Here is a 56,985-nt window from a genome sequence, read left to right as displayed (position 1 = left end):
GTGATCGAGGCGGACGGCAGTTGGGAGCAGGTCGACTCGCTGAAGACCGCCTATCACGGCGCGGCGGGCACCGGGTTCGACGTGTTCGGCCATGCGGTGCACGAGGCGGCCCGGCACCCCGGGGTCGCCGTCCGGCAGGAGGGCGTCGACGGGCTCTGCGCGACCTGCCGCGCCTGCCGGGTGGTCGACAGGTGCGGCGGGGGCCTGTACGCCCACCGCTGGCGCACCGGCTCCGGCTTCGACAACCCGTCGGTGTACTGCGCCGACCTGCTCCGCCTCATCGACAGCGTCGACGCGTACCCGCGGCCGACGAGCGAACCGCCGGTCGACGAGCCGTCCGCAGAGCCGTCCGCCGCGCCGGTCGACGAGCTGCTGGACGACCTGGCCACCGGCCACGGGTCGACACCGACGCTGGCGCTGCTCGCCGCCACCCAGCTCTCCATCACCCGGGCGTTGCTGGTGGCCTGCCGGGACCGGGCCGGCTCCACCGCCGCCTGGGAGCTGCTCGTCCAGCTCGACCAGACGGCGCCGGAGGCGGTCCGGGCGGTCCTGGCGCACCCCTTCGTCCGGCCCTGGCTGGTGCATCGCCTCGACTCGTCGGCCCGGCCCGGTGAACGCCCCGCGGTCGACCCGCTGTCGGCGCTCGCCGTCGCGGCGGCCGTCCGGGCGGGCGTCCCGGCCGCGGTGCGCGTCCCGGTACGCGCCGACACGATCACGTTGCCCACGCTCGGCAGCCTGGTGCTGCCCGGCCTGGGGGAGAGCGCCGAGGTGACAGTGCGGCCCGGTGGGTTCCGGGTCCGAGGCGGGACCACCGAGCGCACGGTGCTCCTCGACCCGGCCGAGCTGTCGGCCGACTGGCGACCGGCGCGCGAGGTGCCGGTGTCCGGTGGCGGGTTGCTGATCGAGGACGGCGACCCGTACCGGGACTGCTACGGCCAGTCGGTGGCGCCCCGGCTGGCGGACCCGGTCGCGCGGGCGTTGGGGCGTACCCTGGCCGAGGCCTGGCGGGTCGTGCACCGGGACGTGCCGGCGCACGCGGCGGCGCTCGACGGCGGCCTGCGGGTCGTGGTGCCGCTGGCCCCCGACCCGGCGAGACCACTGCGCAGCGCGACCGCGCGGCACGCGTTCGGCGCGGTCGCGGTCACCGCCGATCCGGACCCGGAGACGATGGCGGTGCTGCTCGTGCACGAGTGGCAGCACGCGAAGCTCGGTGCCGCGCTCGACCTCTGCGACCTCGTCGAACCCGACCGGGGCACCCGGATCAGCGTGCCCTGGCGCCCCGACCCGCGGCCGCCCGAGGGCGTCCTGCACGGGGTGTACGCCCACCTGGCGGTCACCCAGGTGTGGCAGGCCCGGGCGGCCCGCGGCGGGGGTGACGCGTCCGCGCACGCCGACCGTTACCTGACCTGGACCAGGGATGGCGTGGACGCGCTGCTGGCCAGCGGGTCGCTCACCGCGGCGGGTGAGCGGTTCGTCGGCCAACTGCGGCACGCCCTGGGGGAGACCCGTGTCGGGTCCCGATGAGCGCACCCTGGGCCGCCCCCGCCTCGCCGACGACCTGCGTGCGTTGGGCGTCCAGCCGGGGGCGTGCCTCGTCGTGCACTGCGGCCTGCGTCGGGTGGGCCGGTTGGAGCACGGGCCGGCGACGCTCGCCGGCGCTCTGCGGGACGTCCTCGGCCCCGCCGGCACGCTGCTGGTGCCCACGCACACCGACGGCAACTCGACCACCTCCCGGGCACACCTGGCGGCCGTCGCCGGCATGGACCGGGCGCAGCGCGACAGGTACGAGGCGGCGCTGCCGGGTTGGGACCGCCGCAGCACTCCCTCGCAGCGGATGGGCGCGCTCGCCGAGTACGTCAGGTGTGCCCCCGGCGCCGTGCGCAGTGACCATCCCCAGACCTCGTTCGCCGCGCTCGGCCCTCGGGCCCGGCAGCTCACCGAGGACCACGACCTCACCTGTCACCTGGGCGAACGCTCACCTGTCGGTGGCCTGTACGCGGCCGACGGGCAGGTTCTGCTGCTCGGCCTCGGCTACGAGGCGTGCAGTGCCCTGCATCTGGCCGAGTACCGGCTGCCGGTGCCGGCGCCCGAGCGCGACTACCGCTGCTTCCGGCTGGTCGAGGGGCGTCGGGTCCGCCTCGACTTCCGCGCACTGGACCTGGACGACCGCGACTTCCCCACGGTGGGCGCCGCGCTCGATGACGCCCCGTTCGTGCGGCACGGCCGGGTTGGTCAGGCCAGCGCGCGGCTGCTGCCGGCACGTGCCACAGTGGACTTCGCCGTCGACTGGTTCGCGGCGAACCGGCTGGCGGCGCGCCGTTGACGCGGGGTCTACGCTGATGGTCCGGCCGCGTGGGGAGGGCGGAGGGGCAGCGGTGAGCACAGCGGACGCACCCTCCCGAACGCGCGCCCCGCTCTTTTTCCTCAGCTATTCCAGGGCGCCTGTCGGCCGGGCCACCGGCAAGCCGGCCGAGTACGTCTCCCGGTTCTTCGAGGACCTCTCCGTCCATGTCAGCGAGCTGGTCGGCCCGGTGACCGGGGTGGACGCCGGCTTCCTGGACAGCTCCATCGCGGGCGGGGAACGCTGGAGCCCGGAGCTCCTCGAGGCCGCCGGCACCTGTCAGGTCTTCGTGCCACTGGTGTCCAGCGCGCTGCTCGGCAGCGAGTGGTGTGGTCGCGAGTGGGACGCGTTCTCCCGCCGACGCATCGTTCCGCGGCACAGCACCGCCTCGGTCCACGAGACGGCGATCGTGCCGGTGACCTGGTCGCCGACCAACGGCGCCGCGCTGCCCCGGGTGCTCCGCGACATCCAACGGTTCACCCCGACCGCCATGCCGGATCCCGACATCGCGGTGCACTACCAGCGGGATGGGGTCTATGGCTTGCTGACCATGCAGTGGGAGAACGCGTACCGCGCGGTGGTCTGGCGGCTCGCGCAACGGATCGTGGCGATCCACCGCGGCTACCTGGTGGAGCCCTGGGTGCCGGCGAGTGTGGACGAGTTGTGCAACAGGTTCGCCGAGGAGCCGGGATGAGCCCGCCGGGGGACCGCCGCCGACCGGCGGCACGAGGGACGTACTTCTTCCTCAGTTACGCCCACTCGGCGCCGGCCCCGGGCGCGCGGGCCGACGCCGACGTCTGGGTCGGCCAGTTCTTCGCCGACCTGACCGACGAGGTGCGCCGCCAGGCGCGACCGGTGGCCGGGATGCGGATCGGCTTCTTCGACCAGCACATCCCGTTGGGCGCCGACTGGAAGGCGGCGCTCGCCGAGGCTCTCGGTGACGCCGAGGTCTTCGTCCCGCTCTACTCGCCCGGCTACTTCAGCCGCCCGTGGGCGCTGGGGGAGCAGGAGTCCTTCCGGGCCCGGTTGGCCGCCGCCGGGCCGGCCCGACGCACCGCCGGGCACCTCACCCCGGTGCTGTGGATCCCGTTCCCCCCGTGGGAGGCCCATCCCGAGCTGGACGGCGCACTGGACCTCGGCCGGGACATCCCGGAGTACGCCGAGGACGGCCTGCGTGCCTTCTGCATGCTGGCCTCCTACCGGACGCAGTACGAGCTGCTGCTGAGCCGCCTGGCCAGTCGGATCGTGCACACCGCCGAGCGGCGACCGTTGGGCCCGTCCCGCGCGCCCGGCCTCGACGAGGTCACCCGCCCGGGACCATCCGACCCGGACTTCGTGGTCGCCGTCCTGGCCCCGACCCGGGACCGCCTTCCGGTCGAGCGGGACCCGGCCGGCTACGCGGCCAGCGGCCGGCTCTGGCGGCCGTACGGGAGTCGCCAGGAGCTGCCCGCCGCCGAGTACGCGGTGAGCACCGCCGAGCGCCTCGGGCTGTCCGCCCGCACGGAGGACTTCGCCCAGGCCGCCGGTCTGCTCGAACGCCGGCCGGCGGTGCTGCTCGTCGACCCGTGGATCGCGGCGGCGCCCGACGCGTCCGCGCTGATCGCCCGCATGCTGCACGGCCTGCGGGAGTGGGTCGTTCCGCTCGTGGTCACCGACGACGACGACTCCCAGGACGCGACCCGGTGGGCGACCGAGGTGACGCGACTGCTGCACGACGCCGGCCTGCCCCAGGTGAAGCGGGCGTGCAGCATGCCGGAGTTCGTCGACCTGATGCCGGCGCTTGTCACCGAGGCCCGCCGCCAGTTCCTCAAGTACGGCCCGGTGGTCCCCTTCGAACCACCGCCGCAGCCGGTGCCGAGCCTGCGCGACGGCCTGCCCCCCGCCGGCTCCACCACCGACCCCGCGTCCACGCCTGATGATCCGGCTCCCTTGCGTCCCCACGGAGAAAACCGATGAACAACGATCGTGCAGGCCAGGTCGTCACGTTCTACTCGTTCAAGGGTGGGACGGGCCGGACGATGGCGCTGGCAAACGTCGCCTGGATCCTCGCGGCCAGTGGCCGCCGGGTGCTGGTCGCCGACTGGGATCTCGAGTCGCCGGGCCTGCACCGCTTCTTCCATCCGTTCCTGGACGCCGAGGCGATCCAGGGCACCAGCGGTGTGATCGACATGATCCGCGACTACGAGTGGGAGACCACCCGGGTCGACGACCGGCCGGACCGCTGGATGGAGCAGTACGCCCGGGTCGGGCGGCACGCCTTCTCGTTGCGCTGGAACTTCCCGGAGGGCGGCGGCCTCGACTTCCTCTCCGCGGGCCGGCAGAACAGCGACTACGCCGTCTCGGTGAGCGGGCTGGACTGGGACAACTTCTACAACCGGCTGGGCGGGGCGCAGTTCTTCGAGGCGCTGCGGGCCGACATGAAGCGCCAGTACGACTTCACCCTGATCGACAGCCGGACGGGGTTGAGCGACGTCGCCGACATCTGCACCCTGCACCTGCCGGACACGCTCGTCGACTGCTTCACCCTCAGCGACCAGGGCATCGACGGGGCGGCCCGGGTGGCGCACTCGGTGCGGGACCGGTACCGGCGGCGCGACATCCGGGTCCTGCCGGTGCCGATGCGTGTCGACCAGGCCGAGAAGGAGCGGGCCGAGGCGGGTCGGCTGCTGGCCATGCGCCGGTTCGCCGGGTTGCCGGCGGGCATGGCCGAGGCGGAACGGCGGCGTTACTGGGCCGCGGTCGAGGTCCCGTACCGGCCGTTCTACGCGTACGAGGAGACCCTGGCGACCTTCGGCGACCCGCCCGGTTCGCCGACGTCGCTGCTGGCCGCGTTCGAGACCCTGACCGGGATCCTCACCGACGGCGAGGTGACCGCGCTGCCGGTGATGGACGAGTCGGTACGGGAACGCGGCAAGGCCCGCTTCCGTCGGCGTACCGAGGCGATCGACGACCAGATCGTGCTCCGCTACGCGCCGGAGGACGCCATCTGGGCCGAGTGGCTGGAGCGGGTGCTCAGTTCGGCGGGGCTGCGGGTGGTGGAGCCCGCCTCCGCCGTCGGGTCCGCCGGTACGCCCGCGCCGCGCACGCTGACGGTGGTCTCACCGGCCTACGTGGCGACGCCGTCGGGCGGCCTGCCCGACCGTGACACGAGCACCGGCTCCACCGCCCTCGCCGTGTACGTCGCCGACCTGCGCCCGTTGGCCGAGTTTCCGGCCCAGAGCTCCACCAACCTGGTGAACGTGAGCGCCGTGACCGCCGTGGAACGGGTGTTGCGGTTGGTCGGCCGTCCGGTGCCGTCGTCGGCGGACGGTCCGGCCGCCGGGGCCACCCGCTATCCCGGCACCGAGCCGCTGATCTTCAACGCCCCCAACCGGAATGCCCGGTTCACCGGCCGGGAGGACGACCTGGCGCGGCTGCGCGCGCAGTTGCAGAGCGGGGGCAGCGCGGTGGTGCTGCCGGTCGCCCTGCAGGGCATGGGCGGCGTCGGTAAGACGCAGGTGGCGTTGGAATACGTGCACCGGTTCCGGGCGGCGTACGACGTGGTCTGGTGGATCGTGGCGGACCCGCCGCAGTTCGTCGACACCGCCCTCGCCGACCTCGCCGGTCGCCTCGGCATCCTGGTCGGGCCCACCCTGCCCGACACGGTCCGGTCGGTGTTGCAGGTGCTGGGTCGAGGGGAGCCGTACGAGCGGTGGCTCGTCGTGCTCGACAACGCCGAGGAGCTCGACCAGATCGAGCCCTTCCTGCCGCAGGGCCCCGGCCACGTCCTGCTGACCTCCCGCAACCGCGCCTGGGGGGACCGGGCGAACCCGATCCAGGTGGACGTCTTCGACCGCACCGAGAGCGTGGCGCACCTCGCCCAGCGGGTGCCGACGATCAGCGCCGAGGAGGCCGACCGGGTGGCCGAGGCGCTCGGTGACCTGCCGATCGCGGTGGCCGCGGCGGGCGCGTGGCTCGCCGACACCGGCACGTCGGTCGCCGAATATCTGCGGCAGATCGAACGGCACGGTCCCAGCGCGCTCTCCGTGGAGGCCACCTGGGACCTGTCGCTGAACCGGCTGCTGGAGCAGGCGCCCGCCGCGTACCGGCTGTTGCAGCTCTGCTCGGTGCTGGCCCCGGAGATCGCCCTCGAACTCGTCTACAGCGACGAGATGGCGGCGGCGCTCGTGCCGTTCGACCCGTCGGTGTCGGAGCGGCTCGTGCGCGGCGCGCTGGTCCAGCAGATCAACCGTCTGGCGCTGCTCAAGCTCGACGTGCAGGGCGGTCGGGTCCAGGTGCACCGGCTGCTGCAGGCGGTGGTCCGCGACCGGATGACCGAGGACGAGATCGTCGCCGCCCGACACCAGGTGCACCTGGTGCTGGCCGCGTCCCGGCCACGCGGCGACGTGGACGACCCGACCACCTGGGCGAGGCTGCGGATGCTCTGGCCGCATCTGGAGGTCTCCGAGGCGCTCACCTGCCCGGACGAGTCGGTGTGCCAGCTCCTGATCGACCGGGTCCGTTACCTGTGGCAGCGCGGCGGCCTGGACCAGGCCGACGGGTTCAGCCAGGAGGTGGACGACACCTGGAGCGCCCGGCTCGGTGACACGCACAACGAGGTGGAGGTGTCGGCGCTGGGCCGACAGTTGCTGCACCTGCGGTTCAACCGGGCCAACATCCTGCGCAGTCTGGGCCGCTTCGACGAGGCCCGGGACCTGGACGAGGCGGTGCTCGCCGAGCAACGCCGGTTGCTGGGCCCGCTGCACCCGCACAGTCTGATGACCGCCGGCAGCCTTGGCGGTGACCTGCGGGCGCTCGGCCGCTACGCCGAGGCGCTGGAACGGGACCGGTCCACCTACGCCTCCTGGTTGCAGGTGTTCGGCGAGGACCACCCGCGGACGTTGAGCGCGGCGAACAACCTGGCCGTCTCGTACCGGCTGGTGGGCGACTACCGGTCGGCCCGCCGGTGGGACGACGAGGTGCACCAGCGGCGGCGGCTGGTGCTCGGCCCCACCCATCCCTACACGCTCGTCTCCGCGGTGCGGCTGGGCAGTGACCTGCGGGAGGCCGGTGAGTACGAGAGGTCGGCCACCCTGCTGCGCACGGTCTACGAAACCTACTGCGAGGTGCTCGGGCCGGACGACGGGCAGAGTCTCGCCGCCCAGGTCAACCTGGCGGTGTCACTGCGCAGCGCCGGTCGCGGGAGCGAGGCCGCGCCGATGTTCGAGACGGCCTACCGGGAGCTCGACGAACGCTTCGGGGCGGACAACCCGGACACGGTGGCGTGTCGGTCGAGCCGCGCGGCGAACCTGTTGGCCGTCGGCGACGCGGCCCGGGCGGTGACCGAGATGACCGCGGTGAGTCAGGCGTACCAGGAGCAACTCCGGCTCGGCCCGGAGCACCCGTTCACCCTGGCGACGCTGAGCAACCTCTCCGCCGCGGAACGCGCGGTCGGGCGTAGGTCGGAGGCGCTCGCGTCGGCTTCCCGCGCGGCCGGCGAACTGCGCAAGGTGCTCGGCCCCGACCACCCGCACACCCTCGCCGCGGAGGTCAACCAGGCGGTGTGCCTCGCCGAGAACGACGACTGGGAGTCGGCTCGGGACCGGCTGCGGGAGACCGCCGACCGGCTGGCCACGGTGATCGGCGCGGACCATCCCGACACGTTGCGCTGCCTCGGTGATCTCGCCCTGGTGTCGCGGCGGGCCGGCGACGGCACCGCCGGAGCCGAGGACGTCGGCGCCGTGGCGGACCGGTTGGCCGAGGTGATCGGCCCGGAGCACCCGACGGTCCAGACGCTGCGGGAACGGCGGTTCATCGTCCGGGTCATCGACCCGCAGACGATCTGACCCGGATCGGCGCGGCAGGTGGGTCGGGCGTCCGCCCCGGCCCACCCGGCGTCCGGGCCCGCCGCAGGCCGGCCAGGGCTGTGACACGCGCCCTAGAGCCGGGGACTTGTCGCCAGGTCGGGGGTGGCCAGCCAGGTCAGGGTCTGCGGCAGGATCTCCACCGCCCCGAAGTGCGCGGCGCCCGCCTGCACCTGCACCTCGGCGCGCGAGATCCGCGAGGCGAGCCAGTGGGAGTGCTCCACCGGGGAGAAGCGGTCCTGCTCACCGTGCCAGAGCCGCACCTCCGCGCGGATGGCGCCGAGGTCGAACCCCCAGCCCCGTCGGATCGCCAACACGTCGTCGATCCAGCCCTCCGGGCCGTGTCGCACCGCCTCGGCGTACATGTCGGTGAGCAGTCGGCGGATCGCGACGTCGTCGACGACCCGGATGTCCTCGTCGGGCAGTTGGGGACGGAGGAAGTCCAGCAGCGTCATCGGGTCCCGGCGTGCCTCCTCGGCCCGGACCTTCAGGTTGAGGGTCAGCTCGGTCAGGTCCTCGTCGGCCTGCCCGTAGTCCGTCACGTTCGTCGCGGCCATCCCGGCGTACCAGTCCAGGTCGGGCGCGCCGGCCGGGGCGAGACCCACCAGCACGGCGGCCCGGGTGACCCGGTCCGGCAGCAGCGCCGCGCAGGCCAGGGCGTGCGGCCCGCCGCCGGATCTGCCGACCACCGCGAACCGTTCGATGCCGAGGTCGTCGGCGATCGCCGCCACGTCGGCGGCGGCGTCGGCCACCCGCCGACCCTCGTGCCGGTCGGAGTCGCCGTAACCGGGCCGGTCGTAGCAGACGAGGTGCACGCCGAGGCGGTAGACGACGATGCCCCGGGGTCGGGGGCCGCTGCGGCTGCCCGGGGTGCCGTGCAGCAGGAAGACCGCAGGCCCGTCGGGCGCACCGGAGGTCTCCACCGCGAGGCGCCGCCCGTCCGGAGTCGTGACGGTGCGCTGTGCCGCATCTTGTCGCGTCACGGTTGGCCTCCCGCGGGTCGTCATGTGCTCCCCCGTGAACGGAGCCGCGCATCGTCGGCGCCGAGTGCAAAGCCCCCGAAATCGCCCAGAACACATCCTTGATGTGCAGCGTACTGCCCCCCGTGGATGCCCGCCATGGGCCGCCGGGTCAATGCCGGGGGGTCGGGGCCACCAAACGGGCCGCTACCCTGGTAGCCCGAGGGGAAGGGGCACCAAGAGGGTGGCTAGGACCTACAACGTCGTGACGTACGGCTGCCAGATGAACGTCCACGATTCCGAGCGCATCTCCGGCCTGCTCGAACAGGCCGGCTACGTACGCGCGGTGCCCGCCGACGACACCCCGGACATCGTCGTGTTCAACACGTGCGCCGTCCGGGAGAACGCGGACAACCGGCTCTACGGCAACCTCGGTCGCCTGCGCCCGGTGAAGGACAAGCACCCCGGGATGCAGATCGCGGTCGGTGGCTGCCTGGCCCAGAAGGACCGCGGCGAGATCGTCCGCAAGGCGCCCTGGGTGGACGTGGTCTTCGGCACCCACAACATCGGCGCGCTGCCGGTGCTGCTGGAGCGGGCCCGGCACAACGCCGCCGCCGAGGTGGAGATCCTGGAGTCCCTCGACGTCTTCCCCTCCACGCTGCCCACCCGCCGCGAGTCCACCTACGCCGGCTGGGTGTCGATCTCGGTGGGCTGCAACAACACCTGCACGTTCTGCATCGTGCCCGCCCTGCGCGGCAAGGAGAAGGACCGCCGCCCCGGCGACATCCTCTCCGAGGTGCGCGCCCTCGTCGACGAGGGCGTGCTGGAGGTGACCCTGCTCGGGCAGAACGTCAACTCCTACGGGGTGGAGTTCGGCGACCGGTACGCCTTCGGCAAGCTGTTGCGGGCCTGCGGCGACATCGACGGGCTGGAGCGGGTCCGGTTCACCAGCCCGCACCCGAAGGACTTCACCGACGACGTGATCGCCGCGATGGCCGAGACGCCCAACGTCTGCCACTCGCTGCACATGCCGTTGCAGTCCGGCTCCGACGACGTGCTGAAGGCGATGCGCCGGTCCTACCGCTCCGAGCGCTACCTGGGGATCATCGAGAAGGTCCGGACGGCGATGCCGGACGCGGCGATCACCACCGACATCATCGTCGGCTTCCCCGGCGAGACCGAGGCCGACTTCGAGCGCACCCTGGACGTGGTCCGCGAGGCCCGGTTCTCCTCGGCGTTCACCTTCCAATACTCGAAGCGCCCCGGCACGCCCGCCGCGACCATGGACGACCAGCTTCCCAAGCAGGTCGTGCAGGAGCGCTACGAGCGGCTGATCGCCTGCGTCGAGGACATCACCTGGGCGGAGAACAAGCGGCTCGTCGGGGAGACCGTCGAGGTGCTCGTCGCGGTGGGCGAGGGCCGCAAGGACGAGCGGACCGGGCGGATGTCCGGTCGGGCCCGCGACGGCCGGCTGGTGCACTTCGCGACCCAGGCGCCGGGAGCGGAGTCGATGGCCGGGCAGATCCGGCCGGGCGACATCGTGCACACCACGATCACGTACGCCGCTCCGCACCACCTCAACGCCGACGGGGCGCCGGTGTCGCACCGACGGACCCGGGCCGGCGACGCGGCCGAGGCGGGCCGCTCCCCGCGTACCCCCGGGGTGTTGCTCGGTCTGCCGACGATCGGCGCGCCGCCGGTCGCGCCCGCGCCCACCGCGGGTTGTGCCACCCACTGAGCGCACGGAAGGGCCCCTCGTCGAGGGGCCCTTCCCCGGTCAGACGGTGATCCGGCCGGCGCCGGCGCCCGCCGTCACGATGGACTTGACGGTGCTCGCGGTGTCCAGTTGGTACGAGTACGGGATGCTTGCCACGCTGCCGCCGGTCTGCCCGGCGGGTGAGTTGACGAAGTGGTTGTTCCGGGCGACCAGTCGGCCCGGCCCGGAGTCGGCCTCGCCCAGGTGGTACGTGTCGTTGACGTTCTCGAAGTAGTTGCCCTCGACGAGCACGCCGGCGTTCTCGGTGGAGGCCACGCCGTAGCCGCCGTTGGCCCGGTAGTAGTTGTTGAACACGTGCACCGGGTTGCCGAAGCGCACCCGGGGGTTGCGCTGCCTGCTCCCGTCGAACCAGTTGTGGTGGTAGCTCACCCGCAGGTGGCCGGTGTCCTGGGCGCCGTTGTCGTCGCTGTGGCCGAGCAGCATGGCCTTGTCGTGGCTGAAGACCCGGTTCCACGACACGGTGACGAAGTCCGATCCGCGCTTGATGTCGACCGCGCCGTCGTACCCGTTGCTGAAGGTGTTGTGGTCGATCCAGATGTTGGTGGCCGACTCCTGCACGTTTATCGCGTCGTCGTTCCAGTTCCGGAAGGTCAGGTTCCGGATGATGATGTTGCGGTCTCCGCTGACGTTGAGTCCGCAGCCGGCGATCGTGGCGCCGGAGTTGCCGAGGACGGTCTTGTTGGACCGGACCCGCAGCATTCCGGAGCAGGAGATCGTGCCGGACACCCGGATCACCGCGGCGCCTGTCGCGTTCAACGCGCTGGTCAGCGCCGACGCGTTGGTGACGGTGGTGGTCGGTGCGCCGCCGCCGCCGGTGGTGCCGCCGTTCTGGGTGGCCCAGCCGACGAGACCCGTCGGTGGTGGGACGCTGGGCGGCGGATCGCTCGGGATCGGCGGGGTCGTCGGGGCGCCCGGGGTGCCCGGGGTGGTCGAGGTGGTCGGGGTGGTGGTGCCGCCGGTGCAGGCGACGTTGTTCAGGGTGAAGCTGGTCGGGTCCGGGTTGCCGGCGCTGTTCGCGCTCGCGTTGAAGCCGAACGAGGTGCTGCCGTTCGTCGCCAGGTTGCCGTTGTAGTCGACGTTCGCGGCGGAGACCTGGCCCCCGCTCTGCGAGACGGTGGCGCCCCAGGCCTGGCTGACCTGCTGGCCGGCCCCGTACGACCAGCGCAGCGTCCAGCCGGAGACCGCGTCGCCGAGGTTGGTGACCGTGACGTTGCCGGTGAACCCGCCCGGCCACTGGCTGGCGACCGTGTAGGCGACCCGGCAGCCGGCGGCGGCCTGCGCGGACACGGAGGTCAGCAGGCCGGCGGCGACGAGGCTTGCGGTGGCGGCGGCGGTGGTGGCGATCAGCGTCATTCGACGCCGTCCTGTGCGCATGCTGCTCCCTTTCGATGAGGCGGACGGACCGTCGCGACGCCCATGCCCGTGGGCGGCGAATCGTGGCCGGGACCAGTGGTCCTCGGGCCCGCCGGTGCGATGAGGTGAAGGAGAGCGGCTCCCGCGCTCACGCCCACCCGTGCGGAGGCAAGCGCTTTCCCGATGAAAGCATAGAAGCACTTGGATGTAAATGGCCGGGACGGCCGATGCCGTGGGCATCGGCCGTCCCAGCGGTTCAGCAGCTGGCGCCGCTGAGCTTTACCGCACCCGGCGCGCTGGCGGTGCCGTTGGCGGTGAAGCCCACGGTCACCGACCCACCCGCCGCGAGGGACGGCGCGTGACTGGGGGCAGCCGCAGTGACAGTTGTGCCGGACTGGGAGACGGTGGCGTTCCAGCCACTGCCCAACGTCACCCCGGACGGCCAGGTCCAGGTGACCGACCACGGGTTCACCGCGGCGGAACCGGTGTTCTTCACCGTCAACTCACCCTGGAAGCCACCCTGCCAGGCGTTCACCTGCCGGTAGGTGGCCGTGCAGGCGCCCGGCGGCGGGGTCGTCGGCCCACCCGTCGGTCCGCCGGTGGGTCCACCGGTCGGCCCGCCGGTCGGGCCGCCACCCGACGGTGGGATCAGGTACGGCTGGAGGATCGCCTGCTTCGTGGTGTTGACGTTCGTCCAGTCGTCGAGCGCGATGCCACCGGTGTCACCCGAGTTGGGGTTCCACGACCAGTAGGTGAAGGACATCCCGGTCACCCCGGTGCCGGTGTACGCCATCAACTTCTCCAGCCACACCTTGTCCTTCGGGTCGACCAGGGTGCTGCCGAACTCACCCATCATGATCGGCGCAATGTTCTGCTTGTAGAGGTAACCGAAGTACTTGTCCCAGATGGCCGGCATGTTCGCCGGGTAGTCCGGGGCGTCGAACCAGGTCTGCCGGTACACCGAGGTGGCGTACTCGTGCGGCGAGTAGACAAGCCGGTTGGCCACGCTCAGCCGTACCGGGAACTGGCCCGCCTTCGACAGGTTGCCGCCCCACCAGCCGCAGTCCTCGTCGTTGCTCGGGTCGTTGTCCCAGACGTTGGAGAGGCCACCACTCGGGCAGCTCACCCCCTCGACGAAGATCAACCAGTTGGGCTGGACGCCGAGGATGGCGTTGCCGGCCCGCTCGGCGGCGAGCCGCCAGTCCCGCGCCGTGTCGCCGCAGCCCCAGCACGCGCCGGTGGCCGCCGGGTTGGTGCCCTCGGCGTGCGGCTCGTTGTGCAGGTCGGCCCCGATCACCGTGGGATTGCCCGCGTATCGCTGGGCGAGCATCTTCCAGTCGTTGATCCAGGTCGCCTCGGAGACCGTCGGCGTGTACCACAGCGGAGACTGCCCGGCCGACGTCGGCCGGTGCCGGTCCAGGATGATCCGCATCCCCTTGCTGCCCGCGTAGGCGATCACCTTGTCCAGGATCTGCAACGGCGACAGCCCGATCAGGTCCGGGTTGACGAAGTCGTTGATCCCGGTGGCGGTCGCGCCCGGCTTCAGCGCGTCGTTCGAGTACGGCACCCGCAACGTGTTGTAACCCAACCGGGCCATCGTGTCGAGCTGCCCCCGCCACGGGTTGTTCGACCACAACCCGTGGAAGGTCTTGTTGTCGGTCTCCATGCCGAACCAGTTGATGCCGGTCAACCGGACCGTGGCGCCTGTGCTGTCCACGATCTGACTGCCGTTAGTGTGCAGGTAGCCGGTGCCGGTGCCAGCGGCCACGGCCGGGCTGGTGCTGACGGCGGTGGCGAGCAACACGCCAGCCGCGAGGGTGGCGAGCGCCGTCAGCGCACCGCCGAGAGCTTTGGGACGGAACATTCGAGCTCCAATTCGGAGGTCCGGCGCCGGCCATGGGCCGCCCGGGTGAGCTGCCGTCGGCACGTCACCGCCCCTTTTGGGTACGCGGACAGTGCGCGACGGTCCATGTCATGCGGACGGGGACACTCGCGGAAGCGCACCGGCCGATCCTCGACAGCGGAGCCCCGCCGTCGTCGCCCTCGTCCCGGTGGCCCTACCTGGCTCCGTAGCTCATTCTGATCAGCAAGCCTCGATGCGTCAACCTGCGCCCCCTGCGCCCCCTGCGCCGCCCGCCCGCCGCTGCGTCGGTGCTCGTGCTGTCCGCGCGCCGCCGTGCCCGTGCTTGTGCTGTCCGCGGGCCGCTGCGCCCGTGCTTGTGCTGTCCGCGGGCCGCTGCGTCCGTGCTTGTGCTGTCCGTAGGCGGCTGCGCCCGTGCTTGTGCTGTCCGCGCGCCGCTGCGTCCGTGCTTGTGCTGTCCGCGCGCCGCTGTGCCCGTGCTCGTGCTGTCCGCGCGCCGCTGTGCCCGTGCTGTCCGCGGGCCGCTGCGTCCGTGCTTGTGCTGTCCGTAGGCGGTTGCGCCCGTGTTCGTGCTGCCCGTGCGCCGCGGCGCCCGTGCTCGCGCTGCTCTTCGTGCTCGTGCTGCTCGTGCTGCGCGCCCCCGGCAAGATCGCGCTGGAACATGGATGTAGTGGTCTCCGGACACTCCGATGCCACTACATCCTGGATCGAGCATGACCTTGACGTCTGCCGGCCCTCCAGGCCCCGATCTTGTCTATCAAGCACGAGGTTCGCGTCAAGATCCGCACAACATCGGGGATGTTGCTGTCTCGCGCGTGTCTGAGGCAGCAACATCCCCGAAGTTGCGACGATCTTGGCGCGGGGCGCGGGGCGCGGGGCGCGGGGCGCGGGGCGCGGGGCGCGGGGCGCGGGGCGCGGGGCGCGGGGCGCGGGAGGCCGAGTGAGGCCGAGTCAGGCGCGTGGAGACTTCGGGGAGCGTGATGCGAGGGCGCGGCGCGGGTGGGGGGACGGACACGCGGAAGCCCCCGGTCCCGCGAGGGACCGGGGGCTCCGGAGGACGTCAGGTCAGCCGGCCTGCTCGGCGAGCTGGAGGAACTGCCGCTTGGCGGCGAGTGCCTGCTCGGCGTCCTTGATCCGACGCGCGTCGCCGGCGCTCTGGGCCCGGGCCAGCCGCTCCTCGGCCTCCACCACCTGCGCCCGCATCTGCGCGAGCAGCGGGTTGTCCTCCTTGGTGGTGCGGCGCCACGCCGAGTCCATCACGTCGCGGACCTTGTCGTCGATGACGCGCAGACGGCGCTCCAGCCCGGCGGCTGCCTCGCGGGGCACCCGGCCGGCCTCGTGCCACTGTGCCTGGATCTCCCGCAGCTTGGCCTGGGCGCCCTTCGGATCGGCGTCGATGTCCAGCGCCTCGGCCTCGGCGAGCAGGGCCTGCTTGCGCTCCAGGTTGCCGCGCTGCTCGTTGTCCCGGGCGGAGAAGACCTCGCTACGCCGGCTGAAGAAGGCGTCCTGCGCGCCCCGGAATCGTTCCCAGAGCTTCTGCTCGGCCTCCTTGGAAGCGCGCGGCGCGGCCTTCCACTGGGTCATCAGATCCTTGAGCTGGTTGGCGGTCGCGGCCCAGTCGGTGGACTCGGAGAGCTTCTCCGCCTCGGCGACCAGCTCCTCCTTGACCGTCTGCGCCTGCTTGCGCTGGGAGTCCAGGGAGGCGAAGTGGGCGCCCCGGCGTCGGGTGAAACCGTCCCGGGCGGCGGCGAAGCGCTTCCACAGCTCACCGTCGGCCTTCTTGTCGACCCCACGGATGGTCTTCCACTCGTCGAGGATCTCCTTGAGCCGGTCCCCGGCGGTCTTCCAACCGGTGGACTCGGCGGCGAGCTTCTCGGCCTCTTCGACGAGCGCGGTCTTGCGGGCCAGGGCCTCGCCGCGAGCGGCGTCCCGGGCGGCGCGCGCCTCGCCGGCCTTCTCCTCGGCGAGGGTGGCCAGCTTGTCCAGGCGGGCGGCCAGGGCGTCGATGTCGCCGACCACGTTGGCCTCGGGCAGCGTGGCACGGATCCGCCGGATCGTGCTCAGCGAGTGCCCGGCGTCGGCCGCACCCGACTTGAGACGCGCTTCGGTCAGGTCCACCTCGGTCACCAGATCGGCGAAGCGGCGCGCGAAGTGTGCCAGGCCCTCCTCCGGTGCTCCCGCCTGCCAGGATCCGACAACCCGCTCGCCCTCGGTGGTCTTGACGTACACGGTGCCGTCCGCATCCACCCGTCCGAAGGCAGTCCAGTCGCTCATGTGCCCATCCTCGTTCTCCCGGCGTCGAGGGATCGATCCCCCGTCGCCGCCACGGCGCAGCCAAGTTGCTTCCGGCATTGTCACAGGTCCGACCCGGTCCGCGTCGAGCGCCTATCGCCGACCGTGACCATACGGTGTCCTAGGGGCCGAATGACCGGATCGGCGCGGAGACGCACCGACGATTCCCGCTACGGTAAATGGGTGCCACTGGTCGCCGCTGCTGTCTGCCCACATCCGCCCCTGCTCGTGCCCGAGGTGGCCGGCTCCGCGGCCCCGGAGTTGGACGGCCTGCGAGCGGCCTGTGACACGGCCGTACGCCGGTTGCTGGCCGTCGACCCGGACACCGTGGTGCTGCTCGGCACCGGCCCGGTGACCGGCCTGATCCGCACCCCGGCCACCGGCTCCCTCCAGCCGTGGGGAGTCGACCTGGACGTGCCGCTGGTCCCCGGCCAACCCGACCGGGGCGCGGTGCTGCCGTTGAGCCTGACCATCGGCGCGTGGTTGCTGGCCCGGCACGGCACGCGGGAGCACGGCACGCGGGAGCACGGCACGCGCGAGCACGACGCGCGCGAGCACGGCACGCGGGCGCACGGCGCGCGGGAGCACGACGCGCGGGAGTCGGTGACCGCTGCGCAGGTGGCCGCCGACGCCGGTCCGGCCGAGCTGGCCGCGCTCGCGGACGAGGTCGACGCCGCGGGGGACCGGGTGGCGCTGCTGGTGCTCGGGGACGGCTCGGCCTGCCGGGGTGAGAAGGCGCCCGGGTACGACGACGCGCGCGCCCTCCCGTACGACAGGCGGGTCGCCGCGGCGCTGGCCGAGGCGGACCTGGACGTGCTGCTCGACCTCGACCCGGTGTTGTCGGCGGAGCTGAAGGCCGCCGGCCGCGCGCCCTGGCAGGTGCTCGCCAGGGCGGCCGCCTCGGCTGGCGGCGGGTGGCGCGGCGAGCTGCTGCACGACGCGGCCCCCTACGGTGTCGCCTACTTCGTGGCCTCCTGGGAGCGGATGTGACAGGCGACGGGGGAGGCACTGTCGTCGCGGTGGTCGGTCCGACCGCGGCGGGCAAGTCGGCGTTGAGCATCGCGTTGGCGCACGCGCTCGACGGTGAGGTGGTCAACGCCGACTCGATGCAGCTCTACCGGGGCATGGACATCGGCACCGCCAAGCTGACCCCCGCCGAGCGGGACGGGGTGCCGCACCACCTGTTGGACATCTGGGAGGTCACCGAGCCGGCGAGCGTCGCGGAGTACCAGCGGCTGGCCCGCGCGGCGGTGGACGACATCCTGTCCCGGGGACGGGTGCCGCTGCTGGTCGGTGGGTCCGGGCTGTACGTCCGGGCGGTGCTGGAGCGTTTCGAGTTTCCCGGCACCGACGCGGCGCTGCGCGAGCGCCTGGAACGGGAGTTGGCCGAGGTCGGCCCGGCCCCGCTGTACGCGCGGCTGCGGTCCGCCGACCCGGCGGCCGCCGAGGGCATCCTGCCCGGCAACGGTCGGCGGATCGTCCGGGCCCTGGAGGTGATCGAGCTCACCGGCGCGCCGTTCACGGCGTCGCTGCCGCAGCCCACGCCGTACTACCCGTCCGTGCAGCTCGGCGTCGACCTGGACACCGCGCTGCTGGACGAGCGGATCGCCGTGCGGGTCGACCGGATGTGGGCCGACGGCCTGGTGCCGGAGACCCGTGAGTTGGTCGGGCGGGGGCTGCCCGAGGGGCGGACGGCGAGTCGGGCGCTGGGCTACCAGCAGGTGCTGCGCCTGCTCGCCGGTGAGCTGACCGAGCCGCAGGCGCACGACGAGACGGTCCGGGCCACCCGGCGCTTCGTCCGCCGGCAGCGGTCCTGGTTCCGGCGTGACCCGCGGATCCACTGGCTGGACTCGACGACACCGGACCTGATCGGAGCCGCGCTGCGTCTGGTGCCGGCCGAGACGCGATAATGGGGGCGTGGAGTTCACCAAGGGCCACGGCACCGGCAACGACTTCGTCCTCCTTCCCGACCCGGACGGTCAGCTCGACCTGACCCCGGAGCTGGTCGCGGCGCTCTGTGACAGGCGGCGCGGCATCGGCGCGGACGGCGTGCTGCGGGTGGTCCGGGCGGCCAAGCATCCGGACGGCGCCGGGCTGGCCGGCGAGGCCGAGTGGTTCATGGACTACTGGAACGCCGACGGGTCGTTCGCCGAGATGTGCGGCAACGGCGCGCGGGTCTTCGTGCGCTACCTGCTCGACACCGGCTTGGCCACGCCCGCCGGTGCGGCGCTGCCGGTGGCCACCCGGGCCGGCGTCGTGCGCGCGCTTGTCGAGGGCGACGCCGTGTCCGTCGAGATGCGCCGACCCCGGGTGTACGACAGCTCGGTCGCCACCCTGGGCGGGCTGACCCTGTCCGGCACCGCCGTGGACATCGGCAACCCGCACCTGGTCTGCGTGCTGCCGCCCGGCGTGGAGTTGTCCACGCTGGACCTGACCACCGCGCCGGGGTTCGACCCGGCGTTCTTCCCGAGCGGGGTGAACGTCGAGTTCATCGTCGCGGGCGACCCGGTCGACGACACCGACGGGCACAGCCTGATGCGGGTCTACGAGCGCGGCAGCGCCGAGACCCTGTCCTGCGGCACGGGCGCCTGCGCGGTGGGCGCGGTGGCCCTGCGCGACCTCGGCCGGGACACCGGGGTGATCGCCGTGGACGTCCCCGGTGGCCGCCTGACGGTGACGGTCACCGCAACCTCCTGCTGGCTGTCCGGCCCCGCCGTCCTGATAGCCACCGGAGAGGTCGACCTCCCCGCCTAACCACCCACCCCACCCACCCCACCCGCCCGTCGCCCGTTGATCATGAGGTTATGGCCACTCGCATCGGCGTGTCGCCGCTATAACCTCATGATCAACGAAGCGGGTGGGGGTGGGGTTGGGGGTTCAGGGCGTTGCGCTGGCGTTTGCCGCGATCTCGGGGAGGTCGGCGGGGCCGGGGTCGGCTGCCGGCAGCGGGCTGGGGTTGTGCGCGGCGGCGCGGACGGCGGCGGCGACCGCCGGGGCGACCCGGGAGTCGAAGACGCTCGGCACGATCACCGTCGGGTTGATCTTGTCCTCGCCCACCACGTCGGCGATGGCCCGGGCGGCCGCGATCGCCATCTCCTCGGTGAACTCCTCGGCGTGCGCGTCGAGCATCCCGCGGAACACCCCGGGGAAGGCGAGCACGTTGTTGATCTGGTTCGGCTGGTCCGAGCGGCCGGTGGCGACCACGGCGGCGTGCTTGCGCGCCTCCCGCGGGTCGACCTCCGGGTCCGGGTTGGCGAGCGCGAAGACGATCGAGTCCTTGGCCATCTGGGCGATGTCGTCACCGGTGAGCAGGTTCGGCGCGCTCACCCCGATGAACACGTCGGCACCCCGGATCGCACCCGGCAGGTCGCCCGAGTAGTTCTCCTTGTTGGTGTTGTCCGCCAGCCACTGCCACGCCGAGTTGAGCCCGGTCAGCCCACGGTGCAGGGCGCCCTGCCGGTCGTACGCGATGATGTCGCCGACGCCCTGGCGCAGCAGCAGCTTCATGATCGCGGTTCCGGCCGCGCCGGCGCCGGAGACGACCACCCGGACGTCCTCCAGTCGCTTGCCGACCACCCGCAGCGCGTTGGTCAGCGCGGCCAGCACGCAGATCGCGGTGCCGTGCTGGTCGTCGTGGAACACCGGGATGTCCAGCGCCTCGCGCAGCCGGGCCTCGATCTCGAAGCAGCGCGGCGCGGCGATGTCCTCCAGGTTGATCCCGCCGTACGCCGGCGCGATCGCCTTCACGATCTGCACGATCTCGTCGGTGTCCTGGGTGTCCAGCACCACCGGCCAGGCGTCCACCCCGCCGAAGCGCTTGAACAGGGCGGCCTTGCCCTCCATCACCGGCAGCGAGGCGGCCGGGCCCAGGTTGCCCAGGCCGAGCACCGCCGAGCCGTCGCTGACCACCGCGACGGTGTTGCGCTTGATGGTCAGTCGCCGGGCGTCCGCCGGGTTCTCGGCGATCGCCATGCAGACCCGGGCCACCCCCGGGGTGTACGCCCGGGACAGCTCGTCGCGGTTGCGCAGCGCGACCTTCGACGTCACCTCGATCTTGCCGCCCAGGTGCAGGAGGAACGTCCGGTCCGACACCTTCCGCACGTCCACGCCGTCCAGCGCGGTCAGCGCGTCGACCACCTGGTCGGCGTGGCCGGCGTCGGCGGTGTCGCAGGTCAGGTCGACGATCACGTTCGTCGGGTCGGAGTCCACCACGTCCAACGCCGTGACGATCGCGCCGGCCTCGCCGACGGAGGTGGTGAGCCGGCCGATCGAGGACGCGTCCGCGGTCACGGCGATCCGGATGGTGATCGAAAATCCGGCACTCGGCAGTCGGGTGATGGCCACGGGATCCCTCCGTCACGGCTGTGCGGCCGGTCGGCCGCCGCCCGCATTTCTACCGGGTTGTCGCGGCCGACCAGCATTCGCCCCCACTTTTGGCGACCCTGAGCACGGGCATATAGCAGGTGCGTTCGGCGTTGTGTCATGTCAGGATTACGTTCCACTAATCAAAACGGACAGGAGAACCGCTTGCGAGACCAGGAGAGCTTTGTCCCCGTCGAGGACGAGCTCGACGACGTCACCACCGGCGAGATGGATCTGTCGGAGCGACAGTCCCTCCGACGCGTCCCGGGCCTGTCAACCGAGCTCACCGACGTCACCGAGGTGGAATACCGCCAGCTGCGGCTGGAGCGGGTCGTCCTGGTGGGCGTCTGGACCGAGGGCACGGCGGCGGACGCGGAAAATTCGCTCACCGAGCTTGCCGCGCTGGCCGAGACCGCCGGTTCGCAGGTGCTCGAAGGGCTCATCCAGCGCCGCAGCCGACCCGACCCGGCCACGTACATCGGCCGCGGCAAGGTCGACGACCTCAGCGCGGTGGTGCTGTCCAGCGGCGCCGACACGGTCATCTGTGACGGTGAGTTGTCCCCGTCGCAGTTGCGCAACCTGGAGCAGCGCACCAAGGTCAAGGTCGTCGACCGGACCGCGCTGATCCTCGACATCTTCGCCCAGCACGCCAAGAGCAAGGAAGGCAAGGCGCAGGTCGAGCTGGCCCAGCTCGAATACCTGCTGCCCCGGCTGCGCGGTTGGGGTGAGACGCTCTCCCGGCAGACAGGTGGTTCCGGCCGTGGTGGCGGCGCCGGCGGCGGTGTGGGTGTGCGTGGTCCCGGTGAGACCAAGCTGGAGACCGACCGGCGACGGATCCGGCACCGCATCTCCCGGCTGCGCCGCGAGATCAAGAGCATGCGCACGGTACGCGTCACCAAGCGCGCCCGACGCAGCCGCAACTCCGTCCCCGCCGTGGCCATCGCCGGCTACACGAACGCCGGCAAGTCCAGCCTGCTCAACAGGTTGACCGGCGCGGGCGTGCTGGTGGAGAACGCGCTGTTCGCGACGCTCGACCCGACCACCCGCAAGGCGACCGCCGCGGACGGCAGGCTCTACACCCTGTCCGACACCGTCGGTTTCGTCCGTCACCTGCCGCACCAGATCGTCGAGGCGTTCCGGTCGACGCTGGAGGAGGTCGCGGAGGCGGATCTGGTGGTGCACGTCGTCGACGGCACCCACCCGGATCCGGAGGAGCAGGTCCGGGCGGTCCACGCGGTGCTCGCCGAGGTGAGCGCGGAGCGGCTTCCCGAGTTGCTGGTGGTCAACAAGACCGACGCGGCCGACGAGGACACGCTACTGCGGCTCAAGCGGCTCTGGCCGGACGCGATCTTCGTCTCCGCACACTCCGGGCGGGGCATCGACGGGCTGCGCGCGGCGATCGAGGAGCGGCTGCCGCGACCTGCCGTGGAGGTCCGGGCCGTGCTGCCGTACGACCGCGGTGACCTGGTTGCCCGGGTGCATCGCACGGGCGAGGTGCTCAGCACGGCGCACCTGCCGGAGGGCACCCTGCTGCATGTCCGCGTCGCCGCGGACCTCGCCGCGGAGTTGGCGCCGTTCGACGTCGAGCGTCAGGGGCAGGCGGCCGGCAGCCGCTCCTGAGCGGCCACGGTGTTATCCGCCGGAAACGCGTGGCATGCGACACTGGCCGAATGCGCCGCGTTGTTTCCTCGGTCACGGTTGCCCTCGGCCTGCTTGGGGCAACCGTGGCGCTCGCCGGAGTCGCCGCGGCGGCTCCCGCCCCCGGGGCGTCCCAGCCGCCCGCCGTCACCGCCGGCCAGAAGCGGTGCACGATCAGTGACGAGCGCCTGCGGGAGCTGTCGGGTCTGGTCGCGACCAAGAGCGGCTACATCGTCATCAACGACAGCACCGACAACCCGGCACGTGAGCGGATCTTCTTCCTCGACACCAAGTGCAAGATCTCGAAGGAGCCGGTCCGGTACGCGGGGCAGGGCCCGGTCGACACCGAGGATCTCGCCCTCTCCAAGGACGGCGGCACCCTCTGGATCGCCGACACCGGTGACAACGCCGACGCGAAGGAGCGCCGTACGCGCGTCGCGCTCTGGTCGATGCCGGTCACCGGTGCGAGGCAACCGACGCAGCACCGGATCTCCTACCCGGAGGGCAAGCCGCACGACGCCGAGGCGCTGCTCATCGGCGACGACGGAAAACCGCTGATCATCACGAGGGTCACCAGCGGCAAGGCCGAGATCTACGCGCCGTCGGCGGCGCTGCGCAACGGCGACGCCGAGGCGGTGCCGATGCGCAAGGTCGGCGACGTCACGCTGCCGAAGACGCAGACGGAGAATCCGCTCAACACGTTCGGCCGGATCGCCATCACCGGCGCGGCCCGGTCGCCGGACGGCTCCCGGGTGGTCCTGCGCACCTACGCGGACGCCTTCGAGTACGACGTGAGCGGCGGTGACATCGTCGGCGCGCTCACCACCGGCAAGCCCCGGGTGACGGCGCTGGCGGACCCGTTCGGCGAGGCCATCAGCTACTCCACGGACGGCAAGACGTTCCTGACCGTGTCCGACGCGTTCCGGTTCGGCGATGACGAGCCCCTCGACATCCTCGCTTACACGCCGTCCACCTCGACCACGGTGCCACTCGCGGCGTCGGCGGGCGGCGTCAAGCAGGGGGCCTCGACATCCTGGGCCGCCGGGCTGGACTTCGACGACATCACCTATCTGGTGGGTGCGGTCGGGGTGATCGGTCTGCTGCTTGTCGGTGCCGGCATCGTCGGCATCGTCCGGGCCCGCCGGCGGCTGCCGGCCGCCGACGCGTCGAAGGCATCGGATCCGGACGACGGTGAGCCGTTCAACCCGCGCGCGGGCCGAGCGGTCGATGGTTCGTCAGCGCTCGGTGACCGTACGGGCGGCGTCTACGGTGGCGGCGCGCCGGCGGGCCCCTACAGCGGTGGCGCGGGTCGCGGTGGGCCGACTCCGGCGGGTGGTGCCGTGTACGGCGGTGGCCGACCGGCCGCGTCCGACGGTGGCTACGGTGCGGCACGGCCGGACGGCGGCGCCGCCAGTGTGTACGGCGGTGGCCGCCCTCCAGCCGGTGGCGGCGGTCGCCCTCCAGTAGGTGGCGGCGGTCGTCCCCCAGCCGGTGGTGGTGGTCGCCCGCCGGCAACTGGTGGTCGCCCCCACGGCGGCGGTCGCCCTCCGGTGGGTGGTGACGGTCGTCCCCAGGGTGCTGGCGGGGGCGGTGGCCGCCCGCAGGGCGCCGGCGGCGTTCCACCGGGCGGACGCCCCGGCAGTGGTGCGTACGGCGGTGACGGTGGCCACACCGGCACCGGTCGCGCGGAGCCGCCTCGACGAGGTGGGCAGGAGCCCGACCCTCGGGGCCAGCGGCCCGGCCGTCGACGTGACGACGACGGGCCTGTCGACCCGTACGGGCAGTATCCCGGCGGGGGGCGCGGTCACCGGGGCGACCGTTACTGATCGGCCCTCACCCGCGTCCCTGACCACCGACTCCGCTGCCGAGCACCGACGCGGGTGAGCGCCCGTGGGCACTCACCCGCCGGTAGGTCAGATGCGGCGCAACACCGCCACGACGCGGCCCATGATGGTGGCGTCGTCACCGGGGATCGGGTCGAAGGCCGGGTTCTGCGGCATCAGCCAGACGTGCCCGTCGCGCCGCCGGTAGGTCTTGACCGTCGCCTCGCCGTCGAGCATGGCGGCCACGATCTCGCCCGAGTCGGCGTTCGGCTGCTGCCGGACGACCACCCAGTCGCCGTCGCAGATCGCCGCGTCGAGCATCGAGTCACCCTTGACCTGGAGCATGAAGACCTCGCCCTCGCCCACCAACTCGCGGGGGAGCGGGAAGATGTCCTCCACGGCCTGCTCGGCGAGGATCGGCCCACCGGCGGCGATCCGACCGAGCATCGGCACGTACGCCGGGGTCGGTCGTTGTGCCCGGGACAGCTCGTCGTCGATGGCCTCGCTGGGGGCGCGGACGTCCACCGCGCGCGGCCGGTTGGGGTCGCGACGCAGGAAGCCCTTCTTTTCCAGCTCCTTGAGCTGGTAGGCGACGCTTGACGGCGACACCAGGCCGACCGCCTCGCCGATCTCCCGGACGCTTGGCGGGTAGCCGTGTCGCTCCACCCAGTTGCGGATGAACTCCAGGATGCGACGCTGGCGGGCGGTCAGGTCGACAGTCGCGGGGTCGGGGAAGGCGCTGACGACCGGGGTCACCGGGCGTACGGCGGGCTGACCCGTCCGGCTGCGCGCGGCGCTGCGGCGTCGGGTGGCCGGGGGGCCCGCCTCGGTGATCTGCTGCGGGCTCTTCGGCCGGCTGGCCCGGTCCTCGGTCACGTCCGTCCTCCCTGGTCGGCGCTGGGTGCCTCGTCGGCTCGTGGTGCGTGCGGTGGTGCCACGTTGTTCATGACCGTATAGGTGAGATCGGTCATTTTCAAACATCTGTACGACCTCTCACCGGCGTGTCGGGGTGAAAAACCGCTCCTGTCGTACGGATGTTCTGATAAATGGTACGTCGGATAGCACTGGTGTTCGATGGTCGACCGTTTTCCGGGCTACTCGGGCCGGCCGGTCGGTAACCCGGGAGAGGTCTCGACGTTGGGGTTTTCGGACGTGCCGGCGGGTGTGGGTGACCGGATCGTGCGTGACGCGCCGGACACGCCGGTCAACTTGACCCGGCTTCCCCGGCGACATACGGTCAACCCCTAGATGTAGTAGTGACACGGGCGTAAGTTGCCCACAGGTTGGGTCCGACTACCGACCGCACTCCCGTAACGTCGATCACGGCGGGCGTCGTCCGAGGACGGCACCGTCGCGGTCGGTCGTGCCCGGAGTCGCTCGGTGCGGGGCGCAGTCGATCATTGTGAAGGAGGTGGGCGATGCGGTGTCCGTACTGCCGACACGCTGACTCCCGGGTGGTCGACTCGCGGGAGGCCGACGACGGTCAGCTCATTCGACGGCGGCGGTCCTGCCCGGAGTGTGGCAAGCGGTTCACCACCGTCGAGGAGGCGGTCCTCGCGGTCGTCAAGCGCAGCGGGGTGACCGAGCCGTTCAGCCGGACGAAGATCATCGGCGGGGTGCGCAAGGCGTGCCAGGGCCGGCCGGTGGACGACGACTCCCTCGCGCTGCTCGCGCAGCGGGTGGAGGAGACCGTCCGGGCCAAGGGGGCCGCCGAGATCCCGAGTCACGAGGTGGGCCTGGCGATCCTGGGCCCGCTGCGCGACCTGGACGAGATCGCCTACCTGCGGTTCGCCAGCGTCTACCGCTCCTTCGACTCGCTCGCCGACTTCGAGCGCGAGATCGAGACGTTGCGGGGCGCGGCGCGCGCCCGGGGGCAGGGTCGGGCCGACGCGGTCGAGGCCGCCGGTCCGGCCAACTGAATCTGCACAGTTTTTCGAGAGATTGGGACGCGCGGTGGGTGACCGCGCAGACGAGGGGGGCGACGGCGTGACAACTAGCCGTTCACGGAGCAAGGCAGGCGCGGGGCTGAAGATCGAGCGGGTGTGGACGACCGAGGGGGTCCACCCGTACGACGACGTCGCGTGGGAGCGCCGCGACGTCGTGATGACGAACTGGCGGGACGGCTCGATCAACTTCGAGCAGCGTGGGGTCGAGTTCCCGCAGTCGTGGAGCGTCAACGCGGCAAACATCGTCACCACCAAGTACTTCCGGGGCGCGGTGGGGACCCCGGAGCGGGAGTGGTCGCTCAAGCAGTTGATCGACCGGGTGGTCACCACCTACCGCACCGCCGGTGAGGAGTACGGCTACTTCGCCAGCCCGGCGGACGCCGAGATCTTCGCCCACGAGCTGACCTGGATGCTGCTGCACCAGGTGTTCAGCTTCAACTCGCCGGTCTGGTTCAACGTCGGCACGCCGTCGCCGCAGCAGGTCAGCGCCTGCTTCATCCTGGCCGTCGACGACTCGATGGACTCGATCCTCGACTGGTACAAGGAGGAGGGGCTGATCTTCAAGGGCGGCTCCGGCTCCGGGGTCAACCTGTCGCGGATCCGCTCGTCGAGGGAGCTGCTCTCCTCCGGCGGCACCGCCTCCGGCCCGGTCAGCTTCATGCGCGGCGCGGACGCCTCGGCCGGCACCATCAAGTCCGGCGGCGCGACCCGCCGTGCGGCCAAGATGGTCATCCTCGACGTGGACCACCCGGACATCGAGGAGTTCGTGGTCACCAAGGCGCGCGAGGAGCACAAGATCCGTGCGCTGCGCGACGCCGGGTTCGACATGGACCTCGGCGGCTCCGACATCGTCAGCGTGCAGTACCAGAACGCCAACAACTCGGTCCGGGTCTCCGACGAGTTCATGGCGGCCGTGGAGAACGGCGGCGGCTTCGACCTGCGTGGCCGGCTGGACGGCTCGGTGATCGACACCGTCGACGCCAAGAAGCTGTTCCGCACCATCTCCCAGGCCGCCTGGGAGTGCGCCGACCCGGGCCTGCAGTACGACGACACGATCAACGACTGGCACACCTGCCCGGAGACCGGGCGGATCACCGCGTCGAACCCGTGCTCGGAGTACCTGCACCTGGACAACTCCTCGTGCAACCTGGCCTCGCTCAACCTGATGAAGTTCCTCCGCGCCGACGGTGGCTTCGAGGTGGAGAAGTTCGTCAAGTCCGTCGAGTTCGTCATCACCGCGATGGACATCTCGATCTGCTTCGCGGACTTCCCGACCGACAAGATCGGTGAGACGTCCCGCGCCTACCGGCAGCTCGGCATCGGCTACGCCAACCTGGGCGCACTGCTGATGGCCACCGGCCTGCCGTACGACTCGGAGCAGGGCCGCTCGGTCGCCGCGTCGATCACGTCCCTGATGACCGGCACCGCGTACCGCCGCTCGGCCGAGCTGGCCGGCGTGGTCGGCCCGTACGACGGCTACGCCCGCAACGCCGAGCCGCACAAGCGGGTCATGCGCAAGCACGCCGCGGCCAACGACGAGATCAAGCCGACCAGCCCGGTGGCCACCGCCATCGTCCGCGAGGCGACCAGGCAGTGGACCCAGGGCAACAAGATCGGTGACAAGTTCGGTTGGCGCAACGCGCAGGCGAGCGTCCTCGCCCCGACCGGCACGATCGGCTTCATGATGGACTGCGACACGACAGGCGTGGAGCCGGACCTGGCGCTCGTCAAGTTCAAGAAGCTGGTCGGCGGAGGCTCGATGCAGATCGTCAACCAGACGGTGCCGCGCGCGCTGCGCAGCCTCGGTTACCCCGAGGAGCAGGTCGAGGCGATCATCGAGCACATCGCCGACCACGGCCACGTGGTGGACGCCCCGGGCCTCAAGCCGGAGCACTACCCGGTCTTCGACTGCGCCATGGGTGAGCGGACGATCGCCCCGATGGGTCACGTGCGGATGATGGCGGCCATCCAGCCGTTCGTCTCCGGCGCCATCTCCAAGACGGTGAACATGCCGGAGGCGGCCACCGTCGAGGACGTCGAGAAGATCTACTTCGAGGGCTGGAAGCTCGGCCTCAAGGCGCTCGCGATCTACCGGGACAACTGCAAGGTCGGTCAGCCGCTCTCGGTGGCCAAGTCCAACAAGACCACCGAGCCGGCCGCCGTCGAGGCCGCGCCGGTCGCCGTCGAGAAGGTCATCGAGTACCGGCCGGTCCGTAAGCGCCTGCCGAAGAAGCGCCCGTCCGAGACGGTCAGCTTCTCCGTCGGTGGCGCCGAGGGCTACCTCACCGCGTCGTCCTACCCGGACGACGGCCTCGGCGAGGTCTTCCTCAAGATGTCCAAGCAGGGCTCGACCCTGGCCGGCGTGATGGACGCCTTCTCGGTGGCCATCAGCATCGGCCTGCAGTACGGCGTTCCGCTGGAGACGTTCGTCAGCAAGTTCACCAACATGCGCTTCGAGCCGGCCGGCATGACCGACGACCCGGACGTGCGGATGGCCGCCTCGGTGATGGACTACATCTTCCGTCGCCTGGCGCTGGACTTCCTGCCCTACGAGCGCCGCGCCGAGCTGGGCATCTTCACCGCGTCCGAGCGGGCCGCGCAGCTGCGGGCCGAGGCCGACGCGGAAACCGCCGCTGTCACCGGAGCGGAGCTCACCGCGATGGCGTCCTCGGCACCGGTGGAGGCCCCGGCCAAGTCGGAGGCTGTCGCCCAGCCGGCCCAGGAGATGGCCGACGTGGCCGCCGCCAAGCCGGCGCCGAGCGTGGGTTCCAGCACCGAGTTGCTGGAGGCCGTGATCGGCAAGGCCGCCGACGCGCCGCTCTGCTTCACCTGCGGTACGAAGATGCGCCCGGCCGGTAGCTGCTACGTCTGCGAGGGCTGCGGCTCCACAAGCGGCTGCAGCTGACGTACGAACGCGAGATCCGCGAGCGCGGCAGGGACCACACCTGCCGCGCTCGCGGCGTTTCCGCTGCTTGATCGACTCCCGTTCCAGGGAACCGGGGCATCAACCTCGTCTGGACACCCCGACTTCACGAAACCCGAGTCGATCGTGCTGCCGAAGGAGATCGGGAACGCGCCCAGCGCAGAGCGGCGATCGCCGTGCCTCTTGCCGTCGAAGGTCCGTCGCGTCGAACCGGGCTACTGGCGCGTTCGCGCGGCGGCGGGCACGGCGTTGCGGAAGAGCATCGCGACAGTGGTCGGACCGACCCCGCCGACCCGGGGTGCGCCGCTGGCGGCGACGAGCCCCGGGCGTTCGCGCGCCCGGGGCTGCGGTCACCCGTTCACTCGGACCAACGATCGTGGTGGATCACCGACGACAGCGGGCGACGTTGACGCCAGCCGTGCCGCTCCAGGTCCGGCGTCTGCTCCAGATGGGTGACCGGGCCGAGGCAGAGCCACGCCACCGGGCGGACGGTGGCCGGGATGCCGAGCAGCTCGCGCAGGAACGGCTCCCGGTAGAACGAGACCCAGCCGACCCCGAGCTGCTCGGCGGTTGCGGCCAGCCACAGGTTCTGGATCGCCAGGCAGACCGAGTAGAGGCCGGCGTCGGCGATCGCGTGACGACCGAGCACGGCCGGCCCGCCCCGTTGGGGGTCGTACGTGACCACGACCGACAACGTCGACTCCCGTACACCATCGATCTTGATCCGGGCGAAGCGTTCCGCCGCCGGGCCGTCGAGAGTGGCCGCGAAGGTGTCCCGCTCCCGCTCCACGTGTCGGTGGAACTCCTGCCGCAGCTCGGGATCGCGGACCAGGATGAAGTCCCAGGGCTGGGAGAGACCGACGCTCGGCGCGGCGTGCGCCGCCGTGAGGATCCGATCCAGCGTCTCGGCGGGGATCGGCGCCCCGGTGAACTGGGCACGTACGTCCCGGCGGCGGTGGATGGTCTCGTAGAGTCCGGTGTTCACGGCAGGCGATTCTCCCCACTCGCGCGGGGCACCTCGCAACGTTTGTGCCACCGGCAGCATAGCTACCGACTCGCGCGCTCGGCGGCGCGCACAGCGTTGCGGAAGAGCATCGCGACAGTGGTCGGACCGACCCCGCCGACCCGGGGCGTGATGGCGCCGGCGACCTCGGCGCACGCTTCGTCCACGTCCGGCAGGAGGCGTCGCCCGTCGTAGCGGACGCCGGCGCCGATGACGACGGCGCCCGGCTTGACGTGCTCGGGTCGCACGATCCCGGGTACGCCGGCGGCGGCGACGAGGATGTCGGCGCGGCGGGTGTAGCGGGCCCAGTCGGGCACGCCCGTGTGCACGACGGTGACGGCGGCGTTGGCGGTGGGGCGCTTCTGGGCGAGCAGCATCGCCAGGGGCCGGCCGAGGGTGGCGCCCCGGCCGAGGATGACGACCTCGCGACCGGCGACGGGGATCTCGTGGTACGCCAGGAGGGCTTCGATGCCGGCGGGGGTGCACGGCAGCGGGCCGGGCAGGCCGACGGCGAGGCGTCCCATGTTCAGCGGGTGCATGCCGTCGACGTCCTTGTCCGGGTCGATTGTCTGTAGCGCCGCGTCGTAGTCCAGATGGCCCGGAACGGGGTACTGCACGAGCAGTCCGTGCACGGCCGGGTCGGTGTTGAAGCGGGCGATGGCCTGGTGCAGCTCGGCCTGGGTGGCGGTGGCGGGCAGGTGCACGTGCGGGGAGTCGAACCCGAGTTCGGCCGCCTGACGCTGCTTGATGGAAATGTAGCCGGCGCTGGCGTCGTCGTCGCCGACGAGAATTGTGGCGAGGCTCGGTGTGATCCCTCGGCTGCGCAGGCGTGTGGCAGCGGCTGCGGTCTCGGCCAGGACGGCTTCGGCGACGGGAGCACCCGGCAGGAGCCGGGCCGTGCCCGCCGGGGTGTGGTGCTCCGCGGATCCACGTGTCGTGGTCATGATGTTCCTCCACGCAGGCGCCCAGGCGGTCGACGCCCGCGAGAGGCTCCCCGATGGTTCGACCATCCCCGTGCCGCCAGTCGCCGGTGCCCTCGATGATGCCGCATCACCAGGGCAGCCGCCCAACCGGACCGGCAGCGCCGCCGCAGGGCGGGCGGGTACGCGGTGCCGCGTCGGCGGCACGAGGGGCCGGTCAGTCGGCCGGGGCGTTCGGTAACACAAGCGGCCCGTCTTACGAAGTAGAGGTGTGAAGGCTACGAGAGAGGACAGCCTGTGAATGAGCCCGGCGAAGCGGGGGGTGACATCTCCGGCATCGGGGCCGATCCGGTGGCCTTCGAGGTCTTCTACCGGCGGCACCTGGAGGCGGTGGGCCGTTTCGTGGCGCGGCGGGTCGACGACCCGCACCTCGCCGCCGACCTGACCGCCGACGTGTTCCTCGCGGTGATCGAGTCGGCGGGCGGCTACCGGCCGGACCGGGGTAGCCAGGTCGGCTGGCTCTACGGGGTGGCCCGCAACGTCATCGGCGACGAGCGGCGTCGGGCGGCCCAGCGACTGAGGGTGACCGGCCGGCTGGCCGGACGACGGGACCTGGGCCCCGATGACATCGCCCGCATCGAGGAGCGGATCGACGCCGAGTCGGCGGCCCGCCACACCTATCGGGCGCTGGGCGAGCTACCCGAGGGCACCCGAACGCTTGTCGAACTCGTCGCCGTCGACGGCCTGACCGTCGCGGAGGCGGCGACCGTGGTCGGGATGTCCCCGGTCGCTGCCCGGGTCCGCCTGCACCGTGCCCGTCGCGTCGTCCAGGCCGTGCTCGCCCGCCCGGCCGCCACCCTCGCCTGATGAGACGGAGCTGACATCATGAACAAGACCGAACAGTCGACCGACGGTTTCGAGGAGCAGCTCCTCAGAGATCTGACCGCCCACGTCGCCCGCCGGGCCGAGGTGGCTTCGGCGACCCGTCCCGCCGGACTCCGTGCCCGGTTCCCGCGCGGTTGGCGCCTGGCCGGAGCGTTCGGACTGACCGTCGTCCTGACCGCCGGCGCGCTGGCGGTCCAGACGATGGGGGTGGGCGACAAGCCGCCGCCCACGGCAACCGCGTCGGAGATCTTCCGGATGGCGGCCGACGCCGCCCGGCAGCAGCCCGAGCTCACCGCCCGGCCCGACCAGTACGTCTTCACGGAATCCCTGGTGACGATGAGGGACCAGCCGGCCAGCGGCCCGTACCGGACGCATCGGAGCCAACTGTGGCAGTCGGCCGGCGGTATCGCGTACTCGCAGGGACGCTATCGACCGGAGACCGATCCGAACGGGTGGAGCGACCTGACCGAGCTCCGTCTCGGTGATCCCGGGGATCCCGAGAAGGAGCTCGATGCCTTCCAGGCGCCGGCGTACCACGGCGACCTGCCCACCGATCCGGACGAGTTGCTTCGATACCTTCGGGAGCACCCGGTCGACCTGCATCTTCCCGAAGGGGCCGATGAGGAGGCCGTCTACGGGGACGAGAGCATGGTGTACACCACCGCGTGGACGATGCTCAACGGCTACGTGCCACCCCGAGCGCTGGCGGCGCTGTTCGACCTGTTGGCACGGGAGCCCGGGGCTGTCGTCATCTCGGGCGACGTGGTGGACGCCGCCGGTCGACACGGGGTGGCGATTCGAATGCCCGGCGTGATCGGTGGTAACCAGGACGTCCTCTTCGACCGGGACACCCACGCCTTCCTGGGCCATCGGGGGTCGGTGATACGCGACGGCAAGGAGTCGGTGGACCTGGCTTCCGCGCTCCTCCGTATCGCCGTCGTCGACCGGCCGGGCCAGCTGCCCTGAGCGGTGCCGGACGCGTCGCCGATCAGGATGTCCCGCCAGCCGGCATCGACGTGGCTGGCGGGACTGTCGGTGCCGTCGCGGCCCGCCGCCAGGACTGAGCTGTCGACTGGTCGTGGTAGCGGGTGAACCCACAACCCCAGGCGATGGCGTCGTCGAGCGGAGATCCTCCGGGACGAGGCTGACGAGGCCCACCGCTGACAAGCAACCGCGAACCGACCGCGTACGACGTGAAGCTCTCCGCCGTGAGGTCGTGCGTTCCCCTCACCGGCGGATCCATGTCCACTGTGACGCGCGACGCGGTGCCACCGGAGAACCACTCGCCGACGGTGAAGGTGACTCCCACGAGGTCCAGCCTGTCGACGCCCGGACGGTTGGTGCGGGCTGGTCCGATGGTGGCCACGACACCGTCGAACGCGAATGCCCGGTTGGCGAGCGTCTCCGGGCTGAATACCTCCACACAGCTCGCCGCGCCAGCGTCCGGCAGTGGCCCGGACCGGTCCCGCGTCGGATCGTCCCCGTCGGTCACCGGGGAGGCGGACAGAGCCGCCAGGCGCGGCCCGTCGGCAGAGTCGTTTCCGCCCCGCGATCCCGCGCCGACAAGATCTAAAGCGACGACACCGCCGCCGAGCGCGAGGGCCGTCGCCGCGGCAGCACCGAAGAGCCCAAGGTGCCGCCTCCTGCGCTGTGTCGATCTGGCCGCGCGAAGCAGATGGTCCACCGGCGTGGGCCCGACGGGTCCACGGTCCGTGAGCCGTTCGGGCAGTCGGCCGGCTTCCTCGTCGTTCATCCGTGACTCCCTACGCAGGTCGGACAGCCGGATTCGGCCGCCCTCCTTGGACGCGCTACCGGCCGCTGTGGATCCACCACGGTCAGCCCGGCCCACCACGGGTCGCGTTGCCGGTGCGGGCGGTGAGTCAGCACACGGAAACGGGGCCTGACCTTCCGAGGAATGGGCTGCGACGATGAGGGCATGACGACCGCTGAGACGTACGCCGAGTTCGGCAGCCGCGAGGCGCGTGGGGTGTCGCCCACGTACGAGCGTCTGGCGCAGGCCGTCGCCCACGACGACGCCCTGCTCGCCCTGCTCGACGGGCTCCCGCCGGCCAAGCGGCAGCCGAATCTGCTGTTCGGCGTCGTGCGCTGGCTCGGCGGCCCGGTCGACGACCCGGCCACCTTCCACGACTACGCGGTGACGCACTGGCCGGCCATCGAGGCGCAGCTGCGGGTCCGGGCCACCCAGACCAACGAGAGCGGCCGGTGCGCGGTCCTGCTGCCGCTGCTCGCCGCGCTGCCGCAGCCCCTCGCCCTGGTGGAGGTCGGTGCGTCGGCCGGGCTCTGCCTCTACCCCGACCGGTACGCGTACCGCTACGGCGATCATCAGGTGGGCTCGGGTGAGCCGGTCCTGGAGTGCGCTGCCGACGGCCTGGTGCCGCCGGTCCGCGTACCCCGTGTGGTGTGGCGGGCTGGCCTGGACCTCAACCCGCTCGACGTGACCGACCCCGGCGACGTGTCCTGGTTGGACGCCCTGATCTGGCCGGAGCACGCGCACCGGCGGGCCCGGTTGCGGGCCGCGGCGGCGGTCGCCGCGGCCGATCCTCCGCTGCTGGTCCGCGGCGATCTGGTGGACGACCTGCCGGCGCTGGCCGCCCGCGCGCCGGCCGACGCGACGCTCGTGGTCTTCCACACCTCGGTGCTCTACCAGGTGCCGGCGCCGCGCCGGGACGCGTTCGTCCGGCTGGTCCGGGAGCTGCCGGGGCACTGGATCGCGAACGAGGCGCCGGACGTGCTGCCGTACGACGGGTTGCCCGACCCGCCGAGCGACGCGCTGCACAACGTCCTCGCGCTCGACGGCAAACCGCTGGCCTGGGCCAGGGGCCACGGCCAGGCGATGACCTGGTTCGGCTGAAGCCGCCGAGCCGCCGAGCCGCCGAGCCGCCGAGCCGCCGAGCCGCCGAGCCGCCGAGCCGCCGAGCCGGCCCGGCCGGCTCAACGAGGCTGTTCGGGCATCCGGGCGTGCAGGGCCCGGATGAACCAGTCCACCGCCGGCGCGGTCGCATCGCCTGTCGACCAGCCGTTGAGCACCGCCACCAGGTCGAGGTAGCGGTCCCGGCGGGGATCGTTGGCAAGCACCAGCCGGTCGAGCAACCGCTGACGCAGGTCGGCGTCGTCGGAGTGACAGTGCAGGCTCGCGTACCGGCTGGTGGTCGCCGCGACCACCGGATCGGCGGCCGGGCTGGTCGGGTCGAGGCCGGCCGCGAGGGCGGGGGCCACCCCGTCCCGGACCACCGCGACGGCGTCCGGGCGGGGTAACCCGGGCACGTCGTGGTCGGTGGCGTGCTGCCGCGCCATCCGCCGCATACTCGCCCGGAAGGTGGGCTCCCGGCACAACTCGGCCAGCTCCAGCCACGCCTGCACCTGCTCGGTGCTCGGGTCGTCGGGCAGCTCCGGTGTCATCGAGACGATCACACCCGGGTACGCGGGCTGGTCGCCGAGGCCGGCGAAGACGCTGGCCAGGAAGTCGCCCACCAGGTGTGCCCGCGCACGGGTGGTGAGCTGGGCCAACCGGTGCAGCTCGTCCACCTCAGCCGGGCCCGACCCGCGCCTCGCCGCGACGGTGAGCACCGCCTGGCGCAGGCGCAGCACCCGGATCTGCACCGCCAACGCCTCGGCGTGCGCGGCGGCCACCTCGTGCAGGGGCACCTCGTGGTCCACCACCCGCCGGATGGTGGCCAGGCCCACGCCCAGGTCGCGCAACGTCCGGACCAGCTCCAACCGGGCCGCCGCCTCGCCGTCGAAGAGGCGATAGCCGGTCGGGCTCCGGTCCGTCGGCGGCACGATCCCGCTGTCGGCGTAGTACCGGACGGTCTTGACGCTCAGGCCGGTGCGTCGGGCCAACTCGCCGATCGTGTACCGCTCCGCAGCACTCATGCCCCCACCCTGCTGTCTCCCCCCGGTGGAGACTCAAGTGACTGACGTCAGCGAGCCCGCTCGTGGCGGAGCAGGACCACACCGTTGCCGAAGACGCGGCTCTCCGCCAGCCGCAGGCCGGTCGGGGCGTCGGCGTCGGGGAAGAGTCGGCGACCCCGGCCGAGCAACACCGGGTGGACGTAGATCCGGTACTCGTCGATCAGGTCGTGCCGGGCGAACGTCGCGGCCAGGTCGGCCCCGCCGAGCCCCAGGTCGCCGCCGGGCTCGGCGGTGAGCCGCCGTACCTCCTCCGGATCCACCTCCCGGACCACCGTGGCGTTCCAGTCGGCGTGGTCGAGCGTGCGGGAGTAGACGATCTTCGGCATGTCCCGCCAGATGCCGGCGAACTCGCGCATCGGCGCACTGCTGGTCGGGTCCTGGTCGGCGGTCGGCCAGAAGTCGGCCATCAGCTCGTAGCTGACCCGGCCGTTGAGGAACCCGCCCATGTGCGCGATCACGTCGTTGAAGTGCTGGTGCAGCTCCTCGTCGACCTGGTGCCAACCGATGTCGCCACCGGGGCCCTCGAAGAACCCGTCCAGCGACAGGCTCATGTGCACAACGATCTTCCGCATGGTGTCTCCTCCGTGCTCGGCACAACGATCGATGCCGAGCATCGTCGGACCCTACGACGAAACCGGCGGCGTGTCCCGCATTCGTCGCAGCGGAGGGCAGACCACGAACGGGCACGCCGCCCCGGTGCCCAGCACGCTCGACCGACGAATCTGACGACGGCCTAGACTGCTGCGGGTGACCCGGAAGGACTGCTGCTGGTGACCGGGGAGCGACGACCCCTGGCGGATCGGCCGCTCACCGAGCCGCACCCGACCCGGCTGTCGCCCGCGCACCCCGACCGGGCCCGGATCCTCGCCACGCACGCCGCCGCGCTGACCGCCGGGGAGGCCGGCTACCTCGACCCGGCGACGGGGTTGTTCGTGCTCAGCGCCGGGTTCCTGGCCCGGCGCGGCACCTGCTGCGGGCGCGGCTGCCGGCACTGCCCGTACGTGGACGATCCACCGTCGGAATAGGCGTCAGCGAGGGCTTCCGCCGGACACCCACACCCCGTACGGTGGCCGACGAACATTCGGCGGAGGGTGGAGCGTGCGCGGGCGGATCGTGGTCGGAGGGCTGGCGGGGCTGCTGGTGAGCGGCTGCGCCGCCGAGGCCGAGCCGGCGGCGGTGCTACCGCCGCCGGTGCCGATCGCCGTGGAGGTGGTGGCGGCCTCCTCGGGCGGTGCCTGCCGGTTGTTGGACTTCGCGGTGATCGAGCAGTTGGTGAAGGTGCGCTTCGACGTGGCGGCGGCCAGCGAGCAGGGCGACACGCACACCTGTGTGGTGCGGACCGGGGGCGCGGCGCTGCCGGAGTTGACGCTCACGGTGTCCGAGACCACGATCGACAAGGTGACGTTCGGTGCGGACGTGGTGCCGGACAGGGCGGCGAAGGTCACCGGGGTGGGTCAGCAGGCGTACCGGCGGACCACCGCCGCGGCGAGCGGGCACGGGCCGGTCGCCGAGGTGGGCTGGCTGGCCGCCGACGGGCGGCTGGCGACGTTGAGCTGGACCGGTGCGCGTGGCAGCGAACGCTCGGCGGCGGAGAAGATCACAGGTGACCTGGCCGCGCTGGCCAAGAAGGTGGACACCCGGGCGCTGTGACGCCCGGGTGGCCGGTTGGTCAGTTGGCGGCGACGAAGACCCGGGAGGCGACCTCGCGGGGGAGTCGCACCCGGTCGCCGGACCTGTCGATCGACACCCCGTCGCGTTCCTGTGCCACGGTCACCGTGGCGCCCGGGTCGACACCGGCGGCGTGCAGTTGACGCAGCACGTCGGCGTCCTTCTGCACGCTCTCGCAGATCCGGCGTACGACGACAGTCCCGGAGAGGCCGGGGAAGGCCAGGTTGCGCTCGCTCTCGACGGCCTCGGTGGCCTCCGCCACCGGCGAGCCCAGCTCCTGTAGCCCCGGGATCGGGTTGCCGTACGGGGAGCGGGTCGGCCGGTTGAGCAGGTCGTACACCCGCTTCTCCACCGCGTCGCTCATCACGTGCTCCCAGCGGCAGGCCTCCTCGTGGGCCTCCTCATAGGGCATCCCGATGACGTTTACCAGCAGCAGCTCGGCGAGGCGGTGCTTGCGCATCACGGACACGGCGCTGCTGCGGCCCTGCACGGTGAGCGCCAGGTGCCGGTCGCCCTCGACGGTGAGAAGGCCGTCGCGTTCCATCCGGGCGACGGTCTGGCTCACGGTGGGGCCGCTCTGCTGCAGCCGTTCGGCGATCCGTGCACGCAGCGGCGGCACCCCCTCCTCTTCCAGTTCGAGGATGGTGCGCAGGTACATTTCGGTCGTATCGACCAGGTCGTGAGACTTCATAACGTCAGCGGCCCTCCGGTGCTAGATGCTACCTCGGGAGGCGGGCCCACGGCCCCCGCCGAACCGCGTGCCCTCGACGTGAATGGTGTTGGATGGTCGCCATGTCCGGTACCCAGGAGCCGCTGGTCGAGGTCGATCAGCTCACTGCCGAGCTCGACCAGGCCGATCCGCCCACCCTGCTCGACGTGCGCTGGCGGCTCGTCGGCCCGCCCGGCCGCGAGGACTACCGCGCCGGTCACCTGCCCGGCGCTGTCTTCGTCGACCTGGACACCGCGCTCTGCGGGCCGCCCGGCGCCGGCGGTCGGCACCCGCTGCCCGACCCGGCCACGCTGGAGGCCGCGCTGCGGGCCGCCGGCGTCCGCGCCGGTCACCCCGTGGTGGTGTACAACGGCGGCGACGGCCTGGCCGCCGCGCGGGCCTGGTGGACGCTGCGCTGGGCGGGACACCGGCAGGTGCGCCTGCTGCACGGTGGCTACCCGGCCTGGGTCGCCGCCGGCCGGCCCGTCTCCACCGCCGCGCCCACCCCGACCCCCGGCGACGTCGTGGTACGCCCCGGTGATCTTCCGGTGCTCGACGCGGGGCAGGCCGCCGAGCTGGCCGCCGCGGACGACGCCGTGCTGCTCGACGTCCGGGCGGCGCCCCGCTACCGGGGTGAGGTCGAGCCGATCGACCCGGTCGCCGGGCACGTGCCGGGGGCGGCGAACCTGCCCGCCGGAGAGTACGTCGGCCCGGACGGGCGCTTCCCGGCCGCCGACGCGTTGCGAGAGCGGTTCGCCGCCGTCGGGGCGACCGACGCGCGAGCCGTCGGGGCGTACTGCGGCTCCGGGGTGACCGCCGCGCAGGCGGTGCTCGCGCTGCACCTGGCCGGCCGCACCGACGCGGCCCTCTACGTCGGATCGTGGAGCAACTGGGTGGCCGATCCGACGCGCCCGGTCGCCCCCGGGCCGACATCCGGGCGCTGACCAGCGCGTGCGGTGGGTCGGCGACGGTCCTCGTGCGACGATGGGCTCATGTCCGACGACACGGTGGTGGTGTGGGACGAGTCGCTGCTCGCCTACGACATGGGTGACCATCCGCTCGACCCGGTCCGGGTGGAGCTGACCGTCGCGCTGGCCCGCGAGCTGGGCATCCTGGATCGGCCCGGCGTGCGGATGGTCAAGCCGGAGCCCGCCGACGACGCCCTGCTCACCCGCGTGCACCACCCGGCCTACCTGGCCGCGGTGCGGGCCGCGCCCCGCGATCCGCTCTTCGCCGGATACGGGCTGGGCACCTCCGACAACCCGATCTTCGAGGGGATGCACGAGGCCAGCGCGCTGATCACCGGTGCGACGGTGGCCGCCGCCGAGGCGGTCTGGCGTGGCGACGCCCGGCGGGCCGTGAACGTGGCCGGCGGCCTGCACCACGCGATGCCCGCCCGCGCATCCGGCTTCTGCGTCTACAACGACCCGGCGGTCGCCATCGCCCGCCTGCTCGACCTGGGCGCGGAGCGGATCGCGTACGTGGACGTCGACGTGCACCACGGCGACGGCGTGCAGCACGTCTTCTTCGACGACCCCCGGGTGCTCACGGTCAGCCTGCACGAGACCCCGCTCGCCCTGTTCCCGTACACCGGGTTCGCGGACGAGACGGGCGGGCCGGGCGCGCAGGGCACCGTCGTCAACATGCCGCTGCCGCCGGGTGTCGACGACACCGGCTGGCAGCGGGCGTTCCACGCGATCGTGCCGTCGGTGCTGCGCGCGTTCCGGCCGCAGGTGCTCGTCAGCCAGTGCGGCGCCGACGGGCACCGACTGGATCCGCTCGCCGACCTCAACCTGACGGTGGACGGGCAGCGGGCCACCTACCTGGCGATGCGCGCGCTCGCCGACGAGTTGTGCGACGGCCGGTGGGTGGCCACCGGCGGCGGCGGATACGCGCTCGTCGAGGTGGTGCCCCGGGCCTGGAGTCACCTGCTGGCCGTGGCCACCGGTGCCGCGATCGACCCGGCGACGCTCACCCCGCCGGGCTGGCGGGAGTTGGCCGCGTCCCGTCGTCTGGGCCGGGAGGTGCCGCTGCGGATGACCGACGACGCGGGCCCGTCGTACGAGCCGTGGCAGCCGACCGGCGAGCCGAACGCGGTGGACCGGGCGATCGCGGCGACCCGCAAGGCCGTCTTTCCGCTGCTCGGGCTCGATCCGCACGATCCACGGGACTGAGCGGAGCGGGAGGGCTGCGCCGGTGACGACCGTGGACCAGCCGGTGGACGTGCTGCTCAGCGACGGCAGCACCGTCCAGTTGCGTCCGATCGACCCGGCGGACGCGCCGGGCATCGTGGCGATGCACAGCCGGTTCTCCGAGCGCACCCGCTACCTTCGGTACTTCTCGCCGTACCCCCGCATCCCGGAACGGGACCTGATCCGGTTCGTCACCGTCGACCACCACGACCGGGAGGCGTTCGTGGTGCTGGCCGCCGACCGGATCGTCGCGGTCGGCAGGTACGAGCGGCTCGGCCCGCAGGCGCCGGACGCGGAGGTGGCCTTCGTGGTGGAGGACGCCTACCAGGGCCGGGGCATCGGTTCGGTGCTGATGGAGCACCTGGCCGAGACCGCCCGCCGCAACGACATCATGAGCTTCGTCGCCGAGGTGTTGCCGAGCAACGGGACGATGCTGCGGGTCTTCGCCGACTTCGGTTACCAGGTCCAACGCGAGTACGCCGACGGTGTGGTGCACCTGAGCTTCCCGATCGCGCCCACCGAGGCCACGCTCGAGGTGCAGCGCGGCCGGGAGCACCGCACCGAGGCCCGCTCGATCGCCCGCCTGCTCGCCCCGCGGGGCATCGTCGTCTACGGCGCCAGCGCCACCGGCCAGGGCGTCGGCGCGGCGGTGCTGGGGCATCTGCGCGACGGCGGTTTCACCGGCGCGGTGGTGCCGGTGCACCCGAGCGCGTCGACAGTGGCGGGCCTGCCCGCGTACCCGTCGGCGGTTGATGCCGGCACGCCGGTGGACCTGGCGGTGGTGGCGGTCCCGCCGGAGGCGGCGACCGCGGTGGTCGCCGACGCCGCCGCCGCGGGGGTGCACGGCCTGGTGGTCATCTCGGCGGGCTTCGCCGAGGCCGGGGCCGAGGGCGCGGCCACGCAGCGGGCACTGGTCCGCGCGGCGCACGCCGCCGGCATGCGGGTCGTCGGCCCGAACTGTCTCGGCGTGGCCAACACCGACCCGACGGTACGCCTCAACGCCACCCTCGCCCCGGCACTACCGCCGGCGGGCCGGGTGGGCATCTTCAGCCAGTCCGGCGCGTTCGGGGTGGCGCTGCTCGCCGAGGCGGACCGGCGTGGCCTCGGGTTGTCCAGCTTCGTCTCGGCCGGCAACCGGGCCGACGTCTCCGGTAACGACCTGCTGCAGTACTGGCAGGACGATCCCGGCACCGACGTGATCATGTTGTACCTGGAGACCTTCGGCAACCCCCGCAAGTTCGCCCGGCTGGCCCGACGGATCGGCCGCGCCAAACCGGTGGTCGCGCTCGCCTCGCCGGCCCGCCCGGTGGGGGTCGGTGACACCGCCGGGCCGGACGAGGTGGCGGTGGCCGCGCTCTTCGCCCAGTCCGGGGTGATCCGGGTGGACACCGTGCCGGAGCTGCTCGACGTGGGTGTGCTGCTGGCCAACCAGCCGTTGCCGGTCGGCGGCCGGGTCGGTGTGGTGGGCAACTCCTCGGCCCTGACCGGCCTGGCCGCCACCGCCTGCGTCGGGCAGGGCCTCACGGTGGCCGACGGTTATCCCCGCGACGTCGGGCCGAGCGCCGGTGCCGCCGAGTTCGCCGCCGCTCTCGCCGAGACGGCCGGCGACGACCACGTGGACGCCCTGGTGGTGGTCTTCGCCCCGCCGCTGCCCGGCCAGCGGACCGAGGTGGACGCCGACGTGACCGCCGCCCTACCGGCGGCCCTCGCGCTGGGCAAGCCGACCGTGGCGACGTTTCTGGTCGGGCAACTGCCGCCGGGGGTGCCCGCGTACGGGGGAGTGGAGGAGGCGGTGCGGGCTCTCGCCCGGGTGCACCGCTACGCCGAGTGGCTGCGCCGCCCGCCCGGGGTCGTGCCGGAGTTGCCAGGCGTCGATCGGCACGCCGCGCCTGCCGCGTTCCGCACCGACGCCACCGACCCCGGTGCGCTGCTGGCCGCGTACGGGATCGACGTGGTGGCGTCGGTGCCCGTCGACTCGGTCGACGCGGCGGCCGACGCGGCGGCGCTGCTGGGCTATCCGGTGGCGCTCAAGGCGGCGGCCCCCGGGCTGCGGCACCGGCTCGACCTCGGCGCGGTCCGGCTCGACCTGCCCGACGAGCCGGCTCTTCGTCGGGCGTACACCGAGTTGGCCACGGCCTTCGGTGCGGACGCGCTGGTCCAGCCGATGGTCCCGCCCGGGGTGGCCTGTGTGGTGGAGCTGGTGGAGGATCCGGCGTTCGGGCCGGTGGTCGGCTTCGGTCTCGGTGGGGTCGCCACCGAGTTGCTGGGCGACCGGGCCTGGCGGGCGGTGCCGCTGACCGACACCGACGCGGCCGAGTTGGTCGACGAGCCCCGGGCGGCGCCACTGCTGCGCGGGCACCGGGGTGCCGCGCCGGTCGACCGGAGGGCCCTGGCCGACCTGCTGCTGCGGGTGGGGCGGCTCGCCGACGAACAGCCCCGCGTGCGGTCGCTGACCCTCAACCCGGTGCTCGCCCGCCCGGACGGCATCGCGGTCCTGCACGCCCAGGTCCGGGTGGGCGGCGAGGCCACCCGCCCGGACACCGGCCCCCGCCGGTTGTAGCACTGGTCAGGCGCGGCTGGAGATTTGCTGCACCGCCCAGGAGTTGCCGTCCGGGTCGGTGAAGAAGACGAAGCCGACGTTGTCCAGTGGGTGTGGCGTGGGGGTCGGGCTGGCGCCCAGCACCTGGATCTCACTCACCTCCACCCCCCGCTCGACCAGCTCCGTGCGTGCCCGCTCCAGGTCGGGCACCACAAGTTGCAGGCCCTTGAGCGAGCCCGGTGGCATGTCCGGGACGACGCCCTTGCCGATCACGATCGAGCAGCCGGAGCCGGGTGGGGTCAGCTGGATGATGCGCGCCTCGTCATTGATCACCGTGTCGTGATCGACAGTGAAGCCGAGCTGGTCGGCGTAGAACTTCTTCGCCCGGTCCAGATCGGAGACCGGCACGATCACCACTTCGAGTGTCCAGTTCATGGGTGCTCTTCCTCTGTCGTCGTTGCGGAGCGCAGCAGGTCGGCCAGTCGGGTGAAGCTCTGCCCGGCCCCCCGCGCCATCGGGTAGCGCAGCACGGTGTCCCGTCCCTGCGCCGTGGCGTAGAGCAGCGTGGTGGTGACTGTCGTTCGCCCGGCCACCTCGGTGAACTCGTGGCTGACCACTGTCTCGCCCGGGTAGGACTGGTCGTCGAAGAGCTCGGTGTAGACAAGTCGGTGTGGCGGCTCGACCTGTCGATAGACCCCGGCCTGGGCCATCCGTGCGCCCTCCGGGCCCTGCGACACGAACCGCCACCGCCCGCCGACCCGCAGGTCGACGTCGCACTCCGCCAGCCGCCATCCGTGTGCGCCGTACCACCGGACCAGCAGGTCGGGTCGGGTGAAGGCGGCGAACACCAGCCGCGCCGGCGCCTCGAACAGCCGACTCATCACGATCTCCCGGTCGCCCGGGGTGTGCACGACCAGCGGTTCGTCGACGCCTGTCACTCGCCCGTCCCGTCCGGTCCGGCGGGCCGATGCTCGGTGCCGTCGACAGACTGGAGCTCGTCGAGCAGGACGTCGAGGCGCTGGTAGCTCTCCGCCCAGTAGTCGCGGTAGGTGGCGAGCCAGGCCGTCGCGTCACGCAGGGGGCGGGCCTCCAGTCGGCACGGGCGGCGTTGGGCGTCCCGACCCCGGCTGACGAGACCAGCGCGTTCCAGCACCCGGAGGTGCTTGGAGATGGCCGGCTGGCTCATCTCGAATGGCGCTGCCAGCTCCGTCACGGTCGCCTCCCCAGCCGCGAGTCGGGCGAGGATGGCCCGCCGGGTCGGGTCGGCCAGCGCCGCGAAGGTCGCATCCAACAGCTCCGTGTCCACTATTCATAACCTCCTGGTTCTATAACCAGTTGGTTTTATCGTGGATGGGTGCCGTCGTCAAGCACCACAGCGGCACGGAAGGCCCTGGCGAACCGCCAGGGCCTTCCGTGGGAACCGGGTGCGTCAGCAGGCGTACGCCTCCAGGCGCTGCGCCCGCTCCGGGGCGCGCAACTTCAGCAGCGTCACCTTCTCGATCTGCCGGATCCGCTCCCGGGACAGGCCGAACTCCCGGCCGACCTCGTCGAGCGTGCGCTGCCGGCCGTCGTCCAGCCCGAACCGCAACCGGATGACCGCCTGCTCCCGCTGGGACAGGGTGGCCAGCACGATGCTGACCTCGTTACGCAGCTCGCCCTGGGCGGCGGCGTCGCTCGGCTCGGTACGCGGGTCCACCGAGGCCACGAAGTCGCCGAGCGCGCTCTCCCCGTCGTCGCCGACGGCCTGGTCCAGGCTGACCGGCTCCCGGTCGTAGGAGATCAGCTCGATGACCTGGATCTCGGGGACTTCCAGGGCGTGGGCGACCTCGGCGACCGTGGGCTCGCGGCCCAGCGTCACCGCCAGCTCACGGCGGGCCCGGACCATCCGGTTGACCTGCTCGACCATGTGCACCGGAATGCGGATGGTGCGGGCCTGGTCGGCCATCGCGCGGGTGATCGCCTGCCGGATCCACCAGGTGGCGTACGTGGAGAACTTGTAACCCTTGGCGTAGTCGAACTTCTCCACCGCCCGGATCAGGCCGAGGTTGCCCTCCTGGATCAGGTCGAGAAACGCCATGCCGCGTCCGGTGTAGCGCTTGGCGATGCTGACCACCAGCCGCAGGTTCGCCTCCAACAGATGGTCCTTGGCCGCCCGGCCCTCCGCGACGACGAGTTCCAGGTCGGCCCGCAACTCCTCGGAGACGGGGGTGCAGGTGGCCAGCTTCTCGTCCGCGAACAGTCCGGCCTCGATCCGCCGGGCCAGATCGACCTCCTGTGCGGCGGTCAGCAACTTCGTCCGGCCGATCCCGTTGAGATACGCCCGGACCAGGTCGGTCGAGATGCCACGCTCGTCGGTGGCGTCCAGGTCGGCGAGGACCTCGGAGGTCCCGTCGGTGTCGGTCGTGGTGGCCGGGCGCGTCCGGTGTTCCGTCATCTGCAGGACCATCTCTGTCTCTCCCCGTTTCCACGTCTGTGCCGTGTCTCCGGCCCAGTGGTGCCGGTGTGAGACACAGCTTGGCGGGCAGGGCGTAAAACGGGAGTGAGGCGATCGGGCACCCGACAGGAATTGGTCGGATCGTTGTGCGGAGTGTCGCCCCGGTCTGTGCTTGCCCGCCCCGGCTACGTTGCGGACGGTCGGCCACCGCGGTCGGCCCCGGACACAGTTGGAGGACGGCGTGGTCTTCAAGCGGCTCATGAAGGCGATGGGGGTCGGCGGCCCGTCGGTCGAGACGGTGCTGGCCAACCCGAACTGCCGCCCGGGCGGGCAGTTGGAGGGCCGCATCCAGGTGGTCGGCGGTGACCACCAGGTCGACATCGACCACGTCGCCCTCGGCCTGGTCACCCGCGTCGAGGTCGAGAGCGGCGACAACGACTACGACACCACGCAGGAGTTCCACCGTCAGCAGGTCACCGGCGCGTTCCGGCTGGAGCCGGGGCAGCGCCACGACATCCCGTTCCGCTTCCACGTGCCGTGGGAGACACCCGTCACCGAGCTGTACGGGCAGCACCTGCACGGCATGACGATGGGGCTGCGTACCGAGCTGGAGGTCGCCCGCGCGGTGGACAAGGGCGACCTGGACGCGGTGTCGGTGCACCCGCTGCCGGCCCAGGAACGACTGCTGGACGCGTTACTGCGACTGGGTTTCCGGTTCGCGCGTGCCGATGTGGAGCGTGGCCACATCTACGGCGTACGGCAGACGTTGCCGTTCTACCAGGAGATCGAGTTCGGTCCGGCGCCGCAGTACGCCCGCTCGATCAACCAGTTGGAGGTCACCTTCATCGCCGACGCCCAGCAGATGCAGGTGGTGCTGGAGGTCGACAAGCGCGGCGGTGTCTTCACCGAGGGGCGGGACGCCTTCGGTCGGTTCACCGTCGCCCACGCCACCGCCGACCGCACCGACTGGACCGCCGAACTCGACAACTGGCTCCGCCAGTCCCTCTCCCGCCGAGGCCTCTTCTCCTAACCCCCACCCCCAACCCCCCTTTCGGCGCGTTGATCATGAGGTTATCGCCACGACACGCCGAGGTGGCGAGCAATAACCTCATGATCAACCAGGAGGGGTGGGGGTGGGAGGGAGGGTGGGTGGGAGGGGGTTAGAGGTCTAGGAGGAGGGTGCGGGGGCCTATGTTCGTGCTTTCGACGAGCATGTGGGCGCGGAAGCGTCCGGTTTCCACAGTCGCGCCCCGTTGGCGCAGCGCGTCGACGACGGCGGTCACCAGGGGTTCGGCCACCTCGGCGGGGGCGGCCGCCGTCCAGCTTGGACGGCGCCCCTTGCGCGCGTCGCCGTAGAGGGTGAACTGGCTGACCACCAGGATCGCCGCGCCGGTGTCGGCGGCGGACCGCTCGTCGTCCAGGATGCGCAGCTCGTGCACCTTGCGGGCCATCGTCTGAGCGGTCTCCGCGGTGTCGGTGTGGGTCACCCCGAGCAGCACCAGCAGTCCGTTCTCGATCGCACCGACCACCTCGCCGTCGACTGTCACGCTGGCCCGCCCGACGGTCTGCACCACCGCACGCATCAGCGGCCCGCCGTCACGCCGGTCGCCACGAAGCGGCAAGCCGTCGCGAAGCCGGAGGCCGTCGCGAAGCCGGAGGCCGTCGCGAAGCCGGAGGCCGTCGCGAAGCCGGAGGCCGTCGTGAAGCCGGAGGCCGTCGTGAAGCCGCAAGCCGTCGCGAAGCGGGAAGCCGTCGCGAAGCCGCAAGCCGGCGCAATGCCCGTCCACGCGGTGGCGGCCCGAGTCACGTGGTCACCGGCTCGATGAAGCCGCGCTCCAGCAGGTGCGCCACGATCGGGCCGGCGGCCTCGGCCATCTCGTCGGGTTCGACGTCGTGCGCGGCGGCGAGCAGGGCGAGCTGGTCACGCAGCGGCAGGCGTCCGTCGGCGCCACCGACAAGCGCCAGCACCAGCGGGTCGATCTCCTCGGTCCAGCGCAGGCCGTGCGGCATCGCCAGGACCTGCCGGTCCACCGCCCAGCCCTCGTCGCCCATGGTGGCCTCCTGCCGCAGCTGGAGGCCCTCGGCGGCCCGGTAGCGCTCGGCGAGCAACGCCTCGGTTTCGCGTACCCGGAGAAAGTCCTGGCGGTCGAACCAGGCGGCGACCTGGTCGCCCAGCGGTGGCTGCACCCGCTGGCGCAGGTCCTCCACCCGGACCACCGGGTCGGCGTGCCCGCCCCGGCGCAGGGACACGATGCCGAAGCCGATCGCCTCCACCTTGTGCGCGTCGAACCAGTCCAGCCAGGCGGCCATCCGCTGCGGGTCGGCGGTCTCGCCGACGTCGGTGAGCCACAGGTCGACGTACGCCATCGGGTCGGCCACCTCGCGCTGGATCACCCAGGCGTCCAGGCCGGTCCCGGCGAACCAGCCGGCCACCCGCTCGTCCCACTCCTCGCCGGCGACGTGCACCCAGTTCGCCAGGTACTGCATGGTGCCGCCCTCGGTGAGCAGGCCCGGGGCGGCGGCGGCCAACTCGGCGCCGATCGCGTCACCGACCCGGCCGGAGTCGCGGTAGACGTGCGTGGTGGTGCCCGGACCGACCACGAACGGCGGGTTGCTCACCACCAGGTCGAAGCGACGACCGGCCACCGGGGCGACCAGGTCACCGCGGAGCAGTTCCCAGTCCTGCCCGTTGAGGGCGGCGGTGGTCGCGGCGAAGCGCAGCGCCCGCTCGGAGAGGTCGGTGGCGGTCACCGACCTGGCGTGGGTGCCCAGGTGCAGAGCCTGGACGCCGGAGCCGGTCCCCAGGTCCAGCGCGGTGTCGACCGGCCGGCGCATGGTCGCGCCGATCAGGGTGTGGGTGGCCCCGCCGACGCCGAGGACGTGCTCGGCGCGCAACGGGCGACCCGGCCGGGCACTCGCGGGCACGTCGGCGAGCACCCACCAGTCCTCGCCGTACGGCTCCAGGTCGACGCCGGCCCGCAGGCCGTCGCCGTACCGCTCGACCAGCCCGCCGGCCAGCGCCTCCGCCAGGCCCAGCGGTGCCAGCGCGGCGGCCACCGCGGCCTCCGGTTCGGTCTGGTCGCAGATGAACACCCGGATCAGGGTGCCGAGCGGGTCGCCGTCCTCGGTGGCGCGCAGCGCGGCCCGGTAGTCGTTACGGCCGACAGCGGCGGTCGCCTGGGCGCCCAACCGCTCGGCGATGCCGTGGCCGGTGAAGCCGGTCCGGGTCAGCGCGGCCCGCAGCGCGTCGACACCGGCGGGGGAGAGCAGCATGTCGTGTTCGTCCACCCCGACATCCTGCCTGCCGTCGCGGAGGCAGCCGTCATCACCCGCGAGATTCGACCCCGACGCTCGGCAGCCCCAGCTCCGCACCGGTCGGGGCCGGGGGCTCGCCGGGCACCGCCAGAGCCGGTGGCACGACAGTCGCCAGCCCCCGCCGCGCGGCCAACCTGTCGATGACCAGGGCGTACGCCGACAGTGCCAGCACGTCGACGACGACGAGCTGCCAGGGGGCGTCGGCCATCGTCTCGTCGGCGGTCAGCCCGCCGAACGCCGCCGCCAGGGTGAAGGCGATCAGGTTGTTCACCACGTGCAGCGCGATCGCGGCCTCGAGCCCGCCGGTGCGGATCGTCAGCCAGCCCAGGAGCACTCCCATGAAGGCCAGGTCCAGGAAGCCCCAGGCCGTGCCCCAGCCGTGCCCGGCGGCGAAGAGCACCGCCTGGAGGGCGATCCCGGGCCAGGGTGTGCGCAGGTACGCGCCGACGGCCTGCACCAGCCAGCCCCGGAACGCGTACTCCTCCGCGGCGGCCTGGATCGGCACCAGCAGGAGGACCATCAGCAGCCCGGCGGCGAATTCCGGCCAACCCACCCACGTCGCTGCCGGCTCGACTACCGAACCCTCGTCGGTCAGCCCGAGCAGGAGGTCCGCGCCGGCCAGCATCACGATGATCAGCGGTGTGGCGATCAGCAGGCAGCGGCCGAGCCAACCCCACCGCAGCCGACCGAGCACCGAGGAGACCGTGCCGGCGGGCCGGCGCTGCACGAGCCAGGCGGTGCCGAGCACCAGTGGGAGCAGCAGCGCCAGCGAGACGATCAGCAGCGCGGTGTCCGGAATCGGGCCGAAGGTGGGGAACCCGTCGGCGTCGTTCGGGCGGTTGGTGAGCTCGCCCACGATTGCGGCGACGACGAAGAGGAAACCCATGACCACCGCCGCCGAGGCGAGCAGCGCGAGGGTGCCGACCAGGGGCCGCCACCAGCGGTGCCGGTCGGTGCGGCCGAGTCGGTGGTACGGGGATCCCGGCGGGGCGGTCCGCAGCATGGCGTCGAGCGTGGCAGACGCGCGCCACCTGTGGTGCGATCGGAGCGTCGGTGTCCGCCCGCACCGGTACGCCGGGCAGGATGGTCCGCATGACGCTCGTGCTGCCCATCGACCCGGAGGCCAACCGGCTGCTGGAGCGCAGCCCCCTGGCCCTGCTGGTCGGGATGGTCCTTGATCAACAATTCTCGATGGAGAAGGCGTTCTCCTCGCCGTACGTGCTCACGCAGCGGCTCGGCCACGACCTGGACGCGGCGGAGCTGGCCGCGTACGACCCGGAGGCCCTGGTCGCGCTCTTCGCCCAGCCGCCCGCGCTGCACCGCTTCCCGAAGGCGATGGCGGCCCGGGTGCGGGAGGTCTGCCAGGTGCTCGTCGAGCGCTACGACGGTGACGCGGCACTGCTGTGGTCGGATGTCGCCGACGGTCCGGAGCTGCTGCGCCGGGTCTCCGCGCTACCCGGCTTCGGCAGGCAGAAGGCGCAGATCTTCGTGGCCCTGCTCGGCAAGCGCTTCGGGGTGACCCCACAGGACTGGCGCACGGCGGCCGGAGACTACGGCGACCCGGGCGCGTACCGGTCGGTGGCCGACGTCACCGACGTCGACTCGCTGCGTCGGGTGCGGGAGTTCAAGCAGCAGATGAAGGCGGCGGCCAAGGCTGCGCGGGACTGACGCTCAGGCGGCGGTCGGGTGTGCCAGCGAGGCCAGCGCGCGCCGGACGTCGGCGAGCGAGACGGTCGCGGAGTCGTCCAGGTCGGCCAGGCCGGCCTCGATCCACTGGCGCATCAGCGTGGTGACCCCGATGCCCCGGGCGTCGGCGGCGGCCCGCACCCGCTCGTAGGTTTCCAGCGGCAGCCGGACTGACCGGCTCACCATCGGCACGTCGGTGTCGGGGGCGGGGAGATCGACCCCCGGGCCCTCGTCGATCAGCTCGGCGATCCGGTCGTCGCCGCTGTGGAACTGCTTGGTCGCGTCGTTTCGGTGCATCGTCACGGCCTCCTCATCGGCGATCTCTCCGCACGGCCTCGTCGTAGCGCTTGGACTCGACGTCGCTCAACTCGCGGGCGGAGAGGATGTCCCAGTCGTTGTCGGTGCCATCGGCCTCGGCGAGCAGCACCGCCAGCCGGCGGCCCCGACGGGCGGCGGCATAGACCACCATGACGTCGTCGCCCAGGTGGCGGATGACCCGTCGGGCACTGTGCAGCGCCTCCCAGACTTCCCCGGGCGTGACGTCGTAGACCCTCAGGTTGGCCAACGCCTCGTCGGTGAAGCTGAACCTGCTGCCCACGTCGCGGAGCGTACCACGGGCGTAACACGTACTGGGATGAGTCGAAGTTCGCTGATCACGGTCCCGCGGTGACAGGATGAGGCGTAATCCCCTCGAGGAGGTCCATGGTGAAGCGTCAGGCCTACCAGCCGATTCTGATCACCGACGCCTCGCGCAGCCAGGGTGACCAGCTCACCAGCCGTCAGCGCCGCTACGTCCTGATGATGGGCATCCGGGTGGCCTGCATCATCGCCGGCGCGATCCTGGTCGGTGCGAACGCCCCGCTGCTCTGGCTCTGGCTGCCGTTGTGCGCCCTCGGCATGGTGCTCATCCCTTGGCTGGCCGTGCTGCTGGCCAACGACCGGCCGCCGAAGGAAGAGCACCGGCTGGCCAACCGGTTCCACCGCCGGCACACGGACGACACCCCGCCGATGAGCCTCAGCGCCGAGGAGCGACCGCACAAGGTCATCGACGTCGAACCCTGACCCGCGAACGGGCCAGGGTTCGAGCACTCGGGAGGCGCGGCCGTGCGCCGACCTCTACGGCTGTGGCCGTGCGCCGACCGCGGAGACGGCCAGCGCGCCCAGGTCGGTGGCGCGGTTCAGCGCCACGGTCGGGGCGGCGTCGGCGAGCCAGGCGGTGAGCAGACCGGCCGCGAAGGCGTCGCCCGCCCCCGTGACGTCCCGCACCGCCACCCGCCGGGCCGGAGCCACCCAGACCGCCGCGCTGCGGTCGACCCAGACCGCGCCGGCCGCGCCGCGCTTCACCACCACCCGCCGGGCCGTCGCCGACAGCGCCCGCCCCTGCGCCGCCGGGTCCAGCCCGCCGGCCAGCACCGTGGCCTCGTCCGCGTTGACCAGGATCAGGTCGACGTCGCGTACCCAACTCAGGAACGCCGCCGCGCCCACCCGCCGCAGCGGGGCCGCGGAGGCCGCGTCGACGCTCGTGGTCAACCCACGCTCGCGGGCGGCGGCCAACGCCCGCAGCCCGGCGTCGCGCGACCCGGCGTCCAGGAGGGTGTACGCGGACAGGTGCAGATGCCCGGCGTCGGGCACCGCCGCGAGGGACCGCTCGACGTGCGCGACGCTCAGCCGGACGTTCGCGCCCCGCTGGCTGACCATGGTGCGCTCGTCGTCGGTCGCCAACACGATCACCGTGCCGGTCGGCACGTCCTCGACCCGCTCGACCGCGCAGTCGACACCCGCCCGCTCCAACTCGGCCACCCGGTCCCGTCCGGCGTCGTCGTCACCGACGGCGCCGACGAGCGTGACGTCCACCCGCTGCGCGGCCAACCAGGCGGCGGTGTTGGCCGCCTGACCGCCTCCGCCGATGCTGATCTCGGCTCCGGTGTCCGAGCCGGCCGCGAGCGGCCCGGACAGCACGGCGACCACATCGGTGATCACGTCCCCGACGACGACCACCCGGGCCGGTCGGGTCATACCGCGGCGGCGGTGTCGCGGACCGCCGCGGCGACCGCGATCCGCGCGGCCAGGTCGGCGTTGCGCAGGATGATCCGGACGTTGACGGCGAGGCTCGCGCCCTCGGTGGCCGAGTGGAAGTGCGCCAGCAGGTACGGGGTGACGGCCTTGCCGGTGATCCCGTCCCGCTCCAGCAGGGCCAGACCGTCGGCGAGCGTCCGATCGTGCAGGTCCGGGTCGAGCTGCTCGTCGACCGGCAGCGGGTTGGCCACGAGCAGCCCGCCGGTGTGCAGCGCGTGCGCGTCGCGGGCGGCGAGCACGTCGGCGACCTGCTCCGGCGAGTCCACCGACCAGTCGAGATCGAAGCCGGCGTCGGTGCGGTAGAAGCCGGGGAACCGGCGGGTGCGGTAACCGAGCACGGCGACCCCGAGGGTCTCCAACCGCTCCAGCGTCGCGCCCACGTCGAGGATCGACTTGACGCCGGCGCAGACCACCACGATCGGGGTCTGGGCCAGGGTGACCAGGTCAGCCGACTCGTCGAAGGTGTGCGTGGCCTCCCGGTGCACCCCGCCCAACCCGCCGGTGGCGAACACCCCGATCCCGGCCGCGGCGGCCACGGCGCTTGTCGCGGCGACAGTGGTGGCGCCGTCCACGCCGGTGGCCGCCGCCACCGCGAGGTCGCGGACGGAGAGCTTCGTCACTCCATCGACAGTGGCCAACCGGGTCAGCTGGGCGTCGTCCAGGCCGACCACCAGCTTGCCGCCGATCATGCCGATCGTCGCGGGAACGGCACCGGCATCCCGGACCGCCCGCTCGATTTCCCTGGCCACCCGCAGGTTCTCCGGCCGGGGCAGCCCGTGCGAGACGATGGTGCTCTCCAGTGCGACGACGGGCCGGCCGTCGCGCAGGGCTTCGGCGACCTCGGTGCCGTAGCTGAGGTGAAAGTCAGTCACACGGGCACCGTACGGGGTCGGGCTCCGGTCGGCCTCAGGTGGACCCGGCCGTGATGACCTGCCAAACTTGACGGTTGGAGGTGCAGACGTGAGCACAGAGGTTCTCGAGCGTCCCGAACTGAAGGACGCCGACACCGGTCCCGAGATGTTCCACTACGTCCGCAAGGAGAAGATCGCCGAGAGTGCCGTCATGGGCACCTTCGTCGTCGCGCTCTGCGGCGAGACGTTCCCGGTCACCAAGGCGGCCAAGCCGGGTTCGCCGGTCTGCCCCAAGTGCAAGGAGATCTACGACTCGTACCGCGAGTGATCCTGGGCCGGCGTCCCGGCCGGCGACGTAGCCTGCGGCGGTGACCACCTCCACCCCCCTGCTCCTCGCCGACCTGACCGGCGTCGCGGTGTTCGCCGCATCCGGGGCGTCGGCGGCGGTGGCCAAACGGCTGGACCTGTTCGGCGTCGCGTTCGTCGGGTTCGTGGCCGCCCTCGGCGGTGGGATCTTCCGGGACCTGGTCATCGACGAGGTGCCGCCGCTGGCCTTCGCCGACTGGCGGTACGCGGGCACCGCCGCGATCACCGCGCTCGCCGTCTTCTGGCTGCACCCCCAACTGGCCCGACTGCGCACCACGGTGCTGGTGCTGGACGCGGCGGGCCTCGCGCTGTTCACCGTCACCGGCACGCTCAAGGCGCTCGACGCCCGGGTGCCGGCCGTCGGCGCCTGCCTCATCGGCATGCTCACCGCGATCGGCGGCGGGCTCGCCCGCGATTTGCTCACCGCCGAGATCCCGGTCGTGCTGCGCCGCGAGATCTACGCCCTTGCCGCGCTGGCCGGCTCGGTCACGGTGGCGCTGCTGTACGTCACCGGGCAGACCGGACCGGCGCCGCTCACCGCCGCCGCCGTCCTGGTCTTCGGCCTGCGCCTGATCGCACTACGTCGACGCTGGTCCGCCCCGGTGGCGACCCTGCGCCCGCCGCGCACCGGTGGAGCCGATCCGCGTACCGACCGGGAGTGGTGAGACGGTCCGGCAGTTGTTTGGTTCGAGTGCGGGATTGTGACCAGCGTGGCGTCGCCTGGGCCGTGGGGCCTGCGCTGGTTATGCTGAGTCGGCCTTCGCGGCAGCTACTGCGCGGAGGCGTTTTCATGGGCGGCGGGACTCGTGGCCCTCGCCCGGGGTCCGCGATCGTGCGGTCGGAGAGGAGCTTCGCGTGGCAGCCCGGACGCCGGTGCTCGAGACGTTCCCGGCACTACGCTCCTGGCAGCGTAAAGCCCTGGTGGAATACCTGCGTCGGCGTACCGACGACTTCACCGCGGTCGCCACTCCAGGTGCCGGCAAGACCACCTTCGCCCTGCGGATCGCGGCCGAGTTGCTCGCCGACGGCACCATCGAGGCGGTCACCGTGGTCGCACCGACCGAGCACCTGAAGAACCAGTGGTCCGACGCCGCGGCCCGGGTGGGCATCCAACTCGACGCCGCCTTCCGCAACGCCGACCTGCACTCCGCGGCCGACTTCCACGGCGCGGTGGTCACCTACGCCCAGGTCGGCATGGCCCCGCAGGTGCACCGCCGGCGCACCATGACCCGGCGCACCCTGGTCATCCTCGACGAGATCCACCACGCCGGTGACTCCCGGTCCTGGGGCGACGGCGTGAAGAACGCCTTCGAACCCGCCGTACGCCGGCTGATGCTCACCGGCACACCGTTCCGCTCCGACGACAACCCGATCCCCTTCGTCAGCTACGAGCGGGGCGGAGACGGGCTGCTGCGCTCCCGCGCCGACTCCGTGTACGGCTACTCCGACGCGCTGCGCGACGGCGTGGTCCGGCCGGTGCTCTTCCTGGCGTACTCGGGAGAGACCCGGTGGCGGACCAACGCGGGGGAGGAGTTGGCCGCCCGCCTCGGCGAGCCGATGACGCAGGATCTGGTGGCGCAGGCCTGGCGTACCGCCCTGGACCCGGCCGGCGACTGGATGCCACAGGTGCTACGGGCCGCCGACGCCCGACTCACCGTGCTGCGTAACGCGGGGATGGCCGACGCCGGCGGTCTGATCATCGCCACCGACCAACAGACCGCCCGCTCGTACGCCAAGTTGATCGAGCAGGTGACCGGCGAGAAGGCCGCCGTGGTGCTCTCCGACGACCAGGGCGCGTCCGCCCGGATCGCGACGTTCGCGGCGTCCGACCAGCGCTGGCTGGTGGCGGTGCGGATGGTGTCCGAAGGGGTGGACATCCCCCGGCTCGCGGTCGGGGTCTACGCCACGAGCGCCAGCACGCCGCTCTACTTCGCCCAGGCGATCGGCCGGTTCGTCCGCGCCCGCCGCCCCGGGGAGACCGCGTCGGTGTTCCTGCCCAGCGTGCCGCACCTCCTCGGGCTGGCCAGCGAGATGGAGACCGAGCGGGACCACGTCCTCGGCAAACCCAAGGATTCCGACGGCCTCGACGACGACCTGCTGGAACGGGCCCAGCGCGACGACCAGGCCAGCGGCGAGCTGGAAAAGCGGTTCGCCGCGCTCTCGGCCACCGCCGAACTGGACCAGGTGATCTTCGACGGGGCGTCGTTCGGCACCGCGGCCCAGGCCGGCACCCCCGAGGAAGAGGAATACCTCGGGCTGCCCGGCCTCCTCACCGCCGACCAGGTTTCGCTGCTGTTGACCAAGCGGCAGGCCGCCCAGCTCGCCGCCCAACGCCGCCGTACCGCCGACGGGGCCGCTCAGCCGGCCGCTGCGCCCACGGCAGCGCCACCGGCACCTATGAGTGCTGCCCAGCGTCGCGTGGCGCTCCGACGCCAACTGAACGCTCTGGTGGCCGCACGACACCACCGCACTGGCCAGCCGCACGGCAAGATCCACGCCGAGCTACGCCGACTCTGCGGTGGCCCGCCGAGTGCCCAGGCGACCATCGAGCAACTTGAGGAACGCATCGCCACCGTGCAGACCCTCTAAAACCTCCCCGCGGTAGCGGGTCCGCGTCCGTGACGGGGCGGCCGCGTGTGGTGCGCCGTGTCTCCGGCGGGGTGCGCCGTGACGTGCGCAGGTTCTCTAGACCCTCCCCGCGGTAGTGGGTCCGCGTACGTGACGGGGCGGCCGCGCGTGGTGCGCCGTGTCTCCGGCGGGGTGCGCCGTGGCGTGTGTTCGGGGTGCGGTGGGGTGTGCGCTCGCGCGTGCGGTGTGGCCTGTGTCCGTGCTGGCGCTTGATCCACTCGGCTTTGTTGGAAACGCGGTGTTCGAGCGAGGTGGAAAGCGCGACTTCCGTGAAACCGAGTGGATCAACGAGGGCGGTGACGAGCACTGCCTGCCCGAAAGGTGTGCGGATACACCCTTTGTGAGGCACCGCTATTGCAAGATCGCGCTATATCCAGGATGTAGTGGTGTCGGCGTGTCGGTGAGGCCACTACATCCTGGTTCGAGCGCGGGGCGCGGGGCGCGGGGCGCGGGGCGCGGGGCGCGGGGCGCGGGGCGCGGGGCGCGGGGCGCGGGGCGCGGGGCGCAAGATCCGCGCAACATCAGGGCAATTGCTGTCTCGCGGGGGTGTCGAGGCAGCAACTTCAGCGATGTTGTGCGGATCTTGGTGCGGTGCGGTGCGGTGCGGTGCGGTGCGGTGCGGTGCGGTGCGGTGCGGTGCGGTGCGGTGCGGTGCGGTGCGG

General features: G+C 72.3%; 51 protein-coding genes, 1 pseudogene and 1 riboswitch (1 of these 53 only partly in view). Of the genes and pseudogenes, 27 read left to right on the top strand and 25 right to left on the bottom strand.

From position 1 onward, the window contains the following. The 5 genes in view from ACPXBU_RS28550 to fxsT are tightly spaced (at most 52 nt apart) and all read left to right on the top strand, a layout consistent with a single transcriptional unit that may run on beyond the window. Window positions 1–1,524, top strand: the 3' portion of a protein-coding gene (locus ACPXBU_RS28550) for an FxsB family cyclophane-forming radical SAM/SPASM peptide maturase (RefSeq protein ID WP_425760450.1). Its footprint begins 822 nt before the window's first position; only the last 1,524 of its 2,346 coding nucleotides appear in the window; the start codon falls outside the window, past its left edge; its stop codon occupies window positions 1,522–1,524. Continuing rightward, window positions 1,508–2,323 carry an aminoglycoside N(3)-acetyltransferase gene (locus ACPXBU_RS28545; RefSeq protein WP_425760449.1) on the top strand — a complete coding sequence of 272 codons (816 nt, stop codon included), beginning with the start codon at window positions 1,508–1,510 and terminating at the stop codon, window positions 2,321–2,323. The genes ACPXBU_RS28550 and ACPXBU_RS28545 overlap by 17 nt, the downstream gene beginning before the upstream one ends. 52 nt (window positions 2,324–2,375) lie before the next feature. Continuing rightward, window positions 2,376–3,035, top strand: a complete 660-nt coding sequence (locus ACPXBU_RS28540; RefSeq protein WP_393375408.1) for a TIR-like protein FxsC — start codon at window positions 2,376–2,378, stop codon at window positions 3,033–3,035. After that, window positions 3,032–4,297, top strand: coding sequence for a TIR-like protein FxsC (locus tag ACPXBU_RS28535; RefSeq protein ID WP_393375409.1), 1,266 nt, complete (start codon window positions 3,032–3,034; stop codon window positions 4,295–4,297). Before ACPXBU_RS28540 ends, ACPXBU_RS28535 begins: the two co-directional genes overlap by 4 nt. Beyond that, window positions 4,294–8,166, top strand: coding sequence for an FxSxx-COOH system tetratricopeptide repeat protein (gene fxsT, locus ACPXBU_RS28530; RefSeq protein ID WP_425760447.1), 3,873 nt, complete (start codon window positions 4,294–4,296; stop codon window positions 8,164–8,166). Before ACPXBU_RS28535 ends, fxsT begins: the two co-directional genes overlap by 4 nt. A gap of 92 nt (window positions 8,167–8,258) precedes the next feature. Here fxsT and ACPXBU_RS28525 read toward each other — a convergent pair whose 3' ends face one another. Further along, a complete protein-coding gene (locus tag ACPXBU_RS28525; protein WP_393375415.1) occupies window positions 8,259–9,167 on the bottom strand; it encodes an alpha/beta fold hydrolase in 909 nt (302 codons plus the stop codon). Window positions 9,168–9,318: 151 nt separating this feature from the next. On the opposite strand from ACPXBU_RS28525, the gene miaB reads away from it, so the two are divergent. Beyond that, on the top strand, window positions 9,319–10,881 hold the full coding sequence (gene miaB / locus ACPXBU_RS28520) for a tRNA (N6-isopentenyl adenosine(37)-C2)-methylthiotransferase MiaB (protein WP_425760446.1): 1,563 nt from the start codon (window positions 9,319–9,321) through the stop codon (window positions 10,879–10,881). A 39-nt stretch (window positions 10,882–10,920) separates the two neighbouring features. Here miaB and ACPXBU_RS28515 read toward each other — a convergent pair whose 3' ends face one another. From ACPXBU_RS28515 to ACPXBU_RS28500, 4 genes and pseudogenes are all read right to left on the bottom strand, one after another. Continuing rightward, on the bottom strand, window positions 10,921–11,811 hold the full coding sequence (locus tag ACPXBU_RS28515) for a pectate lyase family protein (protein ID WP_425760574.1): 891 nt from the start codon (window positions 11,809–11,811) through the stop codon (window positions 10,921–10,923). An 81-nt stretch (window positions 11,812–11,892) separates the two neighbouring features. Beyond that, window positions 11,893–12,273 (bottom strand): annotated as a pseudogene (locus ACPXBU_RS28510) (cellulose binding domain-containing protein); the annotation flags it as partial. Between the two features lie 256 nt (window positions 12,274–12,529). Further along, window positions 12,530–14,137: a cellulase family glycosylhydrolase gene (locus tag ACPXBU_RS28505; RefSeq protein ID WP_425760445.1), complete on the bottom strand. Its 1,608-nt coding sequence runs from the start codon at window positions 14,135–14,137 to the stop codon at window positions 12,530–12,532. 1,062 nt (window positions 14,138–15,199) lie between these two features. Continuing rightward, window positions 15,200–16,408 carry a DUF349 domain-containing protein gene (locus ACPXBU_RS28500; protein WP_393374875.1) on the bottom strand — a complete coding sequence of 403 codons (1,209 nt, stop codon included), beginning with the start codon at window positions 16,406–16,408 and terminating at the stop codon, window positions 15,200–15,202. 150 nt (window positions 16,409–16,558) lie between these two features. On the opposite strand from ACPXBU_RS28500, the gene ACPXBU_RS28495 reads away from it, so the two are divergent. Genes ACPXBU_RS28495 through dapF form a run of 3 tightly spaced genes read left to right on the top strand, consistent with a single transcriptional unit; the run spans window position 16,559 to window position 19,180 of the window. After that, window positions 16,559–17,416 (top strand): hypothetical protein, encoded by an 858-nt coding sequence (locus ACPXBU_RS28495; protein WP_425760444.1) that lies wholly within the window; start codon window positions 16,559–16,561, stop codon window positions 17,414–17,416. Then, on the top strand, window positions 17,401–18,336 hold the full coding sequence (gene miaA, locus ACPXBU_RS28490; RefSeq protein WP_425760572.1) for a tRNA (adenosine(37)-N6)-dimethylallyltransferase MiaA: 936 nt from the start codon (window positions 17,401–17,403) through the stop codon (window positions 18,334–18,336). The genes ACPXBU_RS28495 and miaA overlap by 16 nt, the downstream gene beginning before the upstream one ends. A gap of 7 nt (window positions 18,337–18,343) precedes the next feature. Continuing rightward, the gene (gene dapF, locus ACPXBU_RS28485; RefSeq protein ID WP_425760442.1) at window positions 18,344–19,180 is read left to right on the top strand and encodes a diaminopimelate epimerase; all 837 of its coding nucleotides are present in this window, start codon (window positions 18,344–18,346) and stop codon (window positions 19,178–19,180) included. A gap of 123 nt (window positions 19,181–19,303) precedes the next feature. On the opposite strand, the gene ACPXBU_RS28480 is transcribed toward dapF, so the two are convergent. Next, a complete protein-coding gene (locus tag ACPXBU_RS28480; RefSeq protein ID WP_393374882.1) occupies window positions 19,304–20,770 on the bottom strand; it encodes an NAD-dependent malic enzyme in 1,467 nt (488 codons plus the stop codon). A 183-nt stretch (window positions 20,771–20,953) separates the two neighbouring features. On the opposite strand from ACPXBU_RS28480, the gene hflX reads away from it, so the two are divergent. Both hflX and ACPXBU_RS28470 read left to right on the top strand, forming a co-directional pair. Continuing rightward, window positions 20,954–22,408, top strand: coding sequence for a GTPase HflX (gene hflX / locus ACPXBU_RS28475; protein WP_425760440.1), 1,455 nt, complete (start codon window positions 20,954–20,956; stop codon window positions 22,406–22,408). Window positions 22,409–22,458: 50 nt separating this feature from the next. After that, window positions 22,459–24,252, top strand: a complete 1,794-nt coding sequence (locus tag ACPXBU_RS28470) for a hypothetical protein (protein WP_425760439.1) — start codon at window positions 22,459–22,461, stop codon at window positions 24,250–24,252. An 87-nt stretch (window positions 24,253–24,339) separates the two neighbouring features. Here the strand turns inward: ACPXBU_RS28470 and lexA are convergent, their stop codons facing one another. Then, window positions 24,340–25,125, bottom strand: coding sequence for a transcriptional repressor LexA (gene lexA / locus ACPXBU_RS28465; protein WP_425760437.1), 786 nt, complete (start codon window positions 25,123–25,125; stop codon window positions 24,340–24,342). A 542-nt stretch (window positions 25,126–25,667) separates the two neighbouring features. Here lexA and nrdR point away from each other — a divergent pair. Further along, entirely contained in the window at window positions 25,668–26,168 is a 501-nt protein-coding gene (gene nrdR, locus ACPXBU_RS28460) for a transcriptional regulator NrdR (RefSeq protein WP_393374889.1), read from the top strand. A gap of 34 nt (window positions 26,169–26,202) precedes the next feature. Continuing rightward, entirely contained in the window at window positions 26,203–29,100 is a 2,898-nt protein-coding gene (locus tag ACPXBU_RS28455) for a vitamin B12-dependent ribonucleotide reductase (protein ID WP_425760435.1), read from the top strand. A gap of 376 nt (window positions 29,101–29,476) precedes the next feature. Here the strand turns inward: ACPXBU_RS28455 and bluB are convergent, their stop codons facing one another. Then, complete coding sequence (bluB, locus tag ACPXBU_RS28450) at window positions 29,477–30,103, bottom strand: 5,6-dimethylbenzimidazole synthase (protein WP_425760434.1); 627 nt, start codon at window positions 30,101–30,103, stop codon at window positions 29,477–29,479. A 62-nt stretch (window positions 30,104–30,165) separates the two neighbouring features. Beyond that, window positions 30,166–31,065 (bottom strand): bifunctional 5,10-methylenetetrahydrofolate dehydrogenase/5,10-methenyltetrahydrofolate cyclohydrolase, encoded by a 900-nt coding sequence (locus ACPXBU_RS28445; protein ID WP_425760433.1) that lies wholly within the window; start codon window positions 31,063–31,065, stop codon window positions 30,166–30,168. Window positions 31,066–31,077: 12 nt separating this feature from the next. Further along, a riboswitch (ZMP/ZTP riboswitch) is annotated at window positions 31,078–31,159 on the bottom strand. A 179-nt stretch (window positions 31,160–31,338) separates the two neighbouring features. On the opposite strand from ACPXBU_RS28445, the gene ACPXBU_RS28440 reads away from it, so the two are divergent. Both ACPXBU_RS28440 and ACPXBU_RS28435 read left to right on the top strand, forming a co-directional pair. Then, window positions 31,339–31,908 carry an RNA polymerase sigma factor gene (locus tag ACPXBU_RS28440; RefSeq protein ID WP_425760432.1) on the top strand — a complete coding sequence of 190 codons (570 nt, stop codon included), beginning with the start codon at window positions 31,339–31,341 and terminating at the stop codon, window positions 31,906–31,908. 18 nt (window positions 31,909–31,926) lie between these two features. Then, a complete protein-coding gene (locus ACPXBU_RS28435; protein WP_425760431.1) occupies window positions 31,927–32,892 on the top strand; it encodes a CU044_5270 family protein in 966 nt (321 codons plus the stop codon). Between the two features lie 22 nt (window positions 32,893–32,914). On the opposite strand, the gene ACPXBU_RS28430 is transcribed toward ACPXBU_RS28435, so the two are convergent. Continuing rightward, window positions 32,915–33,418 (bottom strand): hypothetical protein, encoded by a 504-nt coding sequence (locus tag ACPXBU_RS28430; protein ID WP_425760430.1) that lies wholly within the window; start codon window positions 33,416–33,418, stop codon window positions 32,915–32,917. Window positions 33,419–33,862: 444 nt separating this feature from the next. Here ACPXBU_RS28430 and ACPXBU_RS28425 point away from each other — a divergent pair, with 444 nt between their 5' ends. Next, window positions 33,863–34,798, top strand: coding sequence for a DUF2332 family protein (locus ACPXBU_RS28425; RefSeq protein WP_425760428.1), 936 nt, complete (start codon window positions 33,863–33,865; stop codon window positions 34,796–34,798). Window positions 34,799–34,878: 80 nt separating this feature from the next. Here ACPXBU_RS28425 and ACPXBU_RS28420 read toward each other — a convergent pair whose 3' ends face one another. Both ACPXBU_RS28420 and ACPXBU_RS28415 read right to left on the bottom strand, forming a co-directional pair. Beyond that, entirely contained in the window at window positions 34,879–35,820 is a 942-nt protein-coding gene (locus ACPXBU_RS28420; protein ID WP_425760426.1) for a MerR family transcriptional regulator, read from the bottom strand. A 47-nt stretch (window positions 35,821–35,867) separates the two neighbouring features. After that, entirely contained in the window at window positions 35,868–36,431 is a 564-nt protein-coding gene (locus ACPXBU_RS28415; RefSeq protein ID WP_425760425.1) for a dihydrofolate reductase family protein, read from the bottom strand. Between the two features lie 198 nt (window positions 36,432–36,629). Here ACPXBU_RS28415 and ACPXBU_RS28410 point away from each other — a divergent pair, with 198 nt between their 5' ends. Both ACPXBU_RS28410 and ACPXBU_RS28405 read left to right on the top strand, forming a co-directional pair. Next, a complete protein-coding gene (locus ACPXBU_RS28410; RefSeq protein WP_425760423.1) occupies window positions 36,630–36,884 on the top strand; it encodes a DUF5522 domain-containing protein in 255 nt (84 codons plus the stop codon). A gap of 73 nt (window positions 36,885–36,957) precedes the next feature. Beyond that, the gene (locus ACPXBU_RS28405; RefSeq protein WP_425760422.1) at window positions 36,958–37,509 is read left to right on the top strand and encodes a hypothetical protein; all 552 of its coding nucleotides are present in this window, start codon (window positions 36,958–36,960) and stop codon (window positions 37,507–37,509) included. Between the two features lie 19 nt (window positions 37,510–37,528). On the opposite strand, the gene ACPXBU_RS28400 is transcribed toward ACPXBU_RS28405, so the two are convergent. Continuing rightward, complete coding sequence (locus ACPXBU_RS28400) at window positions 37,529–38,218, bottom strand: metal-dependent transcriptional regulator (protein WP_393374923.1); 690 nt, start codon at window positions 38,216–38,218, stop codon at window positions 37,529–37,531. Between the two features lie 101 nt (window positions 38,219–38,319). Here ACPXBU_RS28400 and ACPXBU_RS28395 point away from each other — a divergent pair, with 101 nt between their 5' ends. Genes ACPXBU_RS28395 through ACPXBU_RS28385 form a run of 3 tightly spaced genes read left to right on the top strand, consistent with a single transcriptional unit; the run spans window position 38,320 to window position 42,988 of the window. Continuing rightward, window positions 38,320–39,180, top strand: coding sequence for a sulfurtransferase (locus ACPXBU_RS28395; RefSeq protein ID WP_425760420.1), 861 nt, complete (start codon window positions 38,320–38,322; stop codon window positions 39,178–39,180). Window positions 39,181–39,228: 48 nt separating this feature from the next. Beyond that, window positions 39,229–40,410: an acetoin utilization protein AcuC gene (locus tag ACPXBU_RS28390; protein ID WP_425760419.1), complete on the top strand. Its 1,182-nt coding sequence runs from the start codon at window positions 39,229–39,231 to the stop codon at window positions 40,408–40,410. A gap of 22 nt (window positions 40,411–40,432) precedes the next feature. Beyond that, window positions 40,433–42,988: a GNAT family N-acetyltransferase gene (locus ACPXBU_RS28385; RefSeq protein ID WP_425760417.1), complete on the top strand. Its 2,556-nt coding sequence runs from the start codon at window positions 40,433–40,435 to the stop codon at window positions 42,986–42,988. 6 nt (window positions 42,989–42,994) lie between these two features. Here ACPXBU_RS28385 and ACPXBU_RS28380 read toward each other — a convergent pair whose 3' ends face one another. The 4 genes from ACPXBU_RS28380 to sigB form a co-directional block, all read right to left on the bottom strand. Next, entirely contained in the window at window positions 42,995–43,402 is a 408-nt protein-coding gene (locus ACPXBU_RS28380) for a VOC family protein (protein WP_393374934.1), read from the bottom strand. Continuing rightward, on the bottom strand, window positions 43,399–43,848 hold the full coding sequence (locus ACPXBU_RS28375) for an SRPBCC domain-containing protein (RefSeq protein ID WP_425760570.1): 450 nt from the start codon (window positions 43,846–43,848) through the stop codon (window positions 43,399–43,401). Before ACPXBU_RS28375 ends, ACPXBU_RS28380 begins: the two co-directional genes overlap by 4 nt. A 53-nt stretch (window positions 43,849–43,901) precedes the next feature. Then, entirely contained in the window at window positions 43,902–44,273 is a 372-nt protein-coding gene (locus ACPXBU_RS28370) for an ArsR/SmtB family transcription factor (protein ID WP_393374937.1), read from the bottom strand. A 123-nt stretch (window positions 44,274–44,396) separates the two neighbouring features. Next, entirely contained in the window at window positions 44,397–45,413 is a 1,017-nt protein-coding gene (gene sigB / locus ACPXBU_RS28365; RefSeq protein WP_393374939.1) for an RNA polymerase sigma factor SigB, read from the bottom strand. 229 nt (window positions 45,414–45,642) lie between these two features. Here sigB and ACPXBU_RS28360 point away from each other — a divergent pair, with 229 nt between their 5' ends. Then, window positions 45,643–46,431, top strand: coding sequence for a sporulation protein (locus ACPXBU_RS28360; RefSeq protein WP_393374941.1), 789 nt, complete (start codon window positions 45,643–45,645; stop codon window positions 46,429–46,431). A 130-nt stretch (window positions 46,432–46,561) separates the two neighbouring features. Here the strand turns inward: ACPXBU_RS28360 and dtd are convergent, their stop codons facing one another. Genes dtd through ACPXBU_RS28340 form a run of 4 tightly spaced genes read right to left on the bottom strand, consistent with a single transcriptional unit; the run spans window position 46,562 to window position 49,719 of the window. After that, a complete protein-coding gene (gene dtd / locus ACPXBU_RS28355; protein WP_425760415.1) occupies window positions 46,562–46,984 on the bottom strand; it encodes a D-aminoacyl-tRNA deacylase in 423 nt (140 codons plus the stop codon). Beyond that, window positions 46,984–47,208 (bottom strand): hypothetical protein, encoded by a 225-nt coding sequence (locus ACPXBU_RS28350; protein ID WP_425760414.1) that lies wholly within the window; start codon window positions 47,206–47,208, stop codon window positions 46,984–46,986. The genes dtd and ACPXBU_RS28350 overlap by 1 nt, the downstream gene beginning before the upstream one ends. Next, window positions 47,205–48,689, bottom strand: a complete 1,485-nt coding sequence (locus ACPXBU_RS28345) for a DUF7059 domain-containing protein (protein ID WP_425760412.1) — start codon at window positions 48,687–48,689, stop codon at window positions 47,205–47,207. The genes ACPXBU_RS28350 and ACPXBU_RS28345 overlap by 4 nt, the downstream gene beginning before the upstream one ends. A 37-nt stretch (window positions 48,690–48,726) precedes the next feature. Further along, window positions 48,727–49,719 (bottom strand): CPBP family intramembrane glutamic endopeptidase, encoded by a 993-nt coding sequence (locus ACPXBU_RS28340; protein WP_425760411.1) that lies wholly within the window; start codon window positions 49,717–49,719, stop codon window positions 48,727–48,729. 80 nt (window positions 49,720–49,799) lie between these two features. Here ACPXBU_RS28340 and ACPXBU_RS28335 point away from each other — a divergent pair, with 80 nt between their 5' ends. Continuing rightward, window positions 49,800–50,384: an HhH-GPD-type base excision DNA repair protein gene (locus tag ACPXBU_RS28335; RefSeq protein WP_425760568.1), complete on the top strand. Its 585-nt coding sequence runs from the start codon at window positions 49,800–49,802 to the stop codon at window positions 50,382–50,384. Window positions 50,385–50,387: 3 nt separating this feature from the next. On the opposite strand, the gene ACPXBU_RS28330 is transcribed toward ACPXBU_RS28335, so the two are convergent. Continuing rightward, complete coding sequence (locus tag ACPXBU_RS28330) at window positions 50,388–50,699, bottom strand: hypothetical protein (protein ID WP_088951534.1); 312 nt, start codon at window positions 50,697–50,699, stop codon at window positions 50,388–50,390. A gap of 13 nt (window positions 50,700–50,712) precedes the next feature. Then, window positions 50,713–51,000, bottom strand: coding sequence for a hypothetical protein (locus tag ACPXBU_RS28325; protein ID WP_124771959.1), 288 nt, complete (start codon window positions 50,998–51,000; stop codon window positions 50,713–50,715). Window positions 51,001–51,104: 104 nt separating this feature from the next. On the opposite strand from ACPXBU_RS28325, the gene ACPXBU_RS28320 reads away from it, so the two are divergent. After that, window positions 51,105–51,464, top strand: coding sequence for a DUF3099 domain-containing protein (locus ACPXBU_RS28320; RefSeq protein WP_425760410.1), 360 nt, complete (start codon window positions 51,105–51,107; stop codon window positions 51,462–51,464). Window positions 51,465–51,518: 54 nt separating this feature from the next. Here ACPXBU_RS28320 and ACPXBU_RS28315 read toward each other — a convergent pair whose 3' ends face one another. Continuing rightward, window positions 51,519–52,418 carry a carbohydrate kinase family protein gene (locus ACPXBU_RS28315; RefSeq protein ID WP_425760409.1) on the bottom strand — a complete coding sequence of 300 codons (900 nt, stop codon included), beginning with the start codon at window positions 52,416–52,418 and terminating at the stop codon, window positions 51,519–51,521. Beyond that, the gene (locus ACPXBU_RS28310; RefSeq protein ID WP_425760408.1) at window positions 52,415–53,350 is read right to left on the bottom strand and encodes a pseudouridine-5'-phosphate glycosidase; all 936 of its coding nucleotides are present in this window, start codon (window positions 53,348–53,350) and stop codon (window positions 52,415–52,417) included. The genes ACPXBU_RS28315 and ACPXBU_RS28310 overlap by 4 nt, the downstream gene beginning before the upstream one ends. Before the next feature lie 88 nt (window positions 53,351–53,438). Between ACPXBU_RS28310 and ACPXBU_RS28305 the strand changes: the two genes are divergently transcribed. From ACPXBU_RS28305 to ACPXBU_RS28295, 3 genes are all read left to right on the top strand, one after another. After that, complete coding sequence (locus ACPXBU_RS28305) at window positions 53,439–53,657, top strand: DUF3039 domain-containing protein (protein ID WP_007456912.1); 219 nt, start codon at window positions 53,439–53,441, stop codon at window positions 53,655–53,657. A gap of 40 nt (window positions 53,658–53,697) precedes the next feature. Further along, the gene (locus tag ACPXBU_RS28300; RefSeq protein ID WP_393374961.1) at window positions 53,698–54,360 is read left to right on the top strand and encodes a trimeric intracellular cation channel family protein; all 663 of its coding nucleotides are present in this window, start codon (window positions 53,698–53,700) and stop codon (window positions 54,358–54,360) included. Between the two features lie 190 nt (window positions 54,361–54,550). Then, on the top strand, window positions 54,551–56,284 hold the full coding sequence (locus tag ACPXBU_RS28295; RefSeq protein WP_425760406.1) for a DEAD/DEAH box helicase: 1,734 nt from the start codon (window positions 54,551–54,553) through the stop codon (window positions 56,282–56,284). The last annotated feature ends 701 nt before the right edge of the window (window positions 56,285–56,985 follow it).

Origin of the sequence: Micromonospora sp. DT231 (assembly GCF_049847025.1) — a bacterium.
GTDB lineage: Bacteria > Actinomycetota > Actinomycetes > Mycobacteriales > Micromonosporaceae > Micromonospora.
This window is presented reverse-complemented; position numbering and strand designations above follow the sequence as displayed.

Coding starts and splice junctions, on each gene's coding strand:
- ACPXBU_RS28535 (WP_393375409.1), top strand. CDS start 3,032: ATGAGCCCGCCGGGGGACCGCCGCCGACCGGCGGCACGAGGGACGTAC.
- fxsT (WP_425760447.1), top strand. CDS start 4,294: ATGAACAACGATCGTGCAGGCCAGGTCGTCACGTTCTACTCGTTCAAG.
- miaB (WP_425760446.1), top strand. CDS start 9,319: ATGCCGGGGGGTCGGGGCCACCAAACGGGCCGCTACCCTGGTAGCCCG.
- ACPXBU_RS28505 (WP_425760445.1), bottom strand. CDS start 14,137: ATGTTCCGTCCCAAAGCTCTCGGCGGTGCGCTGACGGCGCTCGCCACC.
- ACPXBU_RS28500 (WP_393374875.1), bottom strand. CDS start 16,408: ATGAGCGACTGGACTGCCTTCGGACGGGTGGATGCGGACGGCACCGTG.
- ACPXBU_RS28495 (WP_425760444.1), top strand. CDS start 16,559: ATGACCGGATCGGCGCGGAGACGCACCGACGATTCCCGCTACGGTAAA.
- ACPXBU_RS28470 (WP_425760439.1), top strand. CDS start 22,459: ATGCGCCGCGTTGTTTCCTCGGTCACGGTTGCCCTCGGCCTGCTTGGG.
- nrdR (WP_393374889.1), top strand. CDS start 25,668: ATGCGGTGTCCGTACTGCCGACACGCTGACTCCCGGGTGGTCGACTCG.
- ACPXBU_RS28445 (WP_425760433.1), bottom strand. CDS start 31,065: ATGACCACGACACGTGGATCCGCGGAGCACCACACCCCGGCGGGCACG.
- ACPXBU_RS28435 (WP_425760431.1), top strand. CDS start 31,927: ATGAACAAGACCGAACAGTCGACCGACGGTTTCGAGGAGCAGCTCCTC.
- ACPXBU_RS28425 (WP_425760428.1), top strand. CDS start 33,863: ATGACGACCGCTGAGACGTACGCCGAGTTCGGCAGCCGCGAGGCGCGT.
- ACPXBU_RS28420 (WP_425760426.1), bottom strand. CDS start 35,820: ATGAGTGCTGCGGAGCGGTACACGATCGGCGAGTTGGCCCGACGCACC.
- ACPXBU_RS28415 (WP_425760425.1), bottom strand. CDS start 36,431: ATGCGGAAGATCGTTGTGCACATGAGCCTGTCGCTGGACGGGTTCTTC.
- ACPXBU_RS28400 (WP_393374923.1), bottom strand. CDS start 38,218: ATGAAGTCTCACGACCTGGTCGATACGACCGAAATGTACCTGCGCACC.
- ACPXBU_RS28395 (WP_425760420.1), top strand. CDS start 38,320: ATGTCCGGTACCCAGGAGCCGCTGGTCGAGGTCGATCAGCTCACTGCC.
- ACPXBU_RS28390 (WP_425760419.1), top strand. CDS start 39,229: ATGTCCGACGACACGGTGGTGGTGTGGGACGAGTCGCTGCTCGCCTAC.
- ACPXBU_RS28380 (WP_393374934.1), bottom strand. CDS start 43,402: ATGAACTGGACACTCGAAGTGGTGATCGTGCCGGTCTCCGATCTGGAC.
- ACPXBU_RS28375 (WP_425760570.1), bottom strand. CDS start 43,848: ATGAGTCGGCTGTTCGAGGCGCCGGCGCGGCTGGTGTTCGCCGCCTTC.
- sigB (WP_393374939.1), bottom strand. CDS start 45,413: ATGGTCCTGCAGATGACGGAACACCGGACGCGCCCGGCCACCACGACC.
- dtd (WP_425760415.1), bottom strand. CDS start 46,984: ATGCGTGCGGTGGTGCAGACCGTCGGGCGGGCCAGCGTGACAGTCGAC.
- ACPXBU_RS28340 (WP_425760411.1), bottom strand. CDS start 49,719: ATGCTGCGGACCGCCCCGCCGGGATCCCCGTACCACCGACTCGGCCGC.
- ACPXBU_RS28335 (WP_425760568.1), top strand. CDS start 49,800: ATGGTCCGCATGACGCTCGTGCTGCCCATCGACCCGGAGGCCAACCGG.
- ACPXBU_RS28330 (WP_088951534.1), bottom strand. CDS start 50,699: ATGCACCGAAACGACGCGACCAAGCAGTTCCACAGCGGCGACGACCGG.
- ACPXBU_RS28320 (WP_425760410.1), top strand. CDS start 51,105: ATGGTGAAGCGTCAGGCCTACCAGCCGATTCTGATCACCGACGCCTCG.
- ACPXBU_RS28315 (WP_425760409.1), bottom strand. CDS start 52,418: ATGACCCGACCGGCCCGGGTGGTCGTCGTCGGGGACGTGATCACCGAT.